The 57,671-nt window shown below is 61.3% G+C and carries 44 protein-coding genes, 1 pseudogene and 2 riboswitches (1 of these 47 running past the window's edge); of the genes and pseudogenes, 11 read left to right on the top strand and 34 right to left on the bottom strand.

What is annotated here, in order from left to right; translation table 11 throughout:
- On the bottom strand, positions 1–1,682 hold the 5' portion of the coding sequence (locus M0D66_RS28600; RefSeq protein ID WP_266212308.1) for a UvrD-helicase domain-containing protein. 409 nt of this gene lie to the left of the window's left edge; 1,682 of the gene's 2,091 nt are visible here — the first part of the coding sequence; it begins with the start codon at positions 1,680–1,682; the stop codon falls past the left edge of the window.
- A 416-nt stretch (positions 1,683–2,098) separates the two neighbouring features.
- Between M0D66_RS28600 and M0D66_RS28595 the strand changes: the two genes are divergently transcribed.
- From M0D66_RS28595 to M0D66_RS28555, 9 genes are all read left to right on the top strand, one after another.
- Positions 2,099–3,148 (top strand): oxidoreductase, encoded by a 1,050-nt coding sequence (locus tag M0D66_RS28595; protein ID WP_266212307.1) that lies wholly within the window; start codon positions 2,099–2,101, stop codon positions 3,146–3,148.
- Between the two features lie 201 nt (positions 3,149–3,349).
- Positions 3,350–3,703, top strand: coding sequence for a hypothetical protein (locus tag M0D66_RS28590; RefSeq protein WP_175054049.1), 354 nt, complete (start codon positions 3,350–3,352; stop codon positions 3,701–3,703).
- A 141-nt stretch (positions 3,704–3,844) separates the two neighbouring features.
- A riboswitch (glycine riboswitch) is annotated at positions 3,845–3,946 on the top strand.
- A 33-nt stretch (positions 3,947–3,979) separates the two neighbouring features.
- Positions 3,980–4,139: riboswitch (glycine riboswitch) on the top strand.
- Positions 4,140–4,219: 80 nt separating this feature from the next.
- Positions 4,220–5,338: a glycine cleavage system aminomethyltransferase GcvT gene (gene gcvT, locus M0D66_RS28585; RefSeq protein WP_093634474.1), complete on the top strand. Its 1,119-nt coding sequence runs from the start codon at positions 4,220–4,222 to the stop codon at positions 5,336–5,338.
- Positions 5,339–5,401: 63 nt separating this feature from the next.
- A complete protein-coding gene (gcvH, locus tag M0D66_RS28580) occupies positions 5,402–5,782 on the top strand; it encodes a glycine cleavage system protein GcvH (RefSeq protein WP_063497688.1) in 381 nt (126 codons plus the stop codon).
- Positions 5,783–5,876: 94 nt separating this feature from the next.
- Positions 5,877–8,807 (top strand): aminomethyl-transferring glycine dehydrogenase, encoded by a 2,931-nt coding sequence (gcvP, locus tag M0D66_RS28575; protein WP_266212306.1) that lies wholly within the window; start codon positions 5,877–5,879, stop codon positions 8,805–8,807.
- A gap of 118 nt (positions 8,808–8,925) precedes the next feature.
- Positions 8,926–10,056, top strand: a complete 1,131-nt coding sequence (locus M0D66_RS28570) for an alginate lyase family protein (protein ID WP_256455831.1) — start codon at positions 8,926–8,928, stop codon at positions 10,054–10,056.
- Between the two features lie 28 nt (positions 10,057–10,084).
- Entirely contained in the window at positions 10,085–11,473 is a 1,389-nt protein-coding gene (locus M0D66_RS28565; RefSeq protein WP_093634477.1) for an L-serine ammonia-lyase, read from the top strand.
- Positions 11,474–11,535: 62 nt separating this feature from the next.
- A complete protein-coding gene (locus M0D66_RS28560; RefSeq protein WP_266212305.1) occupies positions 11,536–13,251 on the top strand; it encodes a thiamine pyrophosphate-binding protein in 1,716 nt (571 codons plus the stop codon).
- Between the two features lie 150 nt (positions 13,252–13,401).
- On the top strand, positions 13,402–13,668 hold the full coding sequence (locus tag M0D66_RS28555; RefSeq protein ID WP_093634479.1) for a PepSY domain-containing protein: 267 nt from the start codon (positions 13,402–13,404) through the stop codon (positions 13,666–13,668).
- A 100-nt stretch (positions 13,669–13,768) separates the two neighbouring features.
- Here the strand turns inward: M0D66_RS28555 and M0D66_RS28550 are convergent, their stop codons facing one another.
- The 4 genes from M0D66_RS28550 to putA form a co-directional block, all read right to left on the bottom strand.
- Positions 13,769–14,389 carry a hypothetical protein gene (locus M0D66_RS28550; protein WP_200620081.1) on the bottom strand — a complete coding sequence of 207 codons (621 nt, stop codon included), beginning with the start codon at positions 14,387–14,389 and terminating at the stop codon, positions 13,769–13,771.
- 8 nt (positions 14,390–14,397) lie between these two features.
- Positions 14,398–14,670: a hypothetical protein gene (locus M0D66_RS28545; RefSeq protein ID WP_244862811.1), complete on the bottom strand. Its 273-nt coding sequence runs from the start codon at positions 14,668–14,670 to the stop codon at positions 14,398–14,400.
- A 225-nt stretch (positions 14,671–14,895) separates the two neighbouring features.
- The gene (locus M0D66_RS28540) at positions 14,896–16,044 is read right to left on the bottom strand and encodes a branched-chain amino acid ABC transporter substrate-binding protein (protein ID WP_093634480.1); all 1,149 of its coding nucleotides are present in this window, start codon (positions 16,042–16,044) and stop codon (positions 14,896–14,898) included.
- Positions 16,045–16,133: 89 nt separating this feature from the next.
- Positions 16,134–20,063: a trifunctional transcriptional regulator/proline dehydrogenase/L-glutamate gamma-semialdehyde dehydrogenase gene (putA, locus tag M0D66_RS28535; protein ID WP_266212304.1), complete on the bottom strand. Its 3,930-nt coding sequence runs from the start codon at positions 20,061–20,063 to the stop codon at positions 16,134–16,136.
- A gap of 312 nt (positions 20,064–20,375) precedes the next feature.
- On the opposite strand from putA, the gene M0D66_RS28530 reads away from it, so the two are divergent.
- Positions 20,376–20,546, top strand: coding sequence for a hypothetical protein (locus M0D66_RS28530; RefSeq protein ID WP_167378372.1), 171 nt, complete (start codon positions 20,376–20,378; stop codon positions 20,544–20,546).
- Between the two features lie 114 nt (positions 20,547–20,660).
- On the opposite strand, the gene M0D66_RS28525 is transcribed toward M0D66_RS28530, so the two are convergent.
- The 4 genes from M0D66_RS28525 to hemE all read right to left on the bottom strand — a co-directional run bounded on the left by M0D66_RS28525 (position 20,661) and on the right by hemE (position 26,329).
- Positions 20,661–20,906 carry a hypothetical protein gene (locus M0D66_RS28525; protein WP_167378373.1) on the bottom strand — a complete coding sequence of 82 codons (246 nt, stop codon included), beginning with the start codon at positions 20,904–20,906 and terminating at the stop codon, positions 20,661–20,663.
- Entirely contained in the window at positions 20,906–22,336 is a 1,431-nt protein-coding gene (locus M0D66_RS28520) for a YeiH family protein (RefSeq protein ID WP_093634670.1), read from the bottom strand. Before M0D66_RS28520 ends, M0D66_RS28525 begins: the two co-directional genes overlap by 1 nt.
- Before the next feature lie 181 nt (positions 22,337–22,517).
- On the bottom strand, positions 22,518–24,764 hold the full coding sequence (locus M0D66_RS28515; RefSeq protein WP_266212303.1) for a primosomal protein N': 2,247 nt from the start codon (positions 24,762–24,764) through the stop codon (positions 22,518–22,520).
- Positions 24,765–25,228: 464 nt separating this feature from the next.
- Complete coding sequence (gene hemE / locus M0D66_RS28510; RefSeq protein ID WP_266212302.1) at positions 25,229–26,329, bottom strand: uroporphyrinogen decarboxylase; 1,101 nt, start codon at positions 26,327–26,329, stop codon at positions 25,229–25,231.
- A gap of 218 nt (positions 26,330–26,547) precedes the next feature.
- Here hemE and M0D66_RS28505 point away from each other — a divergent pair, with 218 nt between their 5' ends.
- The gene (locus tag M0D66_RS28505) at positions 26,548–27,345 is read left to right on the top strand and encodes a transporter substrate-binding domain-containing protein (RefSeq protein WP_266212301.1); all 798 of its coding nucleotides are present in this window, start codon (positions 26,548–26,550) and stop codon (positions 27,343–27,345) included.
- 847 nt (positions 27,346–28,192) lie between these two features.
- On the opposite strand, the gene M0D66_RS28500 is transcribed toward M0D66_RS28505, so the two are convergent.
- The 25 genes and pseudogenes from M0D66_RS28500 to M0D66_RS28380 form a co-directional block, all read right to left on the bottom strand.
- A complete protein-coding gene (locus tag M0D66_RS28500; RefSeq protein ID WP_266212300.1) occupies positions 28,193–29,923 on the bottom strand; it encodes an AMP-binding protein in 1,731 nt (576 codons plus the stop codon).
- Positions 29,924–30,234: 311 nt separating this feature from the next.
- Positions 30,235–30,660 (bottom strand): F0F1 ATP synthase subunit epsilon, encoded by a 426-nt coding sequence (locus M0D66_RS28495; protein WP_012434800.1) that lies wholly within the window; start codon positions 30,658–30,660, stop codon positions 30,235–30,237.
- Between the two features lie 153 nt (positions 30,661–30,813).
- Positions 30,814–32,208, bottom strand: a complete 1,395-nt coding sequence (gene atpD / locus M0D66_RS28490) for a F0F1 ATP synthase subunit beta (protein ID WP_054038568.1) — start codon at positions 32,206–32,208, stop codon at positions 30,814–30,816.
- 102 nt (positions 32,209–32,310) lie between these two features.
- Positions 32,311–33,195 (bottom strand): F0F1 ATP synthase subunit gamma, encoded by an 885-nt coding sequence (gene atpG / locus M0D66_RS28485; protein ID WP_054038570.1) that lies wholly within the window; start codon positions 33,193–33,195, stop codon positions 32,311–32,313.
- Positions 33,196–33,286: 91 nt separating this feature from the next.
- Positions 33,287–34,828, bottom strand: a complete 1,542-nt coding sequence (gene atpA, locus M0D66_RS28480) for a F0F1 ATP synthase subunit alpha (protein WP_093634486.1) — start codon at positions 34,826–34,828, stop codon at positions 33,287–33,289.
- Between the two features lie 60 nt (positions 34,829–34,888).
- Positions 34,889–35,428, bottom strand: coding sequence for a F0F1 ATP synthase subunit delta (locus M0D66_RS28475; RefSeq protein WP_054038574.1), 540 nt, complete (start codon positions 35,426–35,428; stop codon positions 34,889–34,891).
- 2 nt (positions 35,429–35,430) lie between these two features.
- On the bottom strand, positions 35,431–35,901 hold the full coding sequence (locus tag M0D66_RS28470; RefSeq protein WP_054038575.1) for a F0F1 ATP synthase subunit B: 471 nt from the start codon (positions 35,899–35,901) through the stop codon (positions 35,431–35,433).
- 138 nt (positions 35,902–36,039) lie between these two features.
- On the bottom strand, positions 36,040–36,309 hold the full coding sequence (atpE, locus tag M0D66_RS28465; RefSeq protein WP_007180033.1) for a F0F1 ATP synthase subunit C: 270 nt from the start codon (positions 36,307–36,309) through the stop codon (positions 36,040–36,042).
- A 93-nt stretch (positions 36,310–36,402) separates the two neighbouring features.
- Positions 36,403–37,254, bottom strand: a complete 852-nt coding sequence (gene atpB / locus M0D66_RS28460) for a F0F1 ATP synthase subunit A (protein ID WP_054038577.1) — start codon at positions 37,252–37,254, stop codon at positions 36,403–36,405.
- Positions 37,255–37,415: 161 nt separating this feature from the next.
- Positions 37,416–37,961, bottom strand: a complete 546-nt coding sequence (locus M0D66_RS28455) for an ATP synthase subunit I (RefSeq protein ID WP_054038579.1) — start codon at positions 37,959–37,961, stop codon at positions 37,416–37,418.
- 884 nt (positions 37,962–38,845) lie between these two features.
- Positions 38,846–39,733: a ParB/RepB/Spo0J family partition protein gene (locus M0D66_RS28450; protein ID WP_093634488.1), complete on the bottom strand. Its 888-nt coding sequence runs from the start codon at positions 39,731–39,733 to the stop codon at positions 38,846–38,848.
- Between the two features lie 18 nt (positions 39,734–39,751).
- Positions 39,752–40,543: a ParA family protein gene (locus M0D66_RS28445; protein WP_093634489.1), complete on the bottom strand. Its 792-nt coding sequence runs from the start codon at positions 40,541–40,543 to the stop codon at positions 39,752–39,754.
- 86 nt (positions 40,544–40,629) lie between these two features.
- On the bottom strand, positions 40,630–41,313 hold the full coding sequence (rsmG, locus tag M0D66_RS28440; protein ID WP_266212299.1) for a 16S rRNA (guanine(527)-N(7))-methyltransferase RsmG: 684 nt from the start codon (positions 41,311–41,313) through the stop codon (positions 40,630–40,632).
- Entirely contained in the window at positions 41,310–43,268 is a 1,959-nt protein-coding gene (gene mnmG, locus M0D66_RS28435) for a tRNA uridine-5-carboxymethylaminomethyl(34) synthesis enzyme MnmG (RefSeq protein WP_266212298.1), read from the bottom strand. The genes rsmG and mnmG overlap by 4 nt, the downstream gene beginning before the upstream one ends.
- 175 nt (positions 43,269–43,443) lie before the next feature.
- On the bottom strand, positions 43,444–44,196 hold the full coding sequence (locus M0D66_RS28430; RefSeq protein WP_200565600.1) for an ABC transporter ATP-binding protein: 753 nt from the start codon (positions 44,194–44,196) through the stop codon (positions 43,444–43,446).
- Between the two features lie 11 nt (positions 44,197–44,207).
- Complete coding sequence (locus tag M0D66_RS28425; RefSeq protein ID WP_266212297.1) at positions 44,208–45,992, bottom strand: ATP-binding cassette domain-containing protein; 1,785 nt, start codon at positions 45,990–45,992, stop codon at positions 44,208–44,210.
- A 4-nt stretch (positions 45,993–45,996) separates the two neighbouring features.
- Complete coding sequence (locus M0D66_RS28420) at positions 45,997–47,052, bottom strand: branched-chain amino acid ABC transporter permease (protein WP_093634494.1); 1,056 nt, start codon at positions 47,050–47,052, stop codon at positions 45,997–45,999.
- Between the two features lie 204 nt (positions 47,053–47,256).
- Complete coding sequence (locus M0D66_RS28415) at positions 47,257–48,417, bottom strand: ABC transporter substrate-binding protein (RefSeq protein WP_200622319.1); 1,161 nt, start codon at positions 48,415–48,417, stop codon at positions 47,257–47,259.
- A gap of 418 nt (positions 48,418–48,835) precedes the next feature.
- Entirely contained in the window at positions 48,836–50,002 is a 1,167-nt protein-coding gene (locus M0D66_RS28410; protein WP_266212296.1) for an ABC transporter substrate-binding protein, read from the bottom strand.
- Positions 50,003–50,531: 529 nt separating this feature from the next.
- Complete coding sequence (locus M0D66_RS28405) at positions 50,532–51,503, bottom strand: branched-chain amino acid ABC transporter permease (protein ID WP_266212328.1); 972 nt, start codon at positions 51,501–51,503, stop codon at positions 50,532–50,534.
- Positions 51,503–52,387, bottom strand: a complete 885-nt coding sequence (locus tag M0D66_RS28400) for a branched-chain amino acid ABC transporter permease (protein ID WP_200660063.1) — start codon at positions 52,385–52,387, stop codon at positions 51,503–51,505. The genes M0D66_RS28405 and M0D66_RS28400 overlap by 1 nt, the downstream gene beginning before the upstream one ends.
- 196 nt (positions 52,388–52,583) lie before the next feature.
- Positions 52,584–53,793: pseudogene (locus M0D66_RS28395) on the bottom strand (ABC transporter substrate-binding protein).
- Positions 53,794–53,859: 66 nt separating this feature from the next.
- Positions 53,860–54,618: an ABC transporter ATP-binding protein gene (locus tag M0D66_RS28390; protein ID WP_054038596.1), complete on the bottom strand. Its 759-nt coding sequence runs from the start codon at positions 54,616–54,618 to the stop codon at positions 53,860–53,862.
- Positions 54,615–55,394 carry an ABC transporter ATP-binding protein gene (locus M0D66_RS28385; RefSeq protein ID WP_054038612.1) on the bottom strand — a complete coding sequence of 260 codons (780 nt, stop codon included), beginning with the start codon at positions 55,392–55,394 and terminating at the stop codon, positions 54,615–54,617. The genes M0D66_RS28390 and M0D66_RS28385 overlap by 4 nt, the downstream gene beginning before the upstream one ends.
- A gap of 408 nt (positions 55,395–55,802) precedes the next feature.
- Entirely contained in the window at positions 55,803–57,518 is a 1,716-nt protein-coding gene (locus M0D66_RS28380; protein ID WP_266212295.1) for a GMC family oxidoreductase, read from the bottom strand.
- Between the last annotated feature and the right edge of the window lie 153 nt (positions 57,519–57,671).

The following is a 57,671-nucleotide window of genomic DNA, read 5'->3' as shown; positions in this document are numbered from 1 at the left end:
TGGATCAGGCCGAGCAGACTCTTACCGGTGTCACCGAAACCGTCGGCGGTGTCGTAGCCGGTTGCCTCGCTCTTCTCCGAACCTTCCGGCTCAGCCTTGGTGCCCTTGCGCTTCAACCATTCCATGAACTCAAGCACGTTCTGCCACTTGGACTGCGCCTGACGTTCGTCGAACGCATCGTACAGGTAGGCTTCGTAGTGAATCGCGTCCATCAGTTCGTCGAGCAGCGTGCCCGCGGCATCCTTCTCGGCGCGATCGGTGAGACGCTGCATGAAGTCGCAGAACACGCGCATCGGTTCGATCTGACGCGGCGACAGGCGCGCCTCGATGCCGCCCATGTAGACCGCTTCGAATAGCGACACTTTCGCTTGGCCCGCGAACGAGCCGAGCGCTTCGAGCGTCGTATTGCCGACGCCGCGGCGCGGTGTGGTGATCGCGCGGATGAACGCCGGATCGTCGTTGGCGTTGGCGATCAGGCGCAGATACGCGCAGATATCCTTGATCTCGGCTTTGTCGAAGAACGACTGCCCGCCCGACAGCACATACGGAATCCGCTCACGACGCAGCACCTGTTCGAAGATGCGCGCCTGGAAGTTGCCGCGGTACAGGATCGCGTAGTCGCGGAAATTGGCTCGCCGCTCGAACTTGTGGGCGGACAGGCGGAACACCACGGATTCGGCCTCGTGCTCTTCATCGTTGCAAGGCGTGACGGTGATCGTGTCGCCCATGCCGTGTTCGGACCAAAGCTTCTTTTCGAACAGCTTCGGATTGTTCGAGATCACGTTGTTCGCGGCGGTCAGAATGCGCACCGTCGAGCGGTAGTTCTGCTCGAGCTTGATCAGATGCAGCTTCGGAAAATCCTTGCTGAGCTGCCCGAGATTTTCGAGCGTCGCGCCGCGCCAGCCGTAAATCGCCTGATCGTCGTCGCCGACCGCAGTGAACGCCGCGCGCTTGCCGGCCAGCAGTTTCACCAGTTCGTACTGGCACGCGTTGGTGTCCTGATACTCGTCGATCAGCAGATAGCGCAGCTTGTTCTGCCAGCGGTCGCGCACCTGCTCGTTCTTCTCGAAGAGCTCGGCGGGCAGACGGATCAGGTCGTCGAAATCGACCGCCTGATACGCATGCAGCGTAGCCACGTAATTGCGGTAGACGATCGCGGCCTGGTGTTCGTCCTCGTTCGCGGCGATCGCGATCGCCTGCTCGGGCATGATCATGCCGTTCTTCCACAGCGAGATGATCGACTGGATCTTGCGGATAAAGCCCTTGTCCGTCGAGCCGACCTGCTCCTGGATCATGCCGAAGCAGTCGTCCGAATCCATGATCGAGAACTGCGGCTTCAGGCCGACGTGTTCCGCTTCCTGCCGCAGAATCTGCACGCCGAGCGAGTGGAAGGTGCAGACCGTCAACTGATTGACGGGCACTTTGCGGCCTTCCTTGCCGGGCGTGGTGAGCGTCTTGCCTTCGAGCAGCTTGCCCACGCGCTCGCGCATTTCCAACGCGGCCTTGTTCGTGAACGTGACGGCGGCGATGTGGCGCGGCTCGAAGCCTTTGGCCTCGATCAGGTGGGCGATTTTCTGCGTGATCACGCGCGTCTTGCCACTGCCTGCGCCGGCGAGCACGAGACACGGACCGTCAAGATAACGGACCGCTTCATTTTGAGCGGGGTTCAGGCCTGCGGACATCGTCAGTGGATGGGTAATGCGGTTGAGGGCGCTTGGGTGCGGAATCGCGAGACCGAAGGCCCGGGGGCATGCTGCGCGGGGCTGGCGGCTGGGACGCTCGACTCGGTGTGAGGGGCATTCCGGCTCGCTGCGCTCCGCGCGAGAGGAGCGATGTTAACACGGATGCCCGAAGCCGATGCCGTGACAGATGCGCTGTCGGACGGCAAGGAAAGGGGGCCGCAATGGCAGCTCGCCCGACGACAAAAACGGAGGCTCAACCGGGCTGCCCGGAACACGGCCACAGCTGCCATCCGGACGCCGCCGACAAACGCCTGCGACGATGCTGACAGCCCGCCTTCGGGACATGCCACAATTACGCTGTTGCGCGCCGCCGCCGCGGTGGCAAAGCGGCGCGCCGTTTTTGCAGGAAGACACGCATGTCCGCATCGCTGAAGATTGGATTGATGGGTTACGGTTTTGCTGGCGCGACCTTTCATGCGCCGGTGATCGAGCACTGCGGGCGGGCCAGCATCGCAGCCATCGCGACGAGCCAGCCCGAGCACGCGCTGGCCGATTACCCGCACGCAAAGGTGGTGGCCGATCTCGACGCCCTGCTGGAGCTCGAAGAAATCGATTGCGTCGTCATCGCGACGCCCAACGACACGCACTTCGACCTGGCGCGCCGCACGCTGGAAGCAGGCAAGCACGTGGTGGTCGACAAGCCGGTCACGCTCACCGCCGCCGACGCCCACACGCTCGCCAACATTGCACTGGCTCGCAGCAAGCGGTTCGTCCCCTTTCATAACCGCCGCTGGGACGGTGATTTTCTGACCGTGCGGGATCTGCTTGCCAGCAGAGAATTGGGACGCATCACGCAATACGAATCGCATTTCGACCGTTTCCGGCCGGAAGTTCGGCAGCGTTGGCGCGAGGAAGCTTCGCGCGGCGGCGGCCTGCTATTCGATCTTGGACCGCACCTGATCGACCAGGCGCTGGCGTTGTTCGGCGCACCGCAGACCGTGTCCGCGACGGTTCGGACGCATCGCGATCAAGCCAGTGCACCGGACTACGTCCATATTCAGCTGGGCTACGGTGAATTCGAGGTGGTGTTGCATGCCAGCGCGTTGACTGCGTACGTCGCACCGAGGTTTACGATTCACGGCACGCAAGGGAGCTACGTCAAATACGGGCTCGATACGCAGGAAGATCAGTTGAAAGCCGGCTTGCGGCCGGGCGATGACGGGTTCGGCGCCGGCAATGCGCCCGGTGTGTTGCGTGTGCTTGAAGAGGGTCAGGAAGTCGAGCGGGAGGTGCCCACGCGCAACGGCGACTACGTCGGCTTTTATATTGCCTTGGCGGATGCCATTCAGAACGGCGCGAAATTTCCCGTCAGCGCTCAGGACGCAGTCGACGTCATGACAATCATCGAGCTTGCAGCCCGGAGTTCAGAAGAAGGCGTCCGATTGCCATTTGAACGCATTCGCTGACGTTTTCCTGCGCTACGGGCCGCTTTCTGCGCCATTGGCGGCAACACGCGAACCATGCCGCCGCCAATGGCAAAAAGCCTGACAAGCCCGAAAGGAACATAACGTTACAAATAACCCCGTCTCCGCGGTCAGCGTGAATCCCCGGCAATCCGTTGCTACCCCAGTAGCACCACAAAACGACAACGACTTCCCGGAGTGTCCATGCCCCGTATCGTCCGCGCACTAGCAGCATGCGCATTGCTCAGCTCCCTCGCCGCCTGCGTGGTGGCCCCTCAGCAACCTGCGCCGGCGCCGCGTCCTAACCCGCAACAAATTGCGGATCAGCGCTTCAACCAGGTCAACGGCCGGATCGACAACCTGAGCCGCCGCATCGACGCTCGCGTCAACCAAGGCTACTACCCGCCCCCGCAAGGCGGCGCGTTGCACCATCGTCTCGACGTGATCCGTCAGGAAGCTCACGACATGGCGGCGCAACACGGCGGCGGCCTGTCCGGCGACGAACAGCGCGTGCTGAACCAGGAACTGGACAACGCGGCACACGCCATCGGCGAATAATCGTGCCGGTTCAGGCACCGAAGCAAAGAAGCGCGGGCATCACGTCCCGCGCTTTTTTTGACTTTCGCGAACCCGCAGCGCCAACCCCCATGCCCCTTGCGGGCCTTTATTTGACAAGCCCCCGGCCCTCGCGTACATTCGCCGCACGCGTCGGGAGAGCGTGCTGGCCGCAGAAAATCGCAGGCCGCACCGCCGAAGGGGCACACCCGCAAACTCTCAGGCAAAAGGACCGACTGCGTCGAAGAACCCGCGCCCAGGCAACATCAAGGCACCGGTTTTTCGCACTCTGGAGAGCGGCAGTAGCCATCTGCATCGTTTAATCGAGCAGATTCTGGCAAGCTGCCCACCGAAGGGGCGCGCGTTTCACCGTAGCGATCAGGGCTTCACCATCGCACGGCAGCGCAATCTCTCAGGTATCGAGGACAGAGGGGTCATGCAACGCAATCGCTCGCAGGCATCAGCCGCGAGGCGTAGCGCCGCATGGCCTTTTTTGTTTCGCGAGACGCCTGAGGCCCCATGACCGAACTCAAACACACCCCGCTCAACGCCACCCATCGTGCGCTCAACGCTCGCATGGTCGATTTCGGCGGCTGGGACATGCCCGTCAACTACGGCTCGCAGATCGACGAACACCGCGCCGTGCGCACCGACGCCGGCATGTTCGACGTCTCGCATATGTGCGTCGTCGATTTCACCGGCGAGCGCGTGCGCGCCTTCTTCGAACACGCGCTGGCCAATAACGTCGCCAAGCTGCAAACGCCGGGCCGCGCGCTCTACTCCTGTCTGCTGAACCCGAATGGCGGTGTGATCGACGATCTGATCGTCTATTACTTCAGCGAGACGCACTTCCGCCTGGTCGTCAACGCCGGCACCGCAGAGAAAGACGTCGCCTGGTTCACCAAGCTCAACGCCGAAGGCAGCTACGGCCTGACCATCACGCCGCGCCGCGATCTGGCGATCGTCGCCGTGCAAGGCCCGAACGCCCGCGATAAGGTCTGGCAAGTCGCGCCGTCCAGCCGCACCTCCACCGAACTCCTTAAGCCGTTTAACGCCGCCATCGTCGACAACACGCCGTTTGGCGAACTGATGATTGCCCGCACCGGCTACACCGGCGAAGACGGCTTCGAAATCGTCCTGCCCGCAACGTCCGTTTGCGAGTTCTGGGACGCATTGGTGCGTCAAGGCGTGCGCCCCGCGGGTCTCGGCGCGCGCGACACGCTGCGTCTCGAAGCCGGCATGAACCTGTACGGCCAGGATATGGACGACAACGTCTCGCCGCTGGATGCCGGCCTCGCCTGGACCGTCGACCTGACCTCGCCGCGCGACTTCGTCGGCAAGGCCAAACTTGAGGCCGACGGCTCGCAGGCCTCGTTCGTCGGCCTGATCCTGCTGAAGGAAAACGGCAAGGCGGCAGGCGTGCTGCGTGCTCACCAGAAAGTCGTCACGCCGGAAGGCGAAGGCGAAATCACCAGCGGCACTTTTTCACCCACGATGCAGGAATCGATCGCCTTCGCGCGCGTGCCGAAAGGCGTGCAGCCGGGCGACACCGTTCACGTTCAGATTCGTGACAAAAACGTACCCGCAAGCGTGGTAAAACTGCCGTTCGTACGCAACGGCAAAGTGCTCGCAGTTTAAGCAGCCGGCGCGTGCGTCAATCTTTTTAAGTTCATACCGAATAACACCGCATAGGAGCATCCGATGAGCATCCCGGCCGATCTGAAATACACCGAATCGCACGAGTGGGTCCGCACCGAAGCAGACGGCACGCTGACGGTCGGCATCACCGACCACGCGCAGGAAGCGCTCGGCGACATCGTCTTCTTCGAAGTCCAGGAACTGGGCAAGACCGTCAACGCCGGCGACACCGTCGCCGTGATCGAGTCGGTGAAAGCCGCTTCCGATATCTACGCGCCGGTCTCGGGCGAAATCATCGAAGCGAACCCGGCCGTCGCCGACACGCCGGATGGCGTCAACAGCGCGCCGTACGAGAACTGGCTCTTCAAGATCAAGCCGGCTGCGGACGCATCGCAGGATCGCCTGATCGACGCAGACGCGTACGCAAAGTCCGTCGGCGCCTGATTCACCGCAAGTTGCACCATTACGTTTAAACCCGACAGGCGCGGCGCGTCCGATTCGACAGTCGAACGGACGCCCGCACCGCCAGGAACACCTCATGAAGCTCGAACACCCGGATCGTCTGATGAACCGCACTCCTCTCTCGCTCGCCGCGCTCGAAGTGCATGACGCCTTCGCTGAACGGCACATCGGCCCGGATTCGGCCGACCAGCAAGCGATGCTCGAAGCCCTCGGCTTCGCATCGCGCGCCGCGCTGATCGACGCGGTCATTCCGAAGACGATCCGCCGCACCGAAACGCTGCCGCTCGGCCCCTTCGCCCAGCCGAAGAGCGAAGCCGAAGCGCTCGCCGCGCTGCGTGAGCTGGCGGACAAGAACCAGGTGTTCCGCTCGTATATCGGGCAGGGCTATTACAACGCACACACGCCGACGGTGATCCTGCGTAACGTGCTGGAAAATCCGGCGTGGTACACCGCGTACACGCCGTATCAGCCGGAAATCTCGCAGGGCCGTCTGGAAGCGCTACTGAACTTCCAGCAAATGATCGTCGACCTGACCGGTCTGGCGATCTCGAACGCATCGCTGCTCGACGAAGCCACCGCGGCCGCCGAAGCGATGACGCTGCTGCAACGCGTCGGCAAGCCGAAGTCGAACGTGTTTTACGTCGCCGACGACGTGCTGCCGCAAACCATCGAAGTGGTGAAGACGCGCGCCACGCCGGTCGGCATCGAAGTGAAAGTCGGCCCGGCAGCGGACGCAGCGAACGCGAATGCGTTCGGCGTGCTGCTGCAATACCCGGGCGTGAACGGCGACGTGCGCGACTACCGCGCACTCGCTGAAGCCATCCATGCAGCAGGCGGCCACGTGGTGGTCGCTGCCGATCTGCTCGCGCTGACCGTTTTGACGCCGCCGGGCGAATGGGGCGCGGACGTAGCCGTCGGCAACACGCAGCGTTTTGGCGTGCCGGTTGGTTTCGGCGGCCCGCACGCGGCTTACCTTGCCGTGCGCGATGAATTCAAGCGCCAGATGCCGGGCCGTCTGGTCGGCGTGACCGTCGATGCGCAAGGCAATCCGGCACTGCGTCTCGCGCTGCAAACGCGCGAACAACATATCCGCCGCGAGAAGGCGACCTCGAACGTGTGTACCGCGCAAGCGCTGCTCGCGATCATGGCCAGCATGTACGCTGTCTATCATGGCCCGCACGGTCTGAAGACGATCGCGCTGCGCGTGAACCGCATTGCTGCGTTGCTGGCAGCCGGCGCGAAGAAGCTCGGTTACACGCTCGTCAACGACACATTCTTCGACACGCTCACGTTCGAAACCGGCGCACGCACCCAGGCGCTGCATGACGCGGCGACTGCGCGGCGCATCAATCTGCGTCGTGTGAGCGACTCGCGCGTCGGCATCTCGATCGACGAAACCACCACGCGCAGCGATCTGGCCGATCTGCTCGCAGCGTTCGCGCAAGCGGCATTTGTCGACGAAGTCCCGCAAATCGACATCCTCGACGCGGAACTCCCCGCAGAGAACACGGTGCCCGCCGCGCTCGAACGCACCAGCGCGTACCTCACGCACCACGTGTTCAACCGTCATCATTCTGAAACGGAAATGCTGCGCTACCTGCGCAGCCTGTCAGACAAGGACCTCGCGCTCGACCGCTCCATGATCCCGCTCGGCTCCTGCACGATGAAGCTGAACGCGACCTCGGAAATGCTGCCGGTCACGTGGCCCGAATTCGGTCAGATTCACCCGTTCGCACCGGCTGAGCAAACGGTCGGCTACCGCGAAATGATCGATCAGCTCGAACAGATGCTGGTCGCTGCCACCGGCTACGCAGCGGTGTCGCTGCAGCCGAACGCCGGCTCGCAAGGCGAGTACGCGGGTCTGTTGATCATTCACGCGTATCACGCATCGCGCGGCGAAGGCCACCGCAACGTCTGCCTGATTCCCGCGTCGGCGCACGGCACGAACCCGGCATCGGCGCAGATGGCCGGCATGCAAGTGGTCGTGGTTGCTTGCGACGCGCAGGGCAACGTCGATATCGAAGACCTGAAAAAGAAAGCCGAACAGCACGCTGACAAGCTTGCTGCGATCATGATCACGTATCCGTCCACGCACGGCGTGTTCGAAGCGAACGTCCGCGAAATCTGCGAGATCGTGCATGCGCACGGCGGCCAGGTCTATGTGGACGGCGCGAACATGAACGCCATGGTCGGCCTCTGCGCACCGGGTCAGTTCGGCGGCGACGTCTCGCACCTGAACCTGCACAAGACTTTCTGCATTCCGCACGGCGGCGGCGGACCGGGCGTCGGTCCGGTCGCGGTCGGCGCGCATCTCGCGCAATTCCTGCCGAATCAGATTTCGTCGGGCTACGAGCGTGCGCAGAACGGCATCGGCGCTGTGTCGGGCGCGCCGTATGGGTCCGCTTCGATCCTGCCGATTTCGTGGATGTACATCGCGATGATGGGCGCGAAGAACCTCACGGCCGCCACCGAAACCGCGATCCTCAACGCGAACTACGTCGCGAACAAACTCGCGCCGCATTACCCCGTGCTGTACTCGGGCCCGGGCGGACTGGTCGCGCACGAATGCATTCTGGATCTGCGTCCCATCAAGGAAACCAGCGGCATCTCCGTTGACGACGTCGCCAAGCGCCTCGCCGACTACGGCTTCCACGCACCGACCATGAGCTTCCCGGTACCGGGCACGCTGATGGTCGAGCCGACCGAATCGGAATCGAAGGAAGAACTCGACCGCTTCGTCGAAGCGATGATCGCGATCCGCGAGGAAATCCGCGCTGTGGAAGACGGCCGCTCGGACCGCGAAGACAATCCGCTCAAGCATGCGCCGCACACGGCGGCGGTGGTCATCGCCAACGACTGGAAGCATGCATATGCGCGCGAAACCGCCGCGTATCCGCTGCCCACGCTGATCGCCAAGAAGTACTGGCCGCCGGTCGGCCGCGCGGACAACGTGTATGGCGACCGCAATCTGTTCTGCTCCTGCGTGCCGATCGCCGACTACGAGTAAGCCGGCCCGCAAACCGCGCAGCGCCTCGAAGGTTGTAAGCAGGCGTTGCGCGGTTCTGTCGCTTGTGTCCGCAAACGGCTAACATCACACACCGAATCAGCCTAACGAGGAGTTTCGCATGGCGCGAAAGGTGCGATTGATGCAAAGCCGGACCGAAATCAGGCGAACCCAAACATGGCAGCAGGCTTGCACGCTATTGCTGGCTGGCGCAGCGGTGCTGCTGCCGCTACGGCAGGCGCAAGCCGCAATGAATTTTTGCGCGGCTCCCGCGCTGCAAACCAGCGAGCGCACGAATGCCGATCCAGGCGTCAAGGCGCTGGTGAGCAATGTACTGGCACATCTGAACGACCCGCCGCATGCGCTGGCGAAACTGCATACGGAAGGCACGCTTCCGCACGAGGGCATCTACGATCAAAGCGTCGAGGCGGAGAAGGATCTGGATCTGCTGCGCGACGCCGCGCTCGCCTGGCGCGCGACCAGTGACGACCGTTATCTGAAACTGGTCGACCGCTTGCTGTATGCATGGGTCACGACTTATCAACCCAGTTTCAATCCGATCGACGAAACCCATTTCGAAGGCCTGATTCTCGCCTACGACATGACCGCGAGCGCGTTGCCGGTGAAAACGCGCAATGCATCGATGGCGTTCCTGACGAAGCTCGCGAGCGGCTACATCGAGCAGATCGACGCGCAGCCGCGACCGCTCACGGGTACGTTCAAGAACAACTGGCAAAGCCACCGGATCAAGCTGATCTCGATGGCTGCGTTCACGCTGGATAACCGCAAGATGATCAACGCGGCGCAGCGCCTGTTCGACGAGCATATCGGCGACAACATTGCGCCGGACGGCTCGACGTTCGACTTCGGCGAGCGTGACGCGCTGCATTACGTCACCTATGACCTGCAGCCGCTCGTGACCGCCGCGCTCGCTGCGCGCCGCCACAACCGCAACTGGTTGCCGGAGAAGGGAGCGAACGGCGCGTCGCTGCAAGCCGCGCTGAACTGGCTCATGCCGTACGCGGATGGCAGCAAAACGCATGAAGAATTCGTGCATTCGAACGTTCCGTTCGATGCCAAACGTCGCGAGGCCGGTTTGCCCGGATATTCGGGTCAATGGGATCCGAAAAACGCGACGGAACTGTTTCACCTGGCGGCGCGTCTCGACGGACGCTATACGCCGATCGCGCTGCAGCTCGCACCGACGCCGCCCGCATGGCTCGCCGTGTGCTTACCGCTGCCGGCGCGCTAAACTAACTTTTATCAGCAGGGAGCAGTAAATGGCAGTCAGCGTGTTCGACCTCTTCAAAATCGGCATTGGTCCGTCCAGTTCGCATACGGTCGGGCCGATGCGTGCGGCGCTGATGTTCGCGCAAGGGCTCGAACGCGACGGGCTGCTTGGCGCGACGGCATCGGTGAAAGTGGATCTGTATGGGTCGCTCGGCGCGACCGGCAAGGGTCACGGCACCGATCGCGGCGTGATGCTCGGCCTGATGGGCGATGCCCCTGACACCGTCGATCCGGACACGATCGCACAGCGGCTCGAAGCGGTAAAGGCGTCGCGCAAGCTCGCCTTGCTCGGCACGCACGACGTGCCGTTCGTCCAGAAAGATCACATTTCGTTTCTTCGCCAGGCGCTGGCCGAGCATCCGAACGGCCTGAAACTCCGCGCGCTCGATGCACAAGGCGAGACGCTGCGCGAGTCGACCTATCTGTCGGTGGGCGGCGGTTTCGTGGTGACGGCGGGCGCGCCGAACACGAAGGTGCTGAGCGCCGTCGAACAATTGCCGCATTCGTTCCGCAGCGGCAACGAATTACTCGCGCTGTGCAAATCCACCGGCAAGAGCATCGCGCAATTGATGTGGGAAAACGAACGCGTCTGGCATACCGAAGAAGAGACGCGTGCGGGCTTGCTGAAGATCTGGAATGTGATGCAGTCGTGTGTATCGCGCGGTTGCGGTATCAACAATCCGGATGCCGACGGCCACTTGCCCGGTCCGTTCCAGGTGAAGCGCCGCGCGCCGCAGTTGTATCGCGCGTTGTCGGGCAATCCTGAGCTGGCGCTGCGTGATCCACTTTCGATGGTCGACTGGATCAATCTCTACGCCATCGCCGTGAATGAAGAAAACGCTGCGGGCGGCCGCGTGGTCACGGCGCCGACTAACGGCGCGGCCGGAATCATCCCGGCGGTGCTGCATTACTACACGCGCTTCATGCCGGGCTCGAACGAGCAGGGTGTGATCGACTTCCTGATGACGGCGGCGGCAATCGGCATTCTGTACAAGCTGAATGCGTCGATTTCAGGCGCGGAAGTGGGATGCCAGGGTGAAGTGGGCGTGGCCTGCTCGATGGCCGCGGGTGGGCTCGCCGCGGTGATGGGCGGCACGCCTGAGCAAGTCGAGAATGCTGCCGAGATCGGCATGGAACATAACCTCGGGCTGACGTGCGATCCGGTCGGCGGGATGGTGCAGATTCCGTGTATCGAACGCAATGCGATGGGCTCGGTGAAAGCCGTGAATGCCGCGCGAATGGCGCTGCGCGGCGACGGCACGCATTACGTGTCGCTGGACTCTGTAATCAAGACGATGATGCAGACCGGCGCCGATATGAAGACGAAGTACAAGGAAACGTCCCGCGGTGGGTTGGCGGTGAATATTGTGGAGTGTTGAGAACACAACGACCCGACCGGACCGATCGCACCCCCATCGCAACGCCTGGAGGCTTCATCGCAATGCCGCTCGCTTCTGAATCTTCTTCCACTGCGCAAACTACCGGCGCACGTCTCGTCGTCGACGCCTTGCTGACGCACGGCGTCGAACGTGTTTTCTGCGTACCCGGCGAGAGCTTTCTCGCGGTGCTCGATTCGCTGCACGACGAAACAGATCGCATCCAGACCATCGTCTGCCGGCACGAAGCGGCGGCCGCGAACATGGCTGAAGCCGTCGGTAAATTGACCGGACGTCCGGGTGTCGCGATCGTCACGCGCGGCCCCGGTGCGACGCATGCATCGATCGGCGTGCACACCGCGTTTCAGGACTCGACGCCGATGATCCTGCTGATCGGTCAGTGCGCGCGTGAGCATCTCGATCGCGAGGCCTTTCAGGAAATCGACTACCGGCGCATGTTCGGTCAGATGGCGAAATGGGTCGCGCAAATCGACGATCCGAAACGCATTCCCGAGTATCTGAGTCATGCGTTTCACACGGCGACGTCGGGGCGTCCGGGGCCGGTCGTGTTGTCGTTGCCGGAAGATGTGTTGAGCGAAGCGTGTGATCTTGTTGCTGGCGCACCCGCGTACAAACGTGTGGCGGCGTCGCCGTCTGCGGCGCAGATGGACGAGTTGCGTCGATTGCTGGAAGGCGCGCAACGGCCGATGGTCATTGCCGGCGGCAGCGGTTGGACGCCTGCGGCATGTGCCGATCTGCAACGCTTCGTCGAGAATTGGCAATTGCCGATCGGCCTCGCGTTCCGCTTTCAAGACACGCTCGACAACGAGCATCCGAATTACGCGGGTGATGTCGGGCTCGGTATCAATCCGGCGCTGGCTCAACGTATCCGCGATGCGGACCTGCTGCTCACGCTCGGTCCACGGCTAGGCGAAGCGACGACCAACGGCTACACGCTGCTCGACATTCCGAAGACCAAACAAACTCTGGTGCACGTGCATCAAGGCGCGGAAGAACTGGGGCGCGTGTATGCGGCAGATCTGCCGATTGTCTCGGGCATGCCAGAACTTGCAGCATTGCTTGCGGCGTTGAGACCGTCTTCCGACAAGCTCGCATGGACCGGTGCCGCGGAAGAAGCGCATCGCGCGTATCTCGACTGGCGCAAGCCGCGCCCGATTCCTGGCGACGTGCAAATGGGCGAAGTCATCCAGCAGTTGCGCGCGCATCTACCGGAAGACGCGATCCTCACGAACGGTGCGGGCAACTACGCAACGTGGTTGCATCGGCATTTCTCGTATCGGCATTTCCGCTCGCAACTCGCGCCGACCAGTGGCGCGATGGGCTACGGGGTACCCGCGGCGATTGCGGCGAAGTCGATGTATCCGCAACGCGCGGTGGTCGCATTAGCCGGCGACGGCTGCTTCATGATGTCCGCGCAAGAACTCGCGACGGCGATGCAGTACGACCTGCATGTGATTTTCATCGTCGTGAATAACGGTCACTTCGGCACGATCCGGATGCATCAGGAACGGCACTATCCGAATCGCGTGCACGGCACCGGTCTCACGAATCCTGACTTTGCGGCATTCGCAAAGTCGTTCGGCGCACATGGTGAGACGGTGGAGCGGACTGAAGATTTTCTGCCGGCGTTGCAGCGTTCTCTGGAAGCGAAGCGCGCGGCAGTGATCGAGATTCGCATGCCGCAGGAGGCGAGTACGCCGGGCGCGACGTTGGAGCAGATTCGCGAGCAGGGGAGGAAGCTGCGCGGAGAGACGGCTTAGCGAAAAAAGGCTTGTGGGCAATATCCCTCGGCACCGGCGAGTCTTAAGTCGAATTTTTGACGTACAGCAGACTTACCATGCAATCACCTTGTGCAGCGTTTGACGAATCGGCTACGGTAGCCATTCGTCTGAACGATTCAAGGAGTCGGTATGCTGAAGGCTGCTGTATTTGCAGGTGCGCTGGGATTGTCGAGCGCGGTGTTCGCGATGGGCGAGTCCTGTCCAGTTCATCCAACGGCAGAATGGATGAAGGAGAGTGACGCCCGTGCGCAAATCGAAGCGCAAGGCTATAAGATCGCGAAGTTCGAGATCGACGATAACTGCTATGAGGTCGAGGCCTACAACCAGGACGGCAGAAGGATGGAGTTGAACTACGACACCAAGACGCTCGCTGTCATCCGGCAGAAGATCGACTGAAGCCATTGGCTCACGCAAGCAGCTGCATAAAAGAGCCCCGCGGGAAAAACGGGGCTTTTTTACCTTCACGCTATAACCTGATTACCTGCCAAACGAACAACTACGCGTATATCACCGACAACGCACCAAGCTCTTTCATCAACGCGGGCTTGTGCGATTCGATCACGTCGGTTTGGATTTGATAGATCACGGACTTGATGACTTCTGTCTGACTCATGGTCGTCTCGTGCATGAGTGTCTTGATATCTTCGGCGATGCGCGGCGTCACCTTCATCGAAAGCCGCCGCCGTGCAGCGCCGCGGCGCTCCTTGAAGCGCTCGGTCGCCGACTTATGTGCCTTAATCAACCGTGCCCGCGGATATTCACCGGATGCAAACCGGTGCAGATAGAGCGTCATGAGCACCTTGCGGAATTCGGTCGAGCTCGCGCTGTCGACCATATAAGCGGCCAGGTCGAGAACATCGAGATAAATGGCCGGCAGTTGTGCCTCAATCGGCCTGACTTCCTTCTGCCGCGCTTCGCGGACGGCTGGCGTGGATTGCGCTGGAACGGCGACCACGTGGTCACAGACGTCACACACCGCCGCGAGAATATTCTTCACCTCACCTTTGCCGTCGCTGAAAGGTACGTCACGCCGCGCAAAGGTCGTGCTCACAAGCTGCTTGCAGTGATGGCAGATTGCCTTGCTTTTCTCGCCTTCTTCGTAGAGTTTCATCTTCATGGCTTCGCTCACTGGTGCACGCTGATAAACACGGTTTCCGGATTACCCACGAAGTAGAACTTCACGTACCAGCCACCCGACTCAATGATATGAACATCTATTGCCGGCGCGTTGTGATGAGGTGACGAACTGTATTGTGTGCCATCGCTCTTCGTAATGAGATCCTCAACGAACTGAGCGGTGACTTGCCCGGTCGACAGAAGGTTTTTCACGTTAATGGCAGAACGGGCCTCATGCTCGAACTTCCCGGATCTAAGCGCGGAGATCACCGCGCGCTTCACTTGCCTGTACTTGCTTGGTATCGACAACCGCACCCCCGATTATACGATATGTCTCGTATAAAAAGCGCTTCGCTGATTTCGCGCCACCCGTGAGGATTGTCGATGAATTTTTTTTCGGGAGAAGGCTAACTAATCGAGCTCACGCAGGCAGCACAAACTCGAAGATCCATAAAAAACCCCGCCGAAGCGGGGTTCCTGACATCAAAGCGAGCAGCGAAAAACCGCTTACTTCCCGCCCACGCTTTGCAGCGTCGTCCACTTGCCGTCGACAACCTTGTACAGCGTGATGCCGCCGTTCTTCAGGTCACCCTTGCCGTCGTACGCGAGGTTCGCTGCCGTCACTGCCGGCATCGAGGTCTTCGCGAGCAGCGGCAGATACTTGGCCGGATCGGTCGAGTTAGCCTTCTTCATCGCGTCGAACATCGCCATTGCGCCGTCGTAAGCGTACGGCGAGTACGTTTGCACGTCTTCGTTGAAACGCTTCTTGTACTTCGCGACGTAGTCCTTGCCACCCGGCATTTCTTCCAGCGGCAGGCCGGCGAGCGATGCCACCGTACCGTTCGCTGCGTCACCCGCGATCTGGATGAACGTCGGCGTGTGGACCATTTCGCCGCCCATCAGCGGTGCCTTGATGCCCAGCGCCTTCATCTGCTTGACCATCGGTGCCGCTTGCGAATCCGCGCCGCCGTAATAGATCAGGTCCGGGTTGACCGACTTCAGCTTGGTCAGGATCGACTTGAAGTCGACAGCCTTGTCGTTCGTGTATTCACGATCGACGATCGAGCCGCCCGCTGCCTTCGCTGCCTTTTCGAACTGATCAGCCAGACCTTGGCCGTAAGCCGTGCGGTCGTCGACGATCGCAATCTTCTTCACGCCCAGGGTCTTCACCGCGAACGTGCCGGCAACCGAACCTTGCTGCGTGTCGGACGTCATCATGCGGAACGTGGTCTTGAAACCTTGTTGCGTGTACTCAGGCGCCGTCGCCATTGCGATTTCGGGGATGCCCGCGTTCGCGTAGATGCGCGAAGCCGGAATCGTGGTGCCCGAGTTGAAGTGGCCGAGCATGCCCTTGATGCCGTCATCCACCAGCTTTTGTGCAACGGTCGTGCCGGTGCGCGGGTCAGCCTGGTCGTCGGCCGAATCCAGCACGAAGCGAACCGGCTTGCCGCCGATCACCGGCTTGGTGGCGTTCATGTCTTCCACGGCCAGCGTGATGCCGTTCTGGAAGTCCTTACCGTAGTGCGCCTGTGCGCCCGTCATCGGACCAGCAAAACCGATCTTCACGTCTTCGGTCGATTGAGCGTTGGCCGTCCCCGCCAGCGACATTGCTGCAACCAGCGCTGCGCCTGCCAGCTGTTTCATTTTGTGTTGCATAGCTTCTCCTTGGTACCAGGTGTGGATGGAGCGGTTTTTCGGGGTCGCCGTACCGCTTCCGTTTTTTTGAAGTAATCGATGAGGTTCGCTCAACCGATCGTCATCAAATTTGCATTGCCGCCTGCTGCTGCCGTATTCACGCTGACCGAGCGTTCCGTCAACAGACGCTCGAGCGCATAGTCTTCATCACCGCTTTCCAGCGCGCCCGCCGCGACGCCCTGCACCGAAACGATCGGTCCCGCACGTTTCGCGACTTCCTTCACCAGCGCCAGCAGTTCATCGCTATCGCCTTCGAACAGCACGGCGTCGAACGGTGTATCTGCGCTCTTCTTCACGCTTGCGTAAGACTTCAACGCGGCGGGCAGCTGCGACACCAATTGTTCACCAGCCGCACCTTCGAACAAGGCGCGATTTCCCGTAGCCAGTGCTGCGGCAAACTGCACGCGCGCACCGCTTGCCGTCGACGCGATACACAGCACCGTACCGCGTGCGCCCAGCGTGTAGGTGTTGCGCTCGCCCGTGGGTCCAGACAATACCGCAGTTGCGCCCGCCGGCACATGCGACAGATAACCGTCGCAGCGTGCGGCCAGCACCGGTTGCTGTTCGCTGATCAGCCAGTCGCGCAGCGCCGTCAAGGCCGCGGATGGATTATCCCCGTTCGCGCCCCCTTGCGGCACATCAACGATCAGTGCATCAGCCAGCGACTTCGGCAACCCGGCCGGACGCGTCGCCAGCAAACGCTGCAGATACAGCGCACCACCTGCTTTCGGACCCGTGCCCGACAAACCTTCGCCACCGAACGGCTGAACACCCACCACCGCGCCGATCACATTGCGGTTCACGTAGATGTTGCCGACATGCGCGCGGCTGATCACGTGAGCGATCGTTTCGTCGATCCGCGTGTGAATGCCAAGCGTCAGGCCGTAGCCGGTTGTGCGGATCTGTTCGAGCAGCTTGTCCAGCTGGCTGCGGCGGTAACGCACCACATGCAGCACCGGGCCGAACACTTCACGCTTCAATTCGTCGATGCTGTCGAGTTCGATCAGCGTCGGCGGAACAAACGTGCCTTGTCCCGCACCTTCCGGCATCGGCAGTTGCTCGACCTTGCGGCCTTTCTCGCGCATCGCCGCGACGTGCGCATCGATACCGCGCTTTGCGTCGAGGTCGATGACCGGGCCGACGTCGATCGACAGGCGGTCCGGATTGCCCACCGACAGTTCGCGCATCGCGCCCGTCAGCATTTCGAGCGTGCGGTCCGCGACATCTTCTTGTAGACAAAGAACGCGCAACGCGGAACACCGTTGACCGGCGGAATCGAACGAAGACTGCAGCACGTCCGCGACCACCTGCTCAGCAAGCGCCGAGGAATCGACGATCATCGCGTTCTGGCCGCCGGTTTCGGCGATCAGTGGAATCGGCTTACCTTCCGGGTCGAGGCGATTCGACAGCGTCTTGTTGATCAGACGCGCGACTTCGGTCGAACCGGTGAACATCACCGCACGGGTGCGCGGATCGGCCACCAGCGCTGCGCCGACCGTTTCGCCATTGCCCGGCAGCAGTTGCACCGCGCCCGCCGGCACGCCGGCTTCGCGCAGGATACGCACAGCTTGCGCGGCGATTAGCGGCGTTTGTTCGGCCGGCTTGGCGAGCACGGTGTTACCCGCCGCCAAAGCTGCAGCCACCTGCCCCATGAAAATCGCCAGCGGGAAATTCCACGGGCTGATACAGACCACCGGACCGAGCGGGCGATGCGTGTCGTTGGAGAACTCGTTGCGGATCTGCGTGGAGTAATAGCGCAGGAAATCGATCGCTTCGCGGATTTCCGCGACCGCGTTCGCCAGCGACTTGCCGGCTTCACGCACCACGAGACCCATCAGCGTATGCATCTGCGCTTCGAGCAGGTCGGCGGCACGCGCGAGGCAATCGGCGCGGGCGTCGACCGGCGTCGCTTGCCAGATCGGTGCGGCGGCGACTGCGTGGGCCATGGCGGCGCTCACATGTTCCGAGGTCGCTTCCACAACAGTGCCGACGAGGTCACGATGATCGGCCGGGTTGCGCACATCACGCGCGACACCCACGGCGATTTCGTTGTCTTCGAGCATAGGCGCCGCGCGCCACGGATGATGCGCGCTCGCCAGCAACGCCGACGACAACGAGGCCAGACGATGTTCGTTCGACAGATCGAGCCCCATCGAATTGAGACGCTCGGCGCCGAACAGATTACGCGGCAGCGGAATTTTCGTGTGCGGCGCGCCGAGCGGGACGATCTTCGAGGCTTCGTCGGCCGGGTCGGCGATCAGGTCCTTGATCGCGACGGTCTCATCGGCGATGCGGTTCACGAACGAGGTGTTCGCGCCGTTTTCCAGCAGGCGACGCACGAGGTATGCGAGCAGCGTTTCGTGCGTGCCGACCGGCGCATACACGCGGCACGGACGGTTCAGCTTGTCGCGGCCGGTGACTTCCTCATACAGCGGTTCACCCATGCCGTGCAGGCATTGGAACTCGTACTGGCCGGGGTAGTAGTTATTGCCCGCGAGGTGATAGATCGCCGACAGCGTGTGCGCGTTGTGCGTGGCGAACTGTGGATAGACCGCGTCCGGCGCGCTAAGCAGCTTCTTCGCGCAGGCGAGGTAGGAAACGTCCGTGTAGATCTTGCGCGTGTAGACCGGATAGCCCTCGAGACCGTCCACTTGTGCGCGCTTGATTTCGGTGTCCCAGTACGCGCCCTTCACGAGGCGGACCATGATGCGGTGACGGCTGCGGCGCGCCAGATCGATCAGGTATTCGATCACGAACGGGCAGCGCTTCTGATACGCCTGCACCACGAAACCGATGCCGTTCCAGCCGGCCAGTTCCGGATCGAAGCACAGCGCTTCGAGCAGATCGAGCGAGATTTCGAGGCGGTCGGCTTCTTCAGCATCGATGTTCAGGCCGATGTCATAGCGGCGCGCGAGGATCGCCAGCGAGCGCACGCGCGGCAGCAACTCGCTCATCGTGCGTTCCTGCTGCGAACGCGAGTAGCGTGCGTGCAGCGCGGAGAGCTTGATCGAGATGCCCGGGCCTTCGTAAATACCGCGGCCGCCGGCTGCCTTGCCAATCGCGTGGATCGCCTGTTCGTACGAGGCGTAATAGCGTTGTGCGTCGGCTTCGGTGGTGGCCGCTTCGCCGAGCATGTCGTACGAGTAGCGGAAGCCGCGTGCTTCGTACTTGCGGCTGTTGGCGAGCGCTTCGGAGATGTTCTCGCCGGTGACGAACTGCTCGCCCATCAGGCGCATCGCCATATCGACGCCCTTACGGATCAGCGGCTCGCCGCCCTTCCCGATCAGACGCGTGAGCGCCGACGAGAGGCTCGCCTCACTGTTGGTCCCCACCAGCTTACCGGTGATCATCAGGCCCCACGTTGCGGCGTTGACGAACAGCGACGGCGCCTGGCCGACGTGCGATTTCCAGTCGCCCTTGCTGATCTTGTCGCGGATCAGCGCGTCACGCGTGGCGCGATCCGGGATACGCAGCAGCGCTTCGGCGAGGCACATCAGCGCCACGCCCTCCTGGCTCGACAGCGAAAACTCGTGGATCAGCCCTTCGACGCCACCACCCTTGCTCTTGCCGCGCAGCGTTTCGACCAGCTTGCCGGCCATCGCCTGCACGTCGCCCGCGAGATTGGCCGGCAGACGCGCCTGGCCAAGAAGGAACGGCACGCACTCCGGTTCGGGACGGCGATACGCGGCGGTGATCGCCGCGCGCAGAACCGATTGCGGTTGCACGTTCTGCGCGAATTCGAGGAACGGATGCGACGCACCGTCTTCCTCGTGCTCCACCGCGGCGCCGTCAGCCAGATCGGCCGAGCCCGTGTGGCCCGACAATTCCGGCGGCAATTGGCCGTGCTCGATCTTTTCGAGGTACGCAAAGATCGCCTGCTTGATCAGCCAGTGCGGAGTGCGTTCGAGGCGGGTGGCGGCATCTTTCAGCCGGGAACGCAGGAGGTCGTCGACCTTGACGCCAAGGGTGGTGCTAGCCATGTTTCCTTCTTCGGATACCAAACGAATTCGGTGGGAAAGACTAAAAGTTGGGCGAATCGTACGCCTCCAAATAAAAAGGTGCAACCATGCGTTGAGCATGGTTGCACCTTTCTGGAATCCCGGTACCGCGGGGGTTTGCGCCGGATGGCGCTGCGCGTGGTAACGGCGGTTGCGCTCAGTACTTTCCCTGGCGTGATTCTTTTCGCTTTTACCCTTATCAGATTGCTCGGCGCGCCGTTATACAGAATATGGATGGTCGCGGCCGCAAGGCACGCGCATAAAAACGGTACGGGGTTTTAGAGGACTGGCGAAATGGAAAAGTGGTTAGTGATATTGGGCATCTGGGCGATGTGCGCGACGTGCGGCGTGCTGTTCATCCGCGGCGCGACGCGCGGCCCGGGCAAACGTGAGACGGAAGGAAGGCAGGCGCGTCCGGCATCGCGTGCATCGGCTGGCGATGCGCGGGCAGCTTTGAACGATTGAGGGGCTAAGCCCGGCGGCTAATGATGGACATCAGGACGCCGTTCCTCGACTGACACCGCAAACCAAGTACGCGCGCCGCCCGGCTCACACCGGGCGGCGGTGCCGACGCGCGCGTCACTGGCGCGGAATGGGGTCGTACTGAGCGCAGGTGTCGTCAGGTGAAACGAGCTGGTCGTGCAGACGGCAAAGCCGGCTGTCCGCCACGCTCGCGCCAAACCCGGAACTGAACACGGCGAGGCCCGGAATGCTCTGCTCCAGTGAATGCCGATCCTCGGCGCGATACCGGCAGTTTGCACAGCGCGGCGCGCACGCATCGAAACGCGCGTGGGCCGTGCCGGCGATGCGGACCGCCTCGCTCATCACGAGCCCTGCCCCAAGCTATTCCAGTACGGTGCGAACACGTGCGCGGACAGCGCGTAGCCGATGGCGATATTGACGACCACGCCCGCCGTGAAGGCCAGAAACGGCTTCAGGCCGGTGGCCGAAAGCGCGCGCAAACGCGTGGTCAAGCCGATGCTCAGGAAACAGAACGTGAACGCCCATGTGCGTAGCGCCGTGATCGGCGCGACGAATTCGGGCGTGACGACCTTGCGGTAGTCGGCCAGCGAGTAGTGGCTGGCGATCCACGTCACCAGCGCCGACGCGATCACGAAGCCGATCACGAACTTCGGAAAACGCGCCCAGATTTCACCGGCGTTGGCCTTGGCTTTGACGCCGCTGTCCTGCGACTCCCAGCGCGTCGTCGCGACGATGGCGAGCGCGAACGCCCAGATACCGATCCAGATATCGCGCCCGACCACCTTCATCAGCGTGAACGCCTGCAGCGATGCCTCGGGAGCGCCCGCAATCGCACCACCCGCGTGCTTCGCGAAGTCGCCGTAGGCTTGCGCGGCGGCAATACCCGCGGCGTCGGCGAATTCCGACGTGCCGATCCATGCGCCCGCCACCGCTGTCGAGAGCCCCAGCGAGCGCGACGCGAAGGGCAGCACGAAAATCATCACGATCGCCCACAAGACCACCAGCGTAATCGCCACCGATGCCTGTTCGCGTTTGGCGCGCACCGCACCGGCAATCGCGATCGCCGCCGACACGCCGCACACCGCGCCGCCCACGCCCAGCACGGCCGCAAAGCGCCGGTCGAGACCGAGCGCCTTGGCGACAAGGAAGATCACGAAGAACGTCACGAGCGAGACGATGGTCGCCTGCCCGACCGCGACCGGCCCCGCCCACACCAGCAAGGTGAACGGCAGCGTCGCGCCGAGCAACACGATACCGACCTTGATATAGAACTCCACGCGCAAGCCCGCAGAAAACCACTCGGGCAACGTGAACACATTGGAAATCAGAAGGCCAAGCGCCAGCGCAACCAATGGCGGCTCGAGGTTGTACTTCGACGCATTGATCCACGCGCCCAGCGTGAAAATCAGCGCCGAGGCGATGAACAGGATCAGGAACGAGCCCAGGAAAATGCCGACCCGCTGCTTCAACGCGGCAAGGCTCACGCCGAACAGCACGGCGAATACGACGAACAGCGCGACATAGTTCGGCAGATGCTTGCCGATGTCCTGCGCGGCCTGTCCCACGCTCGCCCATTTGGCCGGCGCCACCGCCAGCCACTTGATGCTGCTGCCCGAGGCGAACAGCGCCCAGGCAATGACGATCACCAGCAGGCCGATCCAGACAGCCCACCAGTCTTCAGTTGAAAAGAGCCCGCCGCCGTGTGCGCTATGGTCACTGCGCGGTTTGCTGGGCGCGGCGCCAGTCGGCAATGTCTGGTTGGTATCGCTCATCGCAAATGCCCCGAGGAAGTTGAGGTGCGTCGGCGCGGGATTTTTGAGTTTTGCCTGAAGGTGCGCCGATTCGGCGAAATATAGGCGAGCGGTGGCGCAAAACGAAACGACCATTCGCTCTATGAATATGACTTAAAGGAGTAATGCCGCGAAGCTGTCGCAAAGCGGCCGGCAGCGGGCGTCAGATGTCGAGGGGATCGACTTCGAGATTCCAGCGCAGCACGCCTTTCAGGCCGCGCAGCATCGGTTGCCAGGCGCGCAAAGTGGCCTGCAACGCCGCCCGCGACGCGCTTTCGATCAGCAATTGCGCCCGATGCACGTGCATCACCTTGACGATGGTGAGCGGCACGGCGTCATAGACCGTCACGCGCGCGGCGGCCGGGATCTCCGTCAGCGCGGCAGCCGCCTGTTGCAGGAAAGCGAGCGCGGCTTCGAGCGTGCGGCCTTCGGCGCGCAGCAAAGCCTGATAGGCGAACGGCGGCAGATGAGCGTCGCGCCGCTCGGCCAGCGTCGAATTGGCAAAGCCGACGTAGTCATGCCGCCCCAGCGCGTGATACAGCGCATGGCGCGGATAGCGCGTCTGCACCAGCACTTCGCCCGGCAAACCGGCGCGGCCCGCGCGGCCGCTCACTTGCATCAATTGCGCGAAGAGGCGTTCGCTCGCGCGGAAATCGTGTGAAAACAAGGCAGTGTCGGCGTTCAGCACGCCGACCAACGACACGCGCTGGAAGTCGTGGCCCTTTGCAATCATCTGCGTGCCGACGAGGATGTCGACCTCGCCGGCGTGGACATCGGAAAACAGCGCCTGTGCGCTACCTTTGCGGCGTGTGCTGTCGGCGTCGATGCGAAGCACGCGAGCGCCGGGCACCGCGCTCGCCAGCGTTTCTTCGACGCGTTGCGTGCCGCGCCCCATCGGCGCGATGTCGACATTGCCGCACTCCGGGCACGAGCGTGGAATGCGTGATTCCCAGCCGCAGTGGTGGCAACGCAGCGCGCGCTCGGGTTTGTGCAACACGACGTAGGCGCTGCAACGCGGACAACCGGCCACCCAGCCGCAAGCGTCGCAGGAGAGCTGTGGTGCGTAGCCGCGCCGGTTCAGGAACACGAGACTTTGCTCGCCGCGCTCGAGCCGCACCTTCAACGCCGCGATCAACGGCCCGGACAAACCCTCCACCGAGGCCCGCCCGCGCCGCCGCTCTTCTTCGAGATCGATCAACCTGACGGTCGGCAGGACGGCCTCGGCAACTGCACGGCGCGACAGCGTGAGACGCTTATAGCGCCCCTGATCCGCCTGCCACCAGCTTTCCAGCGACGGCGTAGCCGAGCCGAGCACAACCGGCAAACCGAGTTGCTTGCCGCGGTAGATCGCCAGATCGCGTGCCGAATAGCGCAAGCCTTCTTGTTGCTTGTAGGCCGGATCGTGTTCCTCGTCGACGACGATGATCGCGAGTTTCGGCAGCGAGGCAAGCACCGCCAGCCGCGTGCCGAGCACGATGCGAGCGCGCCCGGTATGCGCGGCGAACCAGTTGCGAGCGCGTTCGCCTTCCGCGAGGCCGCTGTGCAACGTGACGATCGAGGTGCCTTCGAGCGCGGCAAAGCGCGCACGGAAGGCCGACTCGAACTGTGGCGTCAGATTGATTTCAGGGACAAGGACGAGGGCCTGCGCGTCGGGCTTCGCCGCCAGAATCTCGGCGAGCGCGCGCAGATACACCTCGGTTTTGCCGCTGCCAGTCACACCGTGCAGCAGGAAGGGCGCGAAGCCGTTCGCGTCGCGGATCGCTTCGACCGCAGTCGCCTGCTCGTCTGTGAGCGTGGGCAGGATGGGCGCGGGGGTATCTAGCGATGCGGGGGTGGCGAGCACCTCGGCGGCTTCGATCACCTCAAGCGCGACCCAGCCTTCGGCTTGCCATGCGTCCAGAGTTGCGATGGCCTTGGGATGCAGCGTGCGAGCGTCGGCCGCACTCAGAAACTCGGCCTCTGCCAGGGCTTGGGCAAGCTTGCGCAATGCGCTTGCACGCGCCGGCAATGTTTCCGGCAACGCGACGCGACCCTCGGCGGTCAGGCTGTAGCGTTCCTCTGGCGCGAACAGACGCGACCAGCGCGACGCGTCGCGCAGGGCTTGCGGCAAAGCGGGCAGGGCCACTTCCCCGAGGCCGCGCTGATAGTAGTCGGCGGCGAAGGCTGCGAGCCGCAGCCATTCGGTCGACACCGGCGGGCAGGCGGTACAGACATGGGTGACCGCTCTCAGGCGGTCGGCGGGTACGTCACTGTGAGTGGTCACTTCGCAAACGAGCCCCACCACGTGACGCTTGCCGAACGGCACGCTCACCATCATGCCCGGCGCGACACTTTCGGGCGTGTCGCAGCGGTAGTCGAACAAAGTCGGCAGCGGATGATCCAGCGCGACGCGGACGAATACTTCGCTCACGCGGCGGTGTGAATCGGGTGAATGGATGCGGCCTGACGCCGCGTCACGGTGCACATTGAGCAAACGGCGAACCCATCGAAGTTAAAGTAAAACTTCAATTTCGGCGCTAAGTTTTGGATTCGGCTGAACAATTGCAATCGGTCCGCTTGCCTGTGGATAACTTTGTTGAGAACTTCGTTCAGATGGGCCGGGAACCGCGCTGCAGCGGCCTTCTGTGGGTTTCCGCACATTTTGCCGTGAACCCTTGAAACCCTTGCCAGACAAGGCTTAGATCAAATGCGCCTGCAATGTGCAAGGGCTAGGGCACGACGAAAGCTTCTACCGCGCCGCAGCGTGATTAATGTGCATAAGTCAAGTCTTGACTTTCACAGGACCGCCATCTGACGGCCTGCCGACTACAAATATTCCCTTAGGGCGAGAGCCCAGTTCGCTGCATTGCAACAAAAATGGCAACGTTTTCGGCGTCAGCTTGGTGCATGCGCGCCGCTGCGAATCGCCCGGCTATGACGATGGACTTCATCCACGAGTTCAGCAACATTCTCCGGCGGCGTGAACTGCGAAATGCCGTGGCCGAGATTGAAAACGTGGCCGGGATGATTACCGAAGCTGTCGAGCACCGCGCGCGCTTCCATGCGGATTGCGGCCGGCGGCGCAAACAGCACCGAAGGATCGATATTGCCTTGCAGCGCCACCTTGCTACCTACGCGCTCGCGCGCCTTGCTCAGGTTCACGGTCCAATCGAGACCCACCGCATCCACACCGATATCGGCGATCTCGTCGAGCCACAACCCGCCGCCCTTCGTGAAGGTGATCACCGGCACTTTTTCTCCGTCGTGATCGCGCTTCAGTTGGCTCACGACCTGCTGGATGTACTGCAACGAGAAGCGTTGGTAGATGCCGTCAGCGAGCGCCCCGCCCCATGTGTCGAAGATCATCACAGCTTGCGCGCCGGCTTCGATCTGCGCATTCAGGTACGCCGCAACCGACTTCGCGTTGACATCGAGAATGCGGTGCATCAGGTCCGGACGCGCGTACAGCATCGATTTGACGGTGCGGAAGTCCGCTGAACCGCCGCCTTCCACCATGTAGCACGCCAGTGTCCACGGGCTGCCCGAAAAGCCGATCAGCGGCACGCGCTGACGGCCTTGCGCGTCGGTCAGCGCGGTGCGGATTTCGCGCACCGCGTCGGTCACGTAGCGCAGCGTGGCGTCGATATCGGGAACGGCGAGGCGCGCCACATCGTCTTCCGTGCGCACCGGGCGAGCGAATTTCGGGCCCTCGCCGGCGACGAACTCGAGACCCAGACCCATGGCGTCAGGCACGGTGAGGATATCGGAGAACAGGATCGCGGCGTCGAGCGGATAACGCTCGAGCGGCTGCAGCGTGACTTCCGTTGCGTACGCCGGGTTCTTCGCCAGACCGAGGAAACTGCCTGCGCGACCCCGCGTGGCATTGTATTCCGGCAGGTAGCGGCCAGCCTGCCGCATCAGCCAGATCGGCGTGTAGTCGGTCGGCTGGCGCAGCAGCGCGCGCAGGAAAGTGTCGTTCAGGAGTTTATGGGCCACGTTGCGTACGACTGAAGGCAAAGGAGCATTTTACCGGACCCGGCTGCCCGCATCGCGCTTGATGCAGGCAATAACTGTGGCGCAGTTTGATTGCGGCCGGCTATTTTGCTGCCCGGTGCGGCGCCATGACTCAGCTGAACGGCCAATGTTCAAGCGTGAATTGCCGGGCTATCATCCGACGGCCTTACCAAACAATTACGCGCAACCAAGGAGACTCGATGAACAAGGCAGCACTCGCACTGCTCGGCGTTTTGACCGGTGTTTTGATGCACGCAGGCGTGGCTCGGGCGCAGACCGCTGCCACCGCCGCGGCGCCCTCGCGGCTTGACGAAATCCTCGCGCGCGGCACGCTGCGCGCCTGTACGACCGGCGATTACAAGCCGTACTCGTTCTACAAGGCAGACGGCCAGTTCGAAGGTATCGATATCGACATGACCGAGTCGCTCGCCAAATCGCTCGGCGTGAAGACAGAATTCGTCAAGACGTCCTGGTCGAACCTGATGAACGACTTCGTGGCGAAATGCGACGTCGGCGTGGGCGGCGTTTCGCCGACGCTCGAGCGCCAGAAGCGCGCGTTTTTCACGCAGGCGTACATGATTGACGGCAAGACGCCGATCGTCCGGTGTGACGACGTCAACAAGTATCAAACGGTGGCGCAGATCGACCAGCCGGCAACTCGGGTGATCGTCAATCCGGGCGGCACCAACGAGCGTTTCGCCAAGCAGTATTTCCCGCATGCGAACCTGACTGTCTATCCGGACAACGTAACGATCTTCAAGCAGATCCTCGCCGGCAAGGCCGACGTGATGGTGACCGATGCGTCGGAGACCTTGCTGCAACAAAAGCTGAATCCGGGCCTTTGCTCGGTGCATCCGGACAAGCCTTTCCAGTATGGCGAGAAGGCGTGGCTGCTACCGCGCGGCGATGCGGCGTTCCAGCAATACGTGGATCAGTGGTTGCACCTTGCGCGAGCGACCGGCGAATATCAGGCGATCTCGGATAAGTGGCTGAAGTAAGTTGCACGGGCCGGCTGCGTCCCGCTCAATCGGAAAAGCGAAGTAGTTCGATTGATTAATAGGTCCGCATGGCCGGCACAATCATGTAACCAGACCCCAAGGTACTACGCAAAACTCAAACAATGCGGTTGAACAAGGGTCCAACGAACCGGCTGCTTACATGTCGGTTACCCGAGCGCGGGGTGTTGCAGCGCAGCGCACGTGTTCATCCAGGAATCGAGGGAGTTCGTAACGCTGGAAAAGCGCCTGTAATACAGCCGATCCGTCCAGAAAAAGATGCGCATGCAACTATTTCATGCGGAATCGACTGAACGGATTACGCCGCAGTATGCGTCGCGAATAGCATCAATCAAGCGTATGAAATTGCGTAACAGTCATCGGTAAAAATTACGTTTAAAACGTTTCGAATTGGAAATAAGTCCCGCAACGCCTTATCTGGCGGGCGTTACAACCTGAAACACTTTGTTACCGCGCTCGTAGGTTAATTCGCCCACAATGCCCTCAACGGTTTCAACACGGATGTGGCTGGGTGCGTGGTGTGAGCGGATACGATGCACTTGCCGGTCGGCGTTTGCCGAAGCCCTGTGAAGGGGCATCCCTGCTGGGGCCGTAGTCGACGCAGGGTCGTCGTCTCAGTTGGTTCCATCTTTGGTCTCCTCGCGCTAACCCCGTAGCGTGTGGTTTTTAGCGGGCTCCAGGCCCGCTTTTTTTTCGTCTGGTTAAACGTTTGCGAGCTTCCCGACGGGTCGATTCTCGGCCCACGGGTTCATTCGATGGCAAACGGTTTTCCCCAATATGCCGGCCGGCGCTGCGCGAAAAATCGCGCAGCGCCGAACCCGCTTCGCCATCAGGCTGTCTTGCCTGCCTGAATCTTCAATTCGCTGATCATCCGTTCGCGCATGACGAATTTCTGCACCTTGCCGGTCACCGTCATTGGCAATTCGTCGACGAAGCGGATGTACTTCGGCACCTTGTAGTGTGCGATCTGGCCCTGGCAGAACTGCTGGATTTCCTCAGCTGTGGCCTGCTCCCCTGAGCGCAATACGATCCACGCACACACTTCCTCGCCGTACTTTGCATCCGGCACGCCGAAGACCTGCACGCTCTGGATTTTCGGGTGGCGGAACAAAAACTCTTCGATCTCGCGCGGGTAGATGTTTTCACCGCCGCGAATCAGCATGTCCTTCAGGCGGCCGACGATGTTGCAATAGCCTTCGGCATCGATCGTCGCCAGGTCGCCGGTATGCATCCAGCCGTCGACGATGCTTTCCCGCGTCTTCGCTTCGTCCCCCCAATAACCCTGCATCACCGAATAGCCCTTGGTGCACAGTTCGCCCGTCTCACCGACCGGCACGATCGCGCCGAGCGGGTCGACAATCTTCACCTCCAGATGCGGCTGGATACGGCCGACCGTCGTGGTGCGTTTGTCGAGCGGATCGGTGGTCGAACTCTGGAAGGACACAGGGCTGGTCTCGGTCATGCCGTATGCGATCGTGATCTCGTTCAGATGCATCTTCGAGACGACCTTCTTCATCGTCTCGATCGGGCACGGCGAACCAGCCATGATTCCGGTCCGCAGGCGCGAGAAGTCATAAGTGGCGAAGCTCGGATGATCGAGTTCGGCGATGAACATGGTCGGCACCCCGTGCAATGCGGTGCACTGCTCTTCGGCGACTGCCGCCAGCGTGGCGGCTGGATCGAAGCCCTCACCCGGGAACACCATATTCGCGCCGACCGATACGCAGGCCAGCACCGCCAGCACCATGCCGAAGCAGTGATAGAGCGGGACGGGAATGCACAGGCCGTCCTGCTCCGATAAACGCATTGCCATCGCGATATAGCGCGCGTTGTTGACGACGTTCCTGTGGGTAAGCGTCGCGCCCTTCGGATTGCCTGTCGTGCCGCTGGTGAACTGAATGTTGATCGGGTCGTGCGAGGAGAGTGTCGCACCGATGGCGTCGAGCCTGGCGATGTCGAGTGTTGCGCGGCCCTGCTCGATCACGTCCGAGAAGCTCAGCATGCCGGGCGTTTCCGTGTCGCACATGCGGATCACGTAGCGCAGATCGGGCAAGCGCGCGGCGCGCAGTTCGCCCGGCGCCTGGGTCGCCAGTTCCGGCGCGAGCTCCTGCAGCATCTCGAGGTACATCGACGTCTTGAAACGCTCTGCGGCGATGATCGCCTTGCAGCCCACCTTGTTCAAGGCGTACTCGAGTTCCGCGAGCCGGTAAGCCGGGTTGATATTGACGAGCACGGCGCCGATGCGTGCCGTCGCGAACTGGGTGAGCAGCCATTCCACCCGGTTCGGCGACCAGATGCCGACGCGGTCGCCCTTCTCGATGCCGAGTGCGAGAAGACCGGCCGCCAGCACGTCGATTTCCTCGGCGAACTCCTTCCATGTCCAGCTGATTCCCTGCTCACGAAACACCACGGCTGGGCGCTCAGGGAAACGCGCCGCAGTGTCGCGCAGAAACTGGCCTACCGGGGCTTCGCTCAACGGAATCTCGGTCGATCCGCGAACATACGACAGATTGTCTTTGGGTTCGATGAGTGCGCCTTCGCCTGACATGTGAGTTGCCATGGTGTTGTCTCCGTGAGCAGAAGCTCGCCCAGTCTATTGAAATGAAATTGAAATCGATTGTGCCACCGGCGCGTGTCCGTACGGCATCAAGTCTTACCCGCAGCGCACTTTCTGCCATGGCTGGAGCCTGTGCTAATAGCACACGTCGCGTCGCCTGTCGGCTTACGCAGCGCGGCCACTGCCACGAGTTGCGGACAGCGGGCCGTGAGCGTTACGAACAAAACCCGAATTTCTCTTACCTTTCCGTAAACGTCAAGTTAAGGTCAAAAAAAAGCAGCCGCAAGGGCTGCTTTCTCTCTGATACGTGATGCTTAGTTCTGACCGCGCAGCTTGCGCAGACGCTGGATCGCAGCGAGCTGAGCCGTCGCGTACGCCAGTTCCGCTTGCGCGGTGGCGTATTCGAGGTTCGAACCCGTGTTCTGCAGCGCTTCTTCTGCGCGCTTGCGTGCATCTTCGGCCTTGGCTTCGTCGAGATCCTTACCGCGGATCGCCGTGTCGGCGAGAACCGTCACAGCGCCAGGCTGGATTTCGAGGATACCGCCGGCGACGAACACAAACTCTTCTTCGCCGTTTTCAGCTTCGATGCGCACTGCACCCGGACGAATCCGCGTGATGAGCGGCGTGTGGCCCGGCAGAATGCCGAGCTCACCTGCTTCGCCCGGCAGCGCGACGAACTTCGCCTGGCCCGAGAAGATCTGCTCTTCCGCGCTGACGACGTCTACTTTAATGGTTGCCATATCGACTCCTGTGGCGACCCAAATTAGCGCTTTGGCGCTTACTCGGGTCCCATGCAAGGCTGGATTGAGTGTAGTAAGAGGCGCCGGTTTTACGTTCCAATACCGCTGGGTATCGTTACGCGCGAGCGGCGCCCGCTTCGTTACACCCGACCTTTACTGGATCTTCTTGGCCTTTTCGAAGGCTTCGTCGATCGTGCCGACCATGTAGAACGCTTGTTCCGGCAGATGGTCGCACTCGCCTTCAACGATCATCTTGAAGCCACGAATGGTTTCCTTCAGCGGCACGTACTTGCCCGGCGAACCCGTGAACACTTCAGCGACGTGGAACGGCTGCGACAGGAAACGCTGGATCTTACGAGCGCGCGCCACGGCGAGCTTGTCTTCCGGCGCCAGTTCGTCCATACCCAGAATCGCGATAATGTCGCGCAATTCCTTGTAGCGCTGCAGCGTTTGCTGTACGCCGCGCGTGATTGCGTAGTGCTCTTCGCCGATCACGTTCGGGTCGATCTGACGCGAGGTCGAATCGAGCGGGTCCACTGCCGGGTAGATACCCAGCGAAGCGATGTCACGCGACAACACGACGGTTGCGTCCAAGTGGCCGAAAGTCGTAGCCGGCGACGGGTCGGTCAAGTCATCCGCAGGGACGTACACGGCCTGAACCGACGTGATCGAGCCGGTCTTGGTCGACGTAATACGCTCTTGCAGCTTACCCATTTCTTCAGCCAGCGTCGGCTGATAGCCCACTGCCGACGGCATACGGCCGAGCAGTGCCGACACTTCCGTGCCCGCCAGCGTGAAACGGTAGATGTTGTCGACGAAGAACAGCACGTCGAGGCCTTCGTCACGGAAGTGCTCAGCCATCGTCAGACCGGTCAGCGCGACACGCAGACGGTTGCCCGGCGGCTCGTTCATCTGGCCGTACACCAGCGCGACCTTGTCGAGAACGTTCGAGTCCTTCATTTCGTGATAGAAGTCGTTCCCTTCGCGGGTACGCTCACCAACACCAGCGAACACGGAGTAACCACCGTGTTCCTTAGCGATGTTGTTGATCAGTTCCATCATGTTCACGGTCTTGCCCACACCGGCGCCACCGAACAGGCCAACCTTACCGCCCTTGGCAAACGGGCAGATCAGGTCGATAACCTTGATGCCGGTTTCGAGCAGTTCCGTCGACGGCGACAGTTCGTCGAACGCCGGAGCCTTCTGGTGAATACCGCGAACCACGTCCGAGTTGATCGGGCCGGCTTCGTCGATCGGGCGACCCAGCACGTCCATGATCCGGCCGAGGGTCGGCTTGCCAACCGGCACGCTGATCGGCTTACCGGTGTTCTTCACCGTCGTACCGCGGCGCAGACCGTCCGAGGCACCCAGACAGATGGTGCGGACGACGCCGTCGCCCAGCTGTTGCTGGACTTCGAGGGTCAGTTCCGAACCGTCGAGAATGAGCGCGTCGTAAATCTTCGGCATGTGGTCACGCGGGAATTCCACGTCGATCACCGCGCCGATGCACTGTACGATCTTGCCTTCTACCAAAGCAGTAGTACTCATCGCTTTTCCTTTAGATACTCAATTCTTCACTCGCGCAAAGGCGCAGTTTCGGTGGGTGCGCCGCGAAGGGCGCACACGAAGCGGCGTACCTGACCTTTATGGTCAGACTGCCGCCGCGCCACCGACGATTTCCGACAGTTCTTTCGTGATCGCGGCCTGACGGCTCTTGTTGTACACGAGCTGCAGTTCGTTGATGACCGTCTTCGCATTGTCCGAAGCGGCCTTCATTGCGACCATCCGTGCCGACTGCTCCGATGCCATGTTTTCCGCGACGGCCTGATAGACCAGCGCTTCGACATAACGCACCAGCAGTTCGTCCACCACTGCCTGTGCATCCGGCTCGTAGATGTAGTCCCACTGCGTGCTCGGCGTCGTGCCGTCTTCGTCCTTGCGCTCGAACTGGTCTGCCGACAGCGGCAGCAGTTGCTCGATCACCGGCTCCTGCTTCATCGTATTGACGAAGCGCGTGTACGCGAGGTACACCGCCGAAACCTTGCCTTCCGAGTACAGGTCGAGCTGCACCTTCACCGCGCCGATCAGTTTTTCCAAGTGCGGCGTGTCGCCCAGATGCACGACATTCGACACCACCTTGGCGCGCAGACGATTCAGGAAGCCCAGACCCTTGGTACCGATCGCAGTTGCTTCGATCGTCTTGCCCTGGCCTTCCAATTCCTTGAACTTCTGCAGCGACGCACGCAGCACGTTGGTGTTCATCCCGCCGCACAGACCTTTATCGGTCGTGACGAGGATGATGCCGGCCGCTTTCGCGCCTTCGTTCGACACCATGAACGGGTGACGATACTCCGGGTTCGCACGGCTCATGTGCGCAGCGATATCTCGGACCTTATCGGCATACGGGCGAGCAGCGCGCATGCGCTCCTGAGCGCGGCGCATCTTCGATGCGGCCACCATCTCCATCGCTTTCGTGATCTTGCGCGTGTTTTGCACGCTCTTGATCTTGCCGCGAATTTCCTTCATTCCAGCCATTGCTTGCTCCTTGATCGAAGCAGCGCGGGTTCAGTTGCCTGCGGCCCGCGCCGCTTCAAGGTCCGTTTATGCCTTGCGGATCATTCGCGGATCAATAAGCGCCGGACTTCTTGAAGTCTTTGAGAGCCGTATGCAGCAGGGCTTCGTCGTCCTTCGAGAGTTCCTTGGTATCTTCGATGCGCTTGATCAGGTCAGCGTGCTTCGACTTCAGGTAATCGCGCAGGCCCTTTTCGAACGGCAGCACTTGCGCGACTTCCAGATCGTCGAGGTAACCGTTGTTCGCAGCGAACAGCGCGACAGCCAGTTCCCACACTTGCAGCGGCTGATACTGCGGCTGCTTCAGCAGTTCCGTCACGCGGCGGCCGCGCTCCAGTTGCTTGCGGGTTGCTTCGTCGAGGTCAGATGCGAACTGCGCAAACGCTGCGAGTTCACGGTACTGCGCGAGGTCGGTACGGATACCGCCTGACAGCTTCTTCACGACCTTGGTTTGAGCCGCACCACCCACGCGCGAGACCGACACACCGGCGTTAATTGCCGGGCGGATACCTGCGTTGAAGAGGTCGGTTTCCAGGAAGATCTGGCCGTCGGTAATCGAGATCACGTTCGTCGGAACGAATGCGGTCACGTCGCCTGCTTGCGTTTCAATGACCGGCAGCGCCGTCAGCGAACCACTCTTGCCCTTCACTTCGCCGTTCGTGAACTTCTCGACGTACTCTTCCGAGACGCGAGCAGCACGCTCCAGCAGACGCGAGTGCAGATAGAACACGTCACCCGGGTAAGCTTCACGGCCCGGCGGGCGGCGCAGCAGCAGCGAGATCTGGCGGTATGCCCAAGCTTGCTTGGTCAAATCGTCATAAACGATCAGGGCGTCTTGACCGCGGTCGCGGAAGTATTCGCCCATCGTGCAGCCGGCGTACGGTGCGAGGTACTGCATCGCAGCCGATTCCGAAGCCGAAGCCGCCACGACGATCGTGTATTCCAGCGCGCCGGTTTCTTCCAGCTTGCGCACCACGTTCATGATCGACGAAGCTTTCTGGCCGATCGCGACGTAGATACAGAAGAGGTTCTTGCCCTTCTGGTTGATGATCGCATCGACTGCGACTGCGGTCTTGCCGCACTGGCGGTCGCCGATGATCAGCTCACGCTGGCCACGGCCAACCGGCACCATCGCGTCGATCGACTTCAGACCGGTTTGAACCGGTTCCGAAACCGACTTACGCCAGATCACGCCCGGAGCGATCTTTTCGATTGCGTCGGTTTTCTTCGCGTTGATCGGGCCCTTGCCGTCGATCGGGTTGCCGAGTGCATCGACCACGCGGCCGAGCAGCTCCGGACCCACCGGCACTTCGAGAATGCGGCCCGTCGTCTTGACGACGTCGCCTTCCGAAATGTGTTCGTACTCACCCAGAATCACGGCGCCGACCGAGTCGCGCTCGAGGTTCAGTGCGAGACCGAAGGTGTTGCCCGGGAATTCGAGCATTTCGCCCTGCATCACTTCCGACAGGCCGTGGATACGCACGATACCGTCGGTCACGGAGATCACGGTGCCCTGGTTGCGAACGTCTGCGCTCGCTTCAAGGCCCTGGATCCTGCTCTTGATCAGCTCGCTGATCTCAGAGGGATTGAGTTGCATTATTCGCTCCTGATAGTCAATTCTGTTGCGTGCCAGCCGCTTCAGCGCTTACGAAGCGCTTCAGGCCGTCAGAGCCGTCTGCATGCTGGCAAGCCGCGCGCGGACCGAGGTATCGAGCACTTCGTCACCGACCGTCACGCGCACGCCGCCGATGAGCGACGAGTCGACTTCGACCGTCGGCTTCAGCTTGCGCTTGAATTTGCGTTCGAGACCTGCGACGAGTTCGTTCAACTGCGCGCCTTCGAGCGGGAATGCGCTGACGATCAGCACATCTGCCGCCCCTTCGCGGGCGTTCTTCAACTCTTCGAACTGCGTGGCGATTTCCGGCAGCAATTGCAGGCGATGGTTATCGACCAGCATTTGCACCAGATTCTTCGCTTGCGCATTGTCCTTGAGCGGCGACTTGACCGCGGACAGCAGCAGATCGCTGACCTGTGCGCGGCTCACTTTCGGGCTCGAGGCGATCGACAGCACTTCGGGCAGACGCGCAACCTGTGCCAGCTCCTGCACGAGCGTGGACCAGGCGGCGATGTCACCAGCTTCGGCCACGCCAAACAGCGCTTCTGCGTACGGACGGGCGATGGTTGCAAGTTCGGCCATGATCAGAGCTCGGCTTTCAGTTGATTCAGCAGGTCAGCGTGAGCTGCCTGGTCGACTTCGCGCTTCAGGATCTGTTCAGCGCCCTTCACTGCCAGTGCAGCAACTTCGCCGCGCAGCGTTTCGCGGGCTTTCACGACTTGCTGTTCCGCGTCGGCCTTCGCTTGCGCGATGATGCGAGCGGCTTCAGCTTGTGCTTGAGCCTTGATTTCGTCGGCGACTGTCACTGCGCGCTTTTCTGCGTCAGCAATACGTTGCTGACCGTCGTTGCGTGCCTGAGCCAGTTCCTGGTCGACGCGCTTGTGGGCGGCTTCGAGTTCAGCCTTGCCCTTTTCAGCGGCAGACAAACCGTCAGCAATCTTCTTTGAGCGCTCGTCGAGGGCGTTGATCAACGGCGGCCACACGAACTTCATCGTGAACCACGCGAGGATCAGGAACACGACCATTTGCGCAAACAGGGTTGCGTTGAGATTCACGGTGTTTCCTTAAACGTTGCTAGTTCGGAAAGTGAAACGGCAAGGCGCTCATCGATTCTGTATTCGATCAGCGCCCAAGTGCCCGTTCCGCCCTGCGCCTTTACCAGTTATAGCTCAGGCGCAAACTTCCGAGGAACCTCAGCCTGCCAGCTTCGACAGCAGCGGGTTCGCGAACGCGAACAGCATTGCCACACCAACGCCAATCAGGAACGCAGCATCGATCAGACCAGCCAGCAGGAACATCTTGGTTTGCAGCGGGTTCATCAGTTCCGGTTGACGAGCACATGCTTCGATGTACTTGCCACCCATCAGGCCGATACCGATACAGGCGCCGATTGCACCCAGGCCGATGATGATGCCGATACCGATGGCGGTCAGACCCTGGATGTTGGCGATGAAAGCTTGCATGATCACTCCTTTGTGAAAAGTCTTTTAGAACTGGTTGGAACTGGGATTTAATAAAAACAAAACTAAAACAATTCGTCGTTCGACACGCCGTGATTAGTGGCTGTCGTGTGCCTGTCCGATGTACACCAGCGTCAGCATCATGAAAATGAACGCTTGCAGCAGAACGATCAGGATGTGGAAGATCGCCCAGACCGTGCCTGCAATGACGTGGCCGATAAAGCCGAGCACTGACGCGTCCGCGCCGAAACCCCACATGCTGCCGAGGAGAGCAATCAGCAGGAACAACAGCTCGCCCGCGTACATGTTGCCGAACAGCCGCATGCCGAGCGAAACCGTCTTTGCGACGAACTCGATGATGTTCAATGCAAGGTTCGGGATCCACAGCAGCGGATGCGCGCCGAACGGAGCCGACAGCAGTTCATGCACGAAGCCGCCTGCGCCCTTGATCTTGAAGTTGTAGTAAATCATCAGCGCGAACACGCCGAGTGCGATACCGAGCGTACCGTTCAGGTCGGCCGTCGGCACGATGCGATGGTGGGGGATGGCTTCCGACAAACCCAGCCAGCCGATTACGCGGCCCGGCAGGTCGACGGGGATGAAGTCGAGCGAGTTCATCAGCGCGACCCAGACGAACACGGTCAGTGCCAGCGGTGCGATGAAGGTACGCGAGCCGTGGATCATCGACTTCGATTGATCTTCGACCATCTCGACCAGCATTTCGATCGCGCACTGGAAACGACCCGGCACACCGGACGTTGCCTTACGAGCCGCCAGATGCAGGATGGCGATCGTGGCCAGACCGCAAACGATCGACCAGAAAAGGGTGTCCAGATTCCACACGTGAATGTCGAAAATCGACGTCTGGTGCGCGGTGGAAAAGTTCTGCAAGTGGTGCGCGATGTACTCGGACGGATCCAGAGCGCGCGTGCCTTCGCTAGCTGCCATATCGTTAATGCCACCCAAATTGTCGAAAATCGTCTTAGGCCGTTCCCGCCGCAATTCTCTATTGCGGGAACACGCCGGGTGCGGATCGTGTCATATCCGCACTCCTTACGCCAGCGCTGCGCGCCGGCCTGAATTTTGTGTTGCTACTCTCTGCTCCTACCTTAGCGCCACGCGAGGGCGATCCAGTATGTCTTGAGCGCGATGAGGTAAGTCACGAGCAGCGGCACCCAGCGTACGTCGTGATACCAGAAGGCGATGGCTACAAACATCGCGATCGTTGTCCCCATCTTGAGCGCTTCGCCGATCATCCAGCTCATCACTGTTTCGGCGCCGCTCAGCGTTCTAAGTCGTGCCGCGAACAACGCGCCCGGCACCCAGCAGATCGCTCCCCCCAGGAACGCGGACAGCGCAGCAGCGCCCGGCGGCTTGTAGAACAGCCACCACACCAGCGTAGCACCCAGGGACAAAACCATTTGCGCCACCACGACCTTGAAAGGCGTGACGCGCGATGGACGACTCACATTCGGACCAAACAGCTTTTCAGCCTCAGCCCGCGTGAGCGGAACGATATTGTTATCTTGTTGCTCGACATCCCACGCATCGTCAGTTGTAACGTGCTGACCGGTGGACGCAACGGAAACGGTGCGTTCAGCGCGGTGGTCGTCACGCCCATTCTTCGGCGCTTGATTCGACGTTTTAACCGCCATCGCAGTGTTCCGAAAGTCTTGTTCCAGCCCGCGAGCTTACGCTGCGCTTACGGGGTTGCCGTGCAATTAAATCCGGGCGATTGTAAGCGATAGTTGCAGGCAATTCAAGACTTTAGGCCTTTCAATAACCAGTGTGAAAACGGCCGCCACGATGCGGGAACGCGAACTCGGGCGGTGTGTACACGGCAAATGTAAGGCGGCCGGGGGATGGCAAAACATGCGCGCTGAGTCAGGCCGCTTGAAGCGCTCGGATGCATCGTTTCGACGCTGTTACGGACGTCTCAAAAATGCAACAGACGATGTTTTTTGCCACGTTTGGTAGACATGGAGGACGGCGCCGGGTAGACGCGCGATGGTGATTGCAGGCCCCCCCCATGGCGAACAAACATCACCAGAGCCCGCCCTCTGCCCTGACGGTCGACGCAACATGTAGCCAGGCGCCTGCCACTTCCTGCCGGTCCCGCCCTGCCCTCGCATCCCGCCAATCCCGGCGTTGGCACCTAGCGCCCGCTGACAGATCCCAGCACGTGAAAGGACGGAGTACGCGAAACCCGTGGTGGCGCCGCGGCCAATCCAGCTCACCGCACAACCCGGCCACGTCCGCGTCACCACGGAAATATCCGCTCGAACTGATACATCGCAATCCTTATTATTAAACGCGACACATAGTTAGGTATCCAACCGATATCCACATAGGTTATCAATTGAGCAGGGGAACCATCAAACAAGCCATGCTTGCGGCGGATACGACCGGCGCCCCGCCGCTACCGCCGAACAGCACACCAGGCGCGCCAAACAGCTTGCGAGCGTGAGCTGAGAATCAGAAACCAGCCCCAGCCAGCCCACAAACATGCCCAACATCCTTCCCATTCAACCCGCCACGATCACGCCGTAGCGTTACCGCGCAACCGGACAAGAATCCCTTCCAATGCGTCCAGATCGCCAAAATCCACCAACACCTGACCGCGGCCGCGTCGGCCGAGCTTGATCTTTACCGTTGCGGCGAGCAGATCCGACAATTCCTCCTCAAGCCGTCGCGTATCGCGGCCGCCGTCCTGATTCGCTCGCGCCTTGACCGCAGGCGCAACTTTAGTCGTCGTCGTCACCAGCTTTTCGGTTTCGCGTACCGACATGCGCTTGTTGACGACCTGGTTGGCCAACGTGATCTGCGTCGCGGCGTCGACGGCCAGAAGCGCGCGTGCATGCCCCATGTCGAGATCGCCGGCCAGCAGCATCGTCTGCACCGGCGACGCCAGGTTCAGCAAACGCAGCAAGTTCGACACAGCACTGCGCGAACGGCCAACCGATTCGGCCGCCTGCTCGTGCGTGAAATTGAACTCGTCGAGCAAGCGCTGAATACCCTGCGCTTCTTCCAGCGGATTCAGATCTTCGCGCTGAATATTCTCAATCAGCGCCATCGCAGCGGCCGCCTGGTCCGGCACGTCCCTCACCAGCACCGGCACCTCATTGAGACCGGCGATACGTGCCGCACGGAAGCGCCGCTCGCCGGCGATGATCTCGTACTTATCCGCCGATACCGGCCGCACCAGGATCGGCTGCATGAGCCCCTGAGCACGGATGCTGGCGGCCAATTCCTGCAACGCGCCCTCGTCCATGCGCGTACGCGGCTGGTACTTGCCGGCCTGCAGCTTACTGAGCGGCAGCACGTTCGGTGCACCCTCGATCACGACGGCCTCGGTAATATCCGCACTGCCACCCAGCAATGCTTCCAAACCGCGACCCAACCCTTTCTTTCTTGCTACTGCGTTCATCGTGCTTCCTCGATCCGCTTAGGACGCCTGGGGCGCGTCATTCAATGTGCGCACCCGCTCAATCATCTCTGCACCGAACTGCACATACGCCTGCGCACCGCGCGAGGCCTTATCGAACACGACGCCCGGCAACCCATAGCTAGGCGCCTCGGCAAGGCGTACGTTGCGTGGGATCACCACGTCGAACACCTTGTCGCCAAAGTGCTCTTTCAGTTGATCCGAAACTTGTTGTTGCAAGGTGATGCGCGGATCGAACATCACGCGCAGCAGGCCGATCACCTTCAGGTCGCGATTCAGGTTCGCGTGCACCTGCTTGATCGTGTTGACCAGGTCGGACAGTCCCTCAAGTGCGAAGTACTCGCATTGCATCGGGATCACTACGCCATGGGCGGCGCACAGACCATTGAGTGTCAACAGCGACAGAGCCGGGGGGCAGTCGATCAGGACGAATTCATATTCGCTCTCGACCTCCGCCAACGCGACTTTCAGTTGACGCTCGCGGTGCTGCACGCTGACCAGTTCGACTTCGGCACCCGCCAGTTCACGGTTCGCGGGCAGCACGTCATAACCGACGGCTTCCGGACGCACTCGCGCATCCGCCACAGCTACGCCATCCACAAGCACTTCGTAGACGGTGTTCGCACACGCCGCCTTGTCGACACCGCTGCCCATCGTGGCGTTGCCCTGCGGGTCCAGATCGATGAGAAGGACTCGCTGTCCCTGCGCTGCCAGGCTCGCGGCCAGATTGACTGCCGTCGTCGTCTTGCCGACGCCGCCCTTCTGGTTCGCAACGCAGAAGATTTTTGCCATCGTTGGTGTGTCCCTTTTGCTGCTTGAATAAAGTAGAAAGCGCTCGTGGTTTGCGGTGCGTGCCTGGCACCTACTGGTGGCGGCCCTCAGCGGCCCTCGTCCACTCGCACCTTGATCAGATGCCGCTCAGCGTCGAGCGACGGCACATTCAGCCGGATGATCTGCTCCACGTGGGCACCCGCCGGCAGGCGCTCGATCTCACCATCCGGACGCACACCCTTCATCGCCCAGATCGCGCCCTGCTCCGCAACGAGATGACGGGCCAGTGTAACGAAATCCGCGAGCTCTGCGAATGCACGCGACACGATTACGTCGAACTTTGCCGGTACTTCGGCGCCCGACCGCAAAGTCTCGACCCGGCCCGTGACAACCGACAGATTCGCAAGGCCGAGCTCGGCTTTGGCCTGGGCCTGAAAAGCCGTCTTCTTGTGCACGATGTCGTTCACGGTGACGGTCCATTCAGGCAGGACGATGGCCAGCACGATGCCAGGCAAGCCGCCACCGGAGCCCACGTCCAACACCGAAGACGCATCGCGCGTAGCGAGATGCGGCACGATCGAAAGCGAATCCAGGATGTGCTGGATCAACATCTGCCGCGGATCGCGAATCGCCGTCAGGTTGTAGACGGCATTCCATTTGGACAGCAGCGCAACGTAGTCGAGCAGTTTGCCGAGTTGCGCGTCGCTGAGATCGAGGCCGAGCTCGCGGACGCCGTCCGCTAGCAGCGGCGCCAATGCCTCATTACCGCTTCCCTTCTGACTCACCGTCATTGCACCACCGGCGTGCTCTCCGCGCCGGGTTCGGCGGGTTTCGTCGAACGGCGTCCCAAGCCACGCTTGAGGTGAACCATCAGCAGGGAGATCGCCGCCGGCGTAATGCCGGAGATACGCGATGCCTGGCCGATAGTTTCAGGGCGGAATTGCGTCAGCTTCTGACGCGCTTCAAACGATAGCCCTCTTACCTCGGCGTAGTCCAACCCCTCCGGCAAACGCGTGCTTTCATGCGACTCATTCCGCTCGATCTCATCGGCCTGGCGGTCGATATAGCCTTGATACTTGATGCCAATCTCGATCTGTTCCTTGATCTGGGCGAGCAGAACGTCGTCTTCGGCTAGCGTCTCAGGCGCAGCACATGCACCCTCGCGCAAACCGCAGACACCGTCGTAAGTCACACCCGGACGGCGCAGCAGATCCGCCAAACTGTATTCGTGGTCGATCGGCTTGCCGAGCAATGCCGTCGCTTCTTCGGCCGGCAGCGTCTTGGGGTTGACCCACGTCGTGCGAAGACGCTCTGTTTCACGTGAAACAGCATCCCTCTTGCGGCTGAATGCGTCCCAACGGACGTCATCGACCACGCCGAGTTCGCGGCCGATCTCCGTCAGACGCATATCGGCGTTGTCTTCGCGCAGGCTCAGACGGTATTCGGCGCGGCTCGTGAACATGCGATACGGCTCGGACACCCCTTGCGTCACCAGATCGTCGACCAGAACACCCAGGTAGGCCTGATCGCGGCGCGGACACCATGCGTCCTTGCCCTGTACGTGCAAGCCGGCGTTGATCCCCGCCAGCAAGCCTTGTGCAGCCGCTTCCTCGTAGCCGGTCGTGCCATTGATCTGTCCCGCAAAGAACAACCCGCTAATCACCTTGGTTTCCAGCGATGCCTTCAACCCACGCGGATCGAAGTAATCGTATTCGATCGCGTAGCCCGGCCGCAGAATATGCGCGTGCTCCAGGCCACGCATCGAACGCACGAGTTCCAGTTGCACGTCGAACGGCAGGCTGGTGGAAATCCCGTTGGGATAGAACTCGTTCGTCGTCAGCCCTTCTGGCTCGAGGAAGATCTGATGCGATTCCTTCGACGCAAAACGGTGAATCTTGTCTTCGATCGACGGGCAGTACCGCGGCCCCACCCCTTCGATCACGCCGGTGTACATCGGCGAGCGGTCGAGACCACCACGGATGATGTCGTGCGTCCGCTCATTCGTATGCGTAACCCAGCACGGCACTTGGCGCGGATGCTGCTCGACGCGCCCCAGAAACGAGAAAACCGGCACCGGATCCAGATCGCCCGGTTGCTCTTCGAGCTTCGAAAAGTCGATCGTCCGACCGTCGATGCGCGGCGGCGTCCCGGTTTTGAGGCGGCCTTGCGGAAGCTTCAGTTCCTTGAGTCGGCCGGACAGCGACACCGCTGCCGGATCGCCGGCACGGCCACCGGTGTAGTTGTTCAAACCCACGTGAATCTTGCCGTCGAGGAACGTCCCGGCCGTCAGCACGACTGCGCGCGAGCGGAAACGAATTCCCACCTGAGTCACCGCGCCGACCACCCGGTCGCCTTCCACCATCAGATCGTCGACCGCTTGCTGGAACAGCCACAGGTTCGGCTGATTCTCCAGCCGATGCCGGATCGCCTGCTTGTACAACAGACGGTCCGCCTGCGCGCGCGTCGCGCGAACGGCAGGCCCCTTCGACGAATTGAGGATGCGGAACTGGATCCCGCCCTCGTCCGTCGCAGCCGCCATCGCACCGCCGAGCGCATCGACTTCCTTCACCAGATGGCCTTTACCAATCCCGCCGATGGACGGATTGCAGCTCATCTGACCGAGGGTTTCGATGTTATGCGTCAGCAGGAGCGTCGTATTGCCCATGCGTGCTGAGGCCAAGGCGGCCTCAGTGCCAGCATGACCGCCGCCGACGACGATTACGTCAAATTCTGTGGGAAAAAGCATCGCGGATCTCACGCCAGATCGTCGCGTGAGCCTTTCAAAGGAAAATGTATGGGCGAATTATAACGGGTTCGGTTTAGGCCCGAATTTCGTCCGAATGGCCAGGCAAGAAAAAAGCGGTGTGTTTCACGTGAAACACACCGCTTTGAACCGCAGCGATCCGACCGAAAATGAAGAACTAAGCCACTTTCTTGGCCAGCCCCAGATATGTCTCGATCACGCGCGGATTCTGCGCCAGATCCGCGGCCGGCCCTTCCAGCGCCAGTTCACCCGTTTCAAGCACATAGCCGTAGTCAGAGATCTGGAGCGCGGCGCGTGCATTCTGCTCGATCAGCAGCGTCGCCACGCCGGTCTGCCGCAGCGCACTAATAATGTGGAAAATTTCTTTCACGATCAGCGGCGCGAGGCCGAGGCTCGGCTCATCGAGCATCAACAGATCGGGTTTGCCCATCAACGCACGGCCCACCGCAAGCATCTGGCGTTCGCCACCGGACAACGTCCCGGCCGCCTGCTTCCGCCGCTCTTTCAAGCGAGGAAAAAGCGTAAAGACCGGCTCGAGCTGATCGAGAAAATTGCGCTCCCCTGCCCGCTTACGCCGATACGCGCCGAGAACCAGATTGTCTTCAACAGTCATCGACGCAAACAGTTCGCGCTTTTCCGGCACCAGACACATGCCGCGCGCGACCCGCTTTTCAACCGGCACCGCGCTGACGTCTTCACCCTGATAGAGGACCGCGCCTTTCGCATGACCCGTGGTCGGCAATGCGCCCATGATCGCGTTCAGCAACGTGGACTTGCCCGCCCCGTTCGGACCAATCACCGAGACGATCTGACCAGGCCGCACCTTAATTGCCGCGCCGTGCAGCGCTTCGACCTTGCCATAGCGGACCGACAAACCGTTCACGTCGAGAATCGGCGCAGCATCATTCATCGTGTTCTCCATCACTCCACCCCGCCCAGATACGCTTCGAGCACAGCCGGGTCCTGCTGAACATCCTGCGGCAAGCCTTCCGCGATACGCGTGCCGAACTCCATCACCACCAGCCGATCCGTGAGATTCATCACGAAATCCATATCGTGCTCGACCAGCAGCACGCTCATGCCTTCGGCTTTGAGACGGCGCAGCAAATCCGCCAGTTGCAGTTTTTCCTGATACCGCAGACCGGCAGCAGGCTCGTCGAGCAGCAGCAGGGTCGGGTCACAGCACAGCGCGCGAGCAATTTCGAGAATCCGCTGCTGCCCTAGCGCCAAGCTGCCGGCCTCGTCGTACATATGCTGTTCGAGTCCGACGCGACGAATCTGGCTAGCCGCTTCAGCCATCAAGCGCGCCTCTTCCGCACCGTTCAGGCGCGCGACGCTGCGCCAAACGCCAGCCTGGCCGCGCAGATGCGCGCCGATCGCTACGTTCTCCAACACCGTCATGCCCGGCAGCAGCTTGACGTGCTGGAACGTTCGGCCAATGCCGCGTTTGACGATTTCACGTGAACTCAGCGAATCGATACGCTCGCCGCAAAACGTGATTTCGCCGCTCGTCGCTTGCAGCACGCCCGTGACCAGATTGAAGGTGGTCGATTTACCGGCACCGTTCGGCCCGATCAAACCAATGATCTGCCCTGCTTTCACCTCGAAGCTGACGTCGTTCACCGCGACTAGCCCGCCGAACTGCTTGCGCGCCTTGTTCACCGTTAGCAGGCTTTCGCCCGCCGCCGGCTTGCTGCGCTGCGGCAACGGCTCCGCATGATCCGACAGATGCGCACGCGGCCCCTTCGGGAAAAACCGCGCGACAAATGGCCAGACACCCTGGCGAGCGTATTGCAGCAACAGCACCATCAAGATGCCGAACACGATCACTTCGAAGTTGCCGTTCTCGCCGAGCAGCTTCGGCAGCAGCGTTTGCAGATAATCCTGCAATACGGTCAGGATCGCCGCACCGAGCACAGCGCCCCAGACATGCGACACGCCCCCCACCACCGCCATGAACAGAAACTCGATGCCGTGGTTCAAACCAAAGGGCGTCGGATTCACCGCGCGTTGCAGGTGCGCGTACAGGAACCCTGAAATCGACGCCAACACGGCGGCGTAGACAAAGATCACCACACGCATCCAGCCGGTATTGACGCCCATCGCTTCGGCCATCATGCCGCCGCCGCGCAAGGCGCGGATCGCTCGTCCTGGCCTGCTATTAAGCAGATTTTGAACAGAAATCACCGCGCCGAGCACCACCACCCAGATCAGGTAATAGATATGGCGGCCGGACTCCAGGTTGATACCAAAAACATTCAGCACCGGAATCCCATTGATGCCGTCGTACTTGCCGAGCATCTCCAGGTTGCCGAACAGATAGAACAGCGCGAGCCCCCAAGCGATCGTGCCGAGTGGCAGAAAGTGACCCGATAGCCGCATCGTCACGAGCCCGAGCATCAGCGCGATCAGCGCCGTCACCACCACGCCCGCGATCAGCGCGAGCCACGGCGACACACCGTACGCCGTCGTCAGATACGCGGTCGCATACGCGCCGATGCCGACGAACGCCGCCTGCCCGAAGCTCGTCATCCCGCCGATACCCGTCAGCAGGACGAGACCGATCGCGACGATCGAATACAGGCCGATGTAGTTGAGCAACGTCACCCAATACTCGGGCACATGAATCGGATGCGGCAACACCGGCAACGCGAACAGCACGACGAGGAACAACCAGAAGAACTTGTTTTGCATGATCCGTTTCATCGTGTCACTCCTCTTCCTCTTCCGAGTGCGGGCTGGCCAGACTCCGCCACAACAGCACCGGGATGATCAGCGTGAACACGATCACTTCCTTATAGGCGCTCGCCCAGAACGACGAATACGACTCCAGAAGACCGACGAGGATCGAACCCGCGGCTGCCAGCGGATAGCTGACCAGACCGCCGATAATCGCTCCCACAAAGCCCTTCAAACCGATCAGGAAGCCCGAGTCGTAGTAGATGGTGGTCAAGGGTGCGACAAGGATGCCGCACAGCGCACCGAGGCCCGCCGCGAGCGTGAACGCGAGGCGCCCTGCCTGCGTCGTGCCGATGCCGACGAGCCGCGCGCCGAGCCGGTTCACGGACGTTGCGCGCAAAGCCTTGCCGGAGATCGAGCGATCGAAGTACAGGTACAGCCCACCGATCAGCACCACCGCTGTGCCGACCACCCACAGGCTTTGCCCGGAAATCGACAGCGTGCCGAGGTTGAAGGTCGCATCGGAGAACGCCGTGGTGCGCGAGCCTTCCGCACCGAACATCACGAGCCCGAGGCCGACCATCGCAAAGTGCACCGCCACCGCGACGATCAACAGCAGCAGCGTGGTCGCCTCCGCGATCGGTTCGTACGCGAGCCGGTAGACAAAAGGCCCCATCGGAATCACGATCAGCAGCGTCAGCGCGATCTGCGCGATCATCGGCAGCGAATGCAGGAAAACACCCTGCGTGAGCGCGTACACCGCAATCGGAAACAGCAGATATTTGCCGACCAGCATCACCAGTGTGCGCGCCGCATGCCGGCGTCTTTCGGGATGCCGCACCAGCCCCGCTATCTCGACGACAAAGCATGCCGCGCCCATCGCCATCAACAACCAGCACGTGGCCGGAAATTTTTGTGTTTGCAGTGCGGCGAGCGTCAGCGCGCCGTACGAAACAAACTCGCCCTGCGGGATGAAGATCACCCGCGTGACGGAGAACACCAGCACTAGCGCAAGCGCGAGCAGCGCGTAGATCGCGCCGGTGGTGATGCCGTCCTGTGCGAGGATCGCCGCAATTGATAGATCCATACTTCCTCGTCCTGAAGCGTCGAAGTCAAAACCGGGAACAGTCGTGGCGGCAGAACGCGCGGCCGGCCACTAACCAGCGATGCCTGAAAAAGCGACCGCCGCGCCGGAATACGGCGCAGCGGTCGTTGCCATTGTCATCGAACAGAATGGCAATGCGGCGTCTTGCGCCGCATGCTGCGCGAGAGGCGCGTATCGTTTTTGTTGTTAGTCGTTCAGCAGCTTCCACTTGCCGTCGACGATCTGCACGATCACGCGTGCGCGCTTGTCGAGGCCGTTGTGGTCGGTCGTCGTGGTGTTCATGATGCCGTGCGAGACCGGCAGTTCCTTGATGTTTTCAAGCGCGCTGCGCAGTGCCATGCGGAACGCTTCGCTGCCCGGTTGAGCGGTCTTCAGCGCGACCGGAATCGCAGCTTGCAGCATCTGGCCGGCGTCCCATGCGTGACCGCCGAAGGTCGCCACCGAGCCCGCGCCATACGCTTTCTCATACGCATCCTTGTAGGCTTCCGACGACTTCTTCACCGGATTCGAATCCGGCAGCTGATCGGCCACGAGGATCGGACCGGCCGGCAGGAGTTCGCCTTCGCAATCCTTGCCGCACACGCGCAGGAAGTCGTTGTTGGCGACGCCGTGCGTCTGGTAGACCTTGCCCTTGTAGCCACGCTCCTTGAGCGTCTTGGCCGGCAGCGCCGACGGCGTACCCGCGCCCGCGATCAACACCGCATCCGGGTTCGCACCCATCGTCTTCAGCACCTGGCCGGTCACCGAGGCATCGGTGCGGTTAAAGCGTTCATTGGAGACGATCTTCAGATGATGCGCGGCGGCGGCCGCGGTGAAGACGTTGTTCCAGCCGTCGCCGTACGCATCCGCGAAGCCAATGAAGCCGACCGTCTTCACGCCGTGACGCTCCATGTAGTCGGCGATCGCGTCAGCCATCAGGCTATCGTTTTGCGGCGGTTTGAAGGCCCATGCGCGCTTGGCGTCCATCGGCGAAATGATCGCAGCCGATGCCGCCAGCGAGATCATCGGCGTCTTGCCTTCAGCCGCAGCGTCGAGCATCGCCAGCGAATTCGGCGTGACGGTCGAACCGACGATGGCGTCGACGTGGTCTTCGTCGATCAGCTTGCGCGTGTTCTGCACGGCCTTGCCGGTGTCCGATCCATCGTCGAGGATGATGTATTGCACCGTCTTGCCGCCGATCTCTTTCGGCAGCAGCGCGATCGTGTTCTTTTCAGGAATCCCGAGCGATGCAGCCGGCCCCGTGGTGGACAGCGTGACGCCGATTTTCACCTGCGCGAAGGCAGCGCCCGCGCCGCACATCAACGCCATCGCGATACCGGTGCGTACCCATTGCTTTGTCTTGTTCATGCAAGTCTCCAAACGCTTTGAAGCGCGTATCTGTAATCCGGCGCACGGGCCGGGTGTCTGAATCTAGTTATAGGGTTCAGGCATGCCAAGCATGGTTTTCCCTGCTCAACATCAACGCCGTCGCCGTTCTGGTGCAACTCCCCTGCTGCGAACCACTACTGCGATTTCTAATGCCCGAAACACTAACATGTTAGTAGTATTGCGTTCTGCATCATTCACGGTCAATAGACTGTCGCCCGAATGCGGGTTTGTCCTGAAACGGGCCGCTTAGACCGCGTTTTTGACCGCGTTTTCATCTCCGATGTTTCGCTTGTCCAACGCACTTCAAGCGCCGCCAATCATCAAATGCGGGCAATAAAAAAGACGCGGCAACTGCACGCGTCTTTTTTGAGTGGGTTCCGTATCGCTTCGCCTTCGCTCAGTCGCCGGACAGCTTCCACTTGCCGCCGGCGATCTCCACCATCACACGCGCCCGCTGGTCGAGACCAGCGTGGTCGTTCGCGCTCATGTTGAAGATGCCGTGGGAAGCGGGCATGTCTTTCGTGTTTTCGAGTGCCGCACGTAGCGCTTCGCGGAACGCAGGCGTGCCCGGCTGACCTTTCTTCAGCGCAAGCGGGATCGCGCGTTGCAACAGCAAGCCTGCATCCCAAGCGTGACCGCCGAATGTCGAGACCGAACCGGCGCCGTACGCCGCTTCATACGCATGCTTGTATGCGAGCGCGGACTTCTTCACCGGGTTCGAATCGGGCAACTGGTCAGCGACCAGCAACGGACCGGCCGGCAGATAGGTGCCTTCGCAATCCTTGCCGCACACGCGCAGGAAGTCGTTATTGGCGACGCCGTGCGTCTGATAGTACTTGCCCTTGTAGCCGCGTTCCTTGAGGGTTTTCTGCGGCAATGCGGCCGGTGTGCCCGCGCCGGCGACCAGCACCGCATCCGGATTCTGCGACATGATCTTCAGCACCTGGCCGGTCACCGAAGCATCGTTGCGCGCGAAGCGTTCGTTCGCGACGATCTTGATCTTCGCGAGATCGGCGGCCTTGCCGAATTCCTTGAACCAGCTCTCGCCGTACGCATCTGCAAAGCCGATGAATGCGACCGTCTTCACACCGTGATTCGACATATGCTGCGCGATCGCGGTGGCCATCAGAATGTCGTTTTGCGGCGTCTTGAAGACCCACGCGCGCTTCGCATCCATCGGTTCCACGATGCTCGCCGCGGCGGCCATGGAGATCATCGGTGTGGTGCTTTCAGCAGCGACGTCGATCATGGCCAACGAGTTCGGCACGACGGTCGAGCCGATCAACGCATCCACATGATCTTCGCTGGTGAGCTTGCGTGCGTTCTTGACGGCCTGGGTTGAATCCGTGGCGTCGTCGAGCACGATGTAGTCGATCTTCTGCCCTGCCACTTCTTTAGGCAGCAGCGTGATCGTGTTCTTTTCCGGAATACCAAGCGACGCAGCCGGCCCTGTTGCCGACACCGTGACGCCGATTTTCACGTCCGCGAATGCCTGGCCACTCCATGCCGCGGATACTCCGGTGGCGACCAATGCCGCGCTCATCCAACGCAATGCCGACTTCATCCCGCTCCTCTGTCTACCCCGTTATTCATTTGAATCCAAATCCGCAGATTTGAATCACCGACCGCTCGGTCGGTGAATGGCAAGTTTAGCGGACGAAAGCCCCGCGCTGCAAGCATTTTGCAGGGTAAGGGCAGATGAAATTGGGGGTGGCTCGGTGAATAAAAAAGGGTCACCGAATTAGCGGAGAAATTGAATGGCGAATAACGAAAAGCACAAATAAAAAGCGCTGTTGGATATCAATCCAACAGCGCTTTCGTCTGGGCACTGAGTGCCTCATTGTCTCCTCGTTCTCCACCTGCAAAATTCGTGGTGCATCAGAACTGCATGAAGATTAAACGAGCACCCTCCCCCTTACAACTAGCAATTACCCTAGTGGTGCACTGCGGCACAAATGTGGGGCACGTTTTGTTCCGATTTAGCGCGAGGCCGGCCTGCGCGCAACGCAAGATCCAGCCTGACCGATTTCACGAGCGCCGAATTATATCGGACACCAAAGCAATTTGGAATTCATTGCCGCCTCATTGCCGCTTCAGGCCCGCAATGGCCGCACTCTCGCGATGATCTCACCGACAATACCGCGCCGGAACGCCAGCACGCAGGCAATGAAAATCACGCCCGTTACGATGGTCACGGATTCACCCAGCGAGCGGAACCATTCGACGCCTGTCGACGAAGCCAGCGCCGTGCCGATATCGCCGAGCCGGTCTTCGAGCGCAACGATCAGCGCCGCGCCAAGCAGCGGCCCGAACAGCGTCCCCATGCCGCCGACGAGCGTCATCAGGATCACGAGACCCGACATCGTCCAGTATGCGTCGCTCAGCGTCTCGAAGCCCTGCACCAGTACCTTGAGCGAGCCCGCCAGACCGGCGATCCCAGCAGACAGAATGAACGCCAGCAGTTTGAAGCGATCGGTATCGTAACCAAGCGACACGGCGCGCGGCTCGTTCTCCTTGATCGCCACCAGCACCTGCCCGAACGGCGAGTGCACGATCCGCACGATCAGCAGGAATGCCAGCACCATCACGGCCAGCACGACAAAGTACAGCGTCACGTCCGACGACAGATCCAGCAAGCCGAACATTTTGCCGCGCGGCACGCCTTGCAGGCCGTCCTCGCCGTGCGTGAACGGCGCTTGCAGGAAAACGAAGTAGACCATCTGCGCGAGCGCCAGCGTCACCATCGCAAAGTAGATGCCCTGCCGGCGGATCGCGAACAGGCCGACCACCAGCCCAAGCAACGTTGCCGTGGCGGTACCCGCCACCACGCCGAGCTCCGGAGAGAAGCCGAGCGTCTGCATCGCATAACCGGTGACGTAACCGGCCGACGCGAGAAACATTGCGTGACCGAACGAGAGCAGCCCCGTGTAGCCAATCAGCAGATTGAAGGCCGCGGCGAACAACGCGAAGCACAGCACCTTCATGACGAAGAGCGGATAGATGCCGAGCACCGGCACCGCGAGAAGCGCGATCAACAGCAGACCGTAGAGCACTTTTCTCTGCATCATTTTTCCTTGCCGAAGAGACCCGCCGGGCGCACCAGCAACACGAGCGCCATGATCACGAAGACGACGGTCGCCGACGCTTCCGGGTAAAACACACGCGTCAGCCCTTCGATCACGCCAAGCAGCAGGCCGGTCAGGATCGAGCCCATGATCGAACCCATGCCGCCGATCACGACCACCGCGAACACGGTGATGATCATCGGCTGGCCCATCAACGGCGAGACCTGAATCACCGGCGCGGCCAGCACGCCGGCGAACGCGGCCAGCGCGACGCCGAAGCCATAGGTGAGCGTGATCATCAACGGCACGTTGACACCGAACGCCTCGACCAGTTTCGGATTCTCGGTGCCCGCGCGCAGATAGGCGCCGAGGCGCGTCTTCTCAATCACGAACCACGTGGCGAAGCAGACCGCGAGCGACGCCACCACTACCCACGCGCGATAGTTCGGCAGGAACATGAAGCCGAGATCGGTCGCACCGGAGAGCGCCGACGGCACGTCGTAGGGCTGGCCGGACGAACCGTAGATCGAGCGGAACACGCCTTCGACAACCAGCGTGAGTCCGAAAGTGAGCAGCAGCCCATAGAGGTGATCAAGCTTGTACAGCCAGCGCAGCATCGAGCGTTCGATCACGATGCCGAACACGCCGACGATCAGCGGCGCGAGCACCAGCATCACCCAGTACGGCAGGCCGAAATACGACAGGCCCATCCAAGCGAGCATCGCGCCGAGCATGAACAACGCGCCGTGCGCGAAATTGATCACGTTGAGCAAGCCGAAGATCACCGCCAGACCCAGGCTGAGAATCGCATAGAACGAGCCGTTCACGAGCCCCAGCAGCAACTGGCTCAGCATCGCCGGTAGCGGAACGCCAAAGATTTCCATTGAAGCCTTAATCCCTTAAGCCAACGTCAGGGTGAGATCGGTTACGTATGATCCCGCCGGCGCGCAGCCGGCGAGCCATCCGCTCGATCGCGCGCGGCACATGAAGCAGCTGACCATCAGTCTGTGTACCAAAACGGCGCTATGTATTTCCCGCCAGAAAAGGCTGACAGACGGTCAGCTGGTTATCAACCTACGCTTATTTCCACATCGCGCAGCGCGTTTCAGCCTTGGTCGTGAACGCCTGTTCGCCGGGAATCGTCGCAGTGATCTTGTAGTAGTCCCACGGCTCTTTGGATTCAGCCGGCGTCTTCACCTGCATCAGGTACATATCGTGGATCATGCTGCCGTCCTGACGGATGTAGCCCTTCGCGTAGAAGTCGTCGATCTTGGCCTTCTTCAGTTGCGCCATTACCTTGTCGGAGTCGGTCGAGCCGACCGTCTGCACGGCCTTCAGGTAGGTCATGGTCGCGGAGTAGTCGGCAGCCTGCAGGCTCGACGGCATCTTCTTCATCTTGTCGAAGTAGCGCCGCGCCCACGCGCGCGTAGTGGCGTCCTTGTTCCAGTACCAGCTGTCCGTCAGCACCAGGCCCTGGGTCGTTTCCAGACCCAGACTGTGGACGTCGTCGATAAACATCAGCAGTGCGGCCAGCTTCATCGTCTTCGTGATGCCGAATTCCTTGGCGGCCTTGATCGAGTTGATCGTGTCGCCGCCCGCGTTGGCGAGGCCGAGGATCTGCGCCTTCGACGCTTGCGCCTGCAACAGGAACGACGAGAAATCCGAGGCCGAAAGCGGATGACGCACGGCGCCCAGCACCTGGCCGCCGTTGGCCTTCACCACGTCCGACGTATTCTTTTCGAGCGCCTTGCCGAACGCATAGTCAGCGGTCAGGAAGTACCAGGTCTTGCCGCCCTGCTTCGTCACCGCCGAGCCCGTGCCCTTGGCGAGCGCCGTCGTGTCGTACGCGTAGTGGATCGTGTACGGTGTGCACTGCTCGTTGGTCAGGGTGTCGGCGCCCGCGCCGATGCTGATATAAACCTTGTGCTTCTCACCAGCCACCGTGTTCATCGACAGCCCGGTTGCCGAATTCGTGCCGCCGATCAGCAGATCGACGCCATCCCGATCGAACCACCCCCCCCCCCCCCCCCCCCCCCCCCCCCCCCCCCCCCCCCCCCCCCCCCCCCCCGATCGGCTTGCCATTGACCTTGCCGCCGAAGTCGGCCACGGCCATACGGATCGCTTCGAGACCGCCCTGGCCATCAATATCCGCATACAGACCCGACATGTCGGTGATGAAGCCGATCTTCACGGCATCGTCAGCGGCCTGCGCGCTGCCCATCGTCAACGCGGCGCCGGCGGCAACCGCGAAACAGAGTGTGGCAAGCCGCGCGAGTGGGTTCTTTTTCATTCCTGTCTCCTGGTTTCTTCGCTTGTGGTTATCAGAGGCAATCGGACGTTTCTCGTTACTTCCTGTCTATACGCCCAGTAAGTCGTGCAGCACCGGCATCTTGCTTTCAAGCTCGCCGGCCTCGAAGTGTTCGACGATCGCACCATGCTCCATCACATAGAAGCGATCGGCGAGTGGCGCGGCAAAGCGGAAATTCTGTTCGACCATCACAACCGTGTAGCCGCGCGCCTTGAGCGTCATGATCATGCGGGCCAGCGCCTGCACGATGACTGGCGCCAGGCCCTCCGAGATTTCGTCGAGCAGCAGCAAACTCGCGCCGGTGCGCAGAATGCGTGCGACCGCCAGCATCTGCTGCTCGCCACCCGAGAGCCGCGTGCCCTGGCTCATGCGGCGTTCCTGCAGATTCGGGAACATCGAATAGATTTCTTCGAGCGACATCATGTGCGCCTTGTCGCCGACGGGCGGCGGCAACAGCAGGTTTTCCTCACACGAGAGGCTCGAAAAAATCCCACGCTCTTCCGGGCAGTAACCGATGCCGCAGTGAGCGATGCGATGTGTGGGCAGGTTGATGGTTTCGCGGCCGCTAATGCGGATCGAGCCGGTGCGCCGGCCGGTCAGCCCCATGATCGCGCGCAGTGTGGTGGTGCGCCCCGCGCCGTTACGGCCCAGCAGCGTGACGACTTCGCCGCGGTTCACCGTCAGATCGACGCCATGCAGGATATGGGACTCCCCGTACCATGCCTGCAAACCCGTAATCTCCAGCGCGGGGGCACCGCCAGCCGTGTCGCTCACTTCGAGACTTTCGCGCTCGGCAATCGTATTCATGCGTGGGCTCCGGCGAGCGCCGCATCGGCGCTGCCCATATAGGCTTGCATCACGAGCGGATTCTTCGACACTTCGGCATAGCTGCCTTCCGCGAGCACCTCGCCTCGTTGCAGCACGGTGATGGTGTCGGAGATGCCGGCGATCACGTTCATGTTGTGTTCGACCATCAGGATCGTGCGGCCGCTCGATACTTTCTTGATCAAGGCCGTGACGCGATCGACGTCTTCATGGCCCATGCCTTGCGTCGGTTCATCGAGCAGCATCAACTCGGGCTCCATCGCGAGCGTGGTGGCGATTTCGAGCGCGCGCTTGCGGCCGTAGGACAGTTCTACCGTGAGCACGTCGGCGAAATCGGTCAATCCGACCTGGGTGAGCAAGTCCATGGCCCGATCGTCGAGCTGACGCAGCGTGCGTTCGCTCTTCCAGAAATGAAATGCCGTGCCGAGCACACGCTGCAAACCGATGCGCACATTCTGCAATGCTGTCAGATGCGGAAATACAGCAGAAATTTGAAACGAGCGGATGATGCCGCGCCGGGCGATTTGCGCCGGGCGTTCACTGGTGATGTCGATTCCGTTGAAGACGATCTGGCCCGCGGTCGGTTCAAGGAATTTGGTGAGCAGATTGAAGCAGGTGGTCTTGCCTGCCCCATTAGGGCCGATCAGCGCATGGATCGAGCCACGGCGCACGCGCAGGTTCACCCCGTTCACGGCGATGAAGCCTTTGAACTCGCGGGTGAGGCCGCGCGTTTCGAGAATCGTATCGCCGAGAATCATGTTCCCTTCCATACGGAGTAAGGCGAAGCATTACGATCTTCCGCGCGAACGGCTGCGCGACTTTTATGTGTGACGGCGGCACCCCGTGCCGCTCGTTGGCGTACTGCACCAATCCGGACGGTAATCCATGGGCGGCACGCAGCATGGCTGCCATTGTCGCGCCAATGATGCAGCGCATTCATTGGGATTTGCACTTAGTGGATGACGACTGTTTGAAGCGGGCCCGAGGCGTGCTCAAGCGGCACGCCACCCTTGCTCGGGGCGCCTGAAGGATGCGCACACGATGCGTCAACCTTGCTCGGCAGGCGCCAGGGGGATCCGCGAGCGCTGCTTCCATCACGCTCGAGGCATGCCAGGCAAAGTCCGAGGCACGCACCGCGGCTTCGGCTCCCACAGTCACGCCGAGTGTCACACGGCTGACATGGACGGCGCACCGCTAGTCTGAACCAGGACATTGCCGCCCGAGCGTGCGCGACGGTCTTCGCGGATCATGTCGCTGGCGCGCTCGGCGATCATCAGTGTCGGCGAGTTGGTGTTGCCCGAGGTGATGGACGGCATGATTGATGCGTCGACCACCCGTAAACCGTCAACCCCGATAACTCGTAGGCGATTGTCGACGACCGCGGCGGGATCGTCGGCGGTGCCCATCCGGCAAGTGCCGACCGGATGAAAGATGGTGGTACCGACCGCGCCCGCGGCCTGCTGAAGTTCTTCTTCGGTCTGATACTGGATACCGGGCAGAATCTCTTGCGGCCGATAGGGCGCGAGCGCAGGCGCCGCGGCAATGCGGCGCGTCAGACGCAATGCGTTGGCAGCGACGTGCCGGTCGTAATCGGTGGACAGATAGTTGGGCGCGATCAACGGCGGCGCCGACGCATCGGATGATCCGATGTGAATACTGCCACGCGAGGTTGGCCGCAACTGACACACCGACGCGGTAAATGCATTGAAGCGATGCAACGGTTCGCCGAAGCGATCGAGTGAGAGCGGCTGCACGTGATACTCGAGATCGGGACGCGTGAGCGAGCGGTCATTCGGATCGGACTTGGCGAACGCGCCGAGTTGCGATGGTGACATCGACATGGGGCCGCTTTGAAAGAACGCGTACTGCATGCCGATCATCAGCTTGCCCCACCAATGCGCGGAAGCGGTATTGAGCGTACGCACGCCGTCGACTTTATAGGCCATGCGCAACTGCAGATGGTCCTGCAGATTTTCGCCGACGCCGCACAGATCCTTCACAACCTCGATACCGAGATTCTGGAGGCGCGCACCATTACCGATACCGGAGAGTTCGAGCAATTGCGGCGAGTTGACCGCACCGGAACTGAGGATCACTTCGCAACGGGCTTTGGCGAGATAGTCCGTGTTGTCGCCGCGATATTCGACGCCTGTGCAGCGACGTCCCTCGAACACGACGCGCTGTGTATGGGCACCGGTGATAACGGTGAGATTGGGTCGCCTAAGCGCCGGACGCAGAAAGGCTTTCGACGCGTTCCAACGGATGCCGCGTTTCTGATTGACGTCGAAGTAACCGACACCGGTGTTGTCACCGCGATTGAAGTCATCGGTAGCGGGTATGCCGGTTTGTTGTGCGGCTTGTGAAAACTCTTCGAGGATCTTCCATTTCAGGCGTTGTTTTTCGACGCGCCATGGGCCGCCTGCTCCATGCGATTCGGACGCGCCGGCGTGGTGATCTTCGCTGCGTTTGAAGATGGGGAGGACAGAGTTCCAGGACCAGGAGGCGTCATTGGTGACGCGAGCCCATTCATCGTAGTCCTCGCGTTGGCCGCGCATGTAGATCATGCCGTTGATGGAGGAGCTGCCGCCTAGTACTCTGCCCCGCGGGTATGAGAGCGAGCGGCCGTTCAGGCCGGGTTCTGACTGGGTTTTGTAGAGCCAATCTGTGCGGGGATTGCCAATGCAGTAGAGGTAGCCTACCGGCACGTGGATCCAGTGGTAGTCGTCTTTGCCGCCGGCTTCTAGCAGGAGGACCTGCACCTCTGGATCTTCCGATAGGCGGTTGGCGAGGACGCAACCTGCTGTGCCGGCGCCGACTATGATGTAGTCGAATTCGCCTTCCAGGCGGTGGGGTTTTGTTTGTGTGTTTTCTGGGGTGTTCATCGTTTCGTCTCCTAAGCTTTTTTGCTTTCGCGGCGCTTATTGTCTGTGTTCTTAGGGCTTTGGCTTTTCCTTGTTCTGGCTTTGGTGCCTTTCCTTGCTTTGTTAGTGGTCTATTAGCGTTGCCCCTGTGCGGGGCGGCACCTACTTCTCTTT

It is taken from the genome of Paraburkholderia sp. SECH2, from assembly GCF_030464795.1.
GTDB classification, from domain to species: domain Bacteria; phylum Pseudomonadota; class Gammaproteobacteria; order Burkholderiales; family Burkholderiaceae; genus Paraburkholderia; species Paraburkholderia aspalathi.
The sequence above is the reverse complement of the archived record's forward strand: the minus strand, read 5'-3'. Positions and strand labels throughout refer to the sequence as shown.

What these genes read in the sequence shown, in the direction of transcription:
- M0D66_RS28405 (WP_266212328.1), bottom strand. Translation starts at nt 51,503, where the DNA reads ATGCAGAGAAAAGTGCTCTACGGTCTGCTGTTGATCGCGCTTCTCGCG.
- atpB (WP_054038577.1), bottom strand. Translation starts at nt 37,254, where the DNA reads ATGGCAGCTAGCGAAGGCACGCGCGCTCTGGATCCGTCCGAGTACATC.
- M0D66_RS28560 (WP_266212305.1), top strand. Translation starts at nt 11,536, where the DNA reads ATGCCGCTCGCTTCTGAATCTTCTTCCACTGCGCAAACTACCGGCGCA.
- putA (WP_266212304.1), bottom strand. Translation starts at nt 20,063, where the DNA reads ATGGCTAGCACCACCCTTGGCGTCAAGGTCGACGACCTCCTGCGTTCC.
- M0D66_RS28400 (WP_200660063.1), bottom strand. Translation starts at nt 52,387, where the DNA reads ATGGAAATCTTTGGCGTTCCGCTACCGGCGATGCTGAGCCAGTTGCTG.
- M0D66_RS28520 (WP_093634670.1), bottom strand. Translation starts at nt 22,336, where the DNA reads ATGAGCGATACCAACCAGACATTGCCGACTGGCGCCGCGCCCAGCAAA.
- M0D66_RS28540 (WP_093634480.1), bottom strand. Translation starts at nt 16,044, where the DNA reads ATGCAACACAAAATGAAACAGCTGGCAGGCGCAGCGCTGGTTGCAGCA.
- gcvP (WP_266212306.1), top strand. Translation starts at nt 5,877, where the DNA reads ATGAAGCTCGAACACCCGGATCGTCTGATGAACCGCACTCCTCTCTCG.
- M0D66_RS28565 (WP_093634477.1), top strand. Translation starts at nt 10,085, where the DNA reads ATGGCAGTCAGCGTGTTCGACCTCTTCAAAATCGGCATTGGTCCGTCC.
- gcvH (WP_063497688.1), top strand. Translation starts at nt 5,402, where the DNA reads ATGAGCATCCCGGCCGATCTGAAATACACCGAATCGCACGAGTGGGTC.
- M0D66_RS28505 (WP_266212301.1), top strand. Translation starts at nt 26,548, where the DNA reads ATGAACAAGGCAGCACTCGCACTGCTCGGCGTTTTGACCGGTGTTTTG.
- rsmG (WP_266212299.1), bottom strand. Translation starts at nt 41,313, where the DNA reads ATGACGGTGAGTCAGAAGGGAAGCGGTAATGAGGCATTGGCGCCGCTG.
- M0D66_RS28390 (WP_054038596.1), bottom strand. Translation starts at nt 54,618, where the DNA reads ATGAATACGATTGCCGAGCGCGAAAGTCTCGAAGTGAGCGACACGGCT.
- M0D66_RS28525 (WP_167378373.1), bottom strand. Translation starts at nt 20,906, where the DNA reads ATGAGCGAGGCGGTCCGCATCGCCGGCACGGCCCACGCGCGTTTCGAT.
- M0D66_RS28530 (WP_167378372.1), top strand. Translation starts at nt 20,376, where the DNA reads ATGGAAAAGTGGTTAGTGATATTGGGCATCTGGGCGATGTGCGCGACG.
- M0D66_RS28590 (WP_175054049.1), top strand. Translation starts at nt 3,350, where the DNA reads ATGCCCCGTATCGTCCGCGCACTAGCAGCATGCGCATTGCTCAGCTCC.
- mnmG (WP_266212298.1), bottom strand. Translation starts at nt 43,268, where the DNA reads ATGCTTTTTCCCACAGAATTTGACGTAATCGTCGTCGGCGGCGGTCAT.
- M0D66_RS28420 (WP_093634494.1), bottom strand. Translation starts at nt 47,052, where the DNA reads ATGGATCTATCAATTGCGGCGATCCTCGCACAGGACGGCATCACCACC.
- atpD (WP_054038568.1), bottom strand. Translation starts at nt 32,208, where the DNA reads ATGAGTACTACTGCTTTGGTAGAAGGCAAGATCGTACAGTGCATCGGC.
- M0D66_RS28570 (WP_256455831.1), top strand. Translation starts at nt 8,926, where the DNA reads ATGGCGCGAAAGGTGCGATTGATGCAAAGCCGGACCGAAATCAGGCGA.
- M0D66_RS28410 (WP_266212296.1), bottom strand. Translation starts at nt 50,002, where the DNA reads ATGAAGTCGGCATTGCGTTGGATGAGCGCGGCATTGGTCGCCACCGGA.
- M0D66_RS28450 (WP_093634488.1), bottom strand. Translation starts at nt 39,733, where the DNA reads ATGAACGCAGTAGCAAGAAAGAAAGGGTTGGGTCGCGGTTTGGAAGCA.
- M0D66_RS28500 (WP_266212300.1), bottom strand. Translation starts at nt 29,923, where the DNA reads ATGGCAACTCACATGTCAGGCGAAGGCGCACTCATCGAACCCAAAGAC.
- M0D66_RS28380 (WP_266212295.1), bottom strand. Translation starts at nt 57,518, where the DNA reads ATGAACACCCCAGAAAACACACAAACAAAACCCCACCGCCTGGAAGGC.
- M0D66_RS28495 (WP_012434800.1), bottom strand. Translation starts at nt 30,660, where the DNA reads ATGGCAACCATTAAAGTAGACGTCGTCAGCGCGGAAGAGCAGATCTTC.
- M0D66_RS28385 (WP_054038612.1), bottom strand. Translation starts at nt 55,394, where the DNA reads ATGATTCTCGGCGATACGATTCTCGAAACGCGCGGCCTCACCCGCGAG.
- gcvT (WP_093634474.1), top strand. Translation starts at nt 4,220, where the DNA reads ATGACCGAACTCAAACACACCCCGCTCAACGCCACCCATCGTGCGCTC.
- M0D66_RS28430 (WP_200565600.1), bottom strand. Translation starts at nt 44,196, where the DNA reads ATGAATGATGCTGCGCCGATTCTCGACGTGAACGGTTTGTCGGTCCGC.
- M0D66_RS28595 (WP_266212307.1), top strand. Translation starts at nt 2,099, where the DNA reads ATGTCCGCATCGCTGAAGATTGGATTGATGGGTTACGGTTTTGCTGGC.
- M0D66_RS28555 (WP_093634479.1), top strand. Translation starts at nt 13,402, where the DNA reads ATGCTGAAGGCTGCTGTATTTGCAGGTGCGCTGGGATTGTCGAGCGCG.
- atpA (WP_093634486.1), bottom strand. Translation starts at nt 34,828, where the DNA reads ATGCAACTCAATCCCTCTGAGATCAGCGAGCTGATCAAGAGCAGGATC.
- M0D66_RS28455 (WP_054038579.1), bottom strand. Translation starts at nt 37,961, where the DNA reads ATGGCGGTTAAAACGTCGAATCAAGCGCCGAAGAATGGGCGTGACGAC.
- atpG (WP_054038570.1), bottom strand. Translation starts at nt 33,195, where the DNA reads ATGGCTGGAATGAAGGAAATTCGCGGCAAGATCAAGAGCGTGCAAAAC.
- M0D66_RS28415 (WP_200622319.1), bottom strand. Translation starts at nt 48,417, where the DNA reads ATGAACAAGACAAAGCAATGGGTACGCACCGGTATCGCGATGGCGTTG.
- M0D66_RS28425 (WP_266212297.1), bottom strand. Translation starts at nt 45,992, where the DNA reads ATGAAACGGATCATGCAAAACAAGTTCTTCTGGTTGTTCCTCGTCGTG.
- M0D66_RS28475 (WP_054038574.1), bottom strand. Translation starts at nt 35,428, where the DNA reads ATGGCCGAACTTGCAACCATCGCCCGTCCGTACGCAGAAGCGCTGTTT.
- atpE (WP_007180033.1), bottom strand. Translation starts at nt 36,309, where the DNA reads ATGCAAGCTTTCATCGCCAACATCCAGGGTCTGACCGCCATCGGTATC.
- M0D66_RS28445 (WP_093634489.1), bottom strand. Translation starts at nt 40,543, where the DNA reads ATGGCAAAAATCTTCTGCGTTGCGAACCAGAAGGGCGGCGTCGGCAAG.
- M0D66_RS28550 (WP_200620081.1), bottom strand. Translation starts at nt 14,389, where the DNA reads ATGAAGATGAAACTCTACGAAGAAGGCGAGAAAAGCAAGGCAATCTGC.